The sequence below is a fragment of the Acinetobacter sp. ANC 5414 genome (assembly GCF_013004295.1).
Taxonomy (GTDB): domain Bacteria; phylum Pseudomonadota; class Gammaproteobacteria; order Pseudomonadales; family Moraxellaceae; genus Acinetobacter.
Window position 1 is genome coordinate 57,672 of sequence record NZ_JABERM010000033.1, and the last position, 57,671, is coordinate 115,342.

General features: G+C 40.3%; 53 protein-coding genes and 3 pseudogenes (2 of these 56 cut by a window edge). 34 read left to right on the forward strand and 22 right to left on the reverse strand.

The window, feature by feature from the left end:
- On the reverse strand, positions 1-636 hold the start of the coding sequence (gene ponA / locus HLH18_RS14595) for a penicillin-binding protein PBP1a (protein ID WP_171547405.1). The gene continues 1,884 nt to the left of window position 1, outside the view; 636 of the gene's 2,520 nt are visible here — the first part of the coding sequence; its start codon is at positions 634-636; its stop codon lies beyond the left edge, outside the window.
- Positions 637-801: 165 nt separating this feature from the next.
- Between ponA and HLH18_RS14600 the strand changes: the two genes are divergently transcribed.
- From HLH18_RS14600 to HLH18_RS14660, 13 genes are all read left to right on the forward strand, one after another.
- On the forward strand, positions 802-1,863 hold the full coding sequence (locus tag HLH18_RS14600; RefSeq protein ID WP_350643581.1) for a pilus assembly protein PilM: 1,062 nt from the start codon (positions 802-804) through the stop codon (positions 1,861-1,863).
- Positions 1,863-2,504: a PilN domain-containing protein gene (locus HLH18_RS14605; RefSeq protein WP_171547406.1), complete on the forward strand. Its 642-nt coding sequence runs from the start codon at positions 1,863-1,865 to the stop codon at positions 2,502-2,504. Before HLH18_RS14600 ends, HLH18_RS14605 begins: the two co-directional genes overlap by 1 nt.
- Positions 2,501-3,226, forward strand: a complete 726-nt coding sequence (locus HLH18_RS14610) for a type IV pilus inner membrane component PilO (RefSeq protein ID WP_171547407.1) — start codon at positions 2,501-2,503, stop codon at positions 3,224-3,226. Before HLH18_RS14605 ends, HLH18_RS14610 begins: the two co-directional genes overlap by 4 nt.
- Positions 3,226-3,753, forward strand: coding sequence for a pilus assembly protein PilP (locus tag HLH18_RS14615; RefSeq protein WP_171547408.1), 528 nt, complete (start codon positions 3,226-3,228; stop codon positions 3,751-3,753). The genes HLH18_RS14610 and HLH18_RS14615 overlap by 1 nt, the downstream gene beginning before the upstream one ends.
- A gap of 61 nt (positions 3,754-3,814) precedes the next feature.
- Positions 3,815-5,974 carry a type IV pilus secretin PilQ gene (locus tag HLH18_RS14620; protein WP_502708152.1) on the forward strand — a complete coding sequence of 720 codons (2,160 nt, stop codon included), beginning with the start codon at positions 3,815-3,817 and terminating at the stop codon, positions 5,972-5,974.
- 36 nt (positions 5,975-6,010) lie between these two features.
- Positions 6,011-6,559, forward strand: a complete 549-nt coding sequence (gene aroK, locus HLH18_RS14625; protein WP_067726822.1) for a shikimate kinase AroK — start codon at positions 6,011-6,013, stop codon at positions 6,557-6,559.
- 17 nt (positions 6,560-6,576) lie between these two features.
- On the forward strand, positions 6,577-7,662 hold the full coding sequence (aroB, locus tag HLH18_RS14630) for a 3-dehydroquinate synthase (protein WP_171547410.1): 1,086 nt from the start codon (positions 6,577-6,579) through the stop codon (positions 7,660-7,662).
- Positions 7,663-7,665: 3 nt separating this feature from the next.
- Complete coding sequence (locus HLH18_RS14635; RefSeq protein ID WP_171547411.1) at positions 7,666-8,511, forward strand: hypothetical protein; 846 nt, start codon at positions 7,666-7,668, stop codon at positions 8,509-8,511.
- 454 nt (positions 8,512-8,965) lie between these two features.
- Complete coding sequence (gene gltB / locus HLH18_RS14640; RefSeq protein ID WP_171547412.1) at positions 8,966-13,441, forward strand: glutamate synthase large subunit; 4,476 nt, start codon at positions 8,966-8,968, stop codon at positions 13,439-13,441.
- Positions 13,442-13,513: 72 nt separating this feature from the next.
- Entirely contained in the window at positions 13,514-14,935 is a 1,422-nt protein-coding gene (locus tag HLH18_RS14645; protein WP_171547413.1) for a glutamate synthase small subunit GltD family protein, read from the forward strand.
- A gap of 154 nt (positions 14,936-15,089) precedes the next feature.
- A complete protein-coding gene (locus tag HLH18_RS14650) occupies positions 15,090-15,680 on the forward strand; it encodes a LemA family protein (protein WP_131289285.1) in 591 nt (196 codons plus the stop codon).
- Between the two features lie 96 nt (positions 15,681-15,776).
- Entirely contained in the window at positions 15,777-16,775 is a 999-nt protein-coding gene (locus HLH18_RS14655; protein WP_250852446.1) for a TPM domain-containing protein, read from the forward strand.
- A complete protein-coding gene (locus tag HLH18_RS14660; RefSeq protein ID WP_171547415.1) occupies positions 16,769-17,326 on the forward strand; it encodes a TPM domain-containing protein in 558 nt (185 codons plus the stop codon). The genes HLH18_RS14655 and HLH18_RS14660 overlap by 7 nt, the downstream gene beginning before the upstream one ends.
- 36 nt (positions 17,327-17,362) lie before the next feature.
- Here HLH18_RS14660 and HLH18_RS16170 read toward each other — a convergent pair.
- The 3 genes and pseudogenes from HLH18_RS16170 to HLH18_RS16230 all read right to left on the reverse strand — a co-directional run bounded on the left by HLH18_RS16170 (position 17,363) and on the right by HLH18_RS16230 (position 18,974).
- A pseudogene (locus tag HLH18_RS16170) lies at positions 17,363-17,833 on the reverse strand (transposase family protein).
- Positions 17,781-18,191, reverse strand: a complete 411-nt coding sequence (locus HLH18_RS15870) for a transposase family protein (RefSeq protein WP_214647357.1) — start codon at positions 18,189-18,191, stop codon at positions 17,781-17,783. The pseudogene HLH18_RS16170 and the gene HLH18_RS15870 overlap by 53 nt, the downstream one beginning before the upstream one ends.
- A gap of 429 nt (positions 18,192-18,620) precedes the next feature.
- Positions 18,621-18,974 (reverse strand): prepilin-type N-terminal cleavage/methylation domain-containing protein, encoded by a 354-nt coding sequence (locus tag HLH18_RS16230; protein ID WP_171547416.1) that lies wholly within the window; start codon positions 18,972-18,974, stop codon positions 18,621-18,623.
- Positions 18,975-19,343: 369 nt separating this feature from the next.
- Between HLH18_RS16230 and HLH18_RS14675 the strand changes: the two genes are divergently transcribed.
- Positions 19,344-20,978 carry a PglL family O-oligosaccharyltransferase gene (locus HLH18_RS14675; RefSeq protein ID WP_171547417.1) on the forward strand — a complete coding sequence of 545 codons (1,635 nt, stop codon included), beginning with the start codon at positions 19,344-19,346 and terminating at the stop codon, positions 20,976-20,978.
- Between the two features lie 51 nt (positions 20,979-21,029).
- Here the strand turns inward: HLH18_RS14675 and bfr are convergent, their stop codons facing one another.
- The 6 genes from bfr to gmk all read right to left on the reverse strand — a co-directional run bounded on the left by bfr (position 21,030) and on the right by gmk (position 25,860).
- Positions 21,030-21,494, reverse strand: a complete 465-nt coding sequence (gene bfr, locus HLH18_RS14680; protein ID WP_171547418.1) for a heteropolymeric bacterioferritin subunit Bfr — start codon at positions 21,492-21,494, stop codon at positions 21,030-21,032.
- Between the two features lie 248 nt (positions 21,495-21,742).
- Complete coding sequence (locus HLH18_RS14685; RefSeq protein WP_005259971.1) at positions 21,743-21,937, reverse strand: bacterioferritin-associated ferredoxin; 195 nt, start codon at positions 21,935-21,937, stop codon at positions 21,743-21,745.
- A 163-nt stretch (positions 21,938-22,100) separates the two neighbouring features.
- Positions 22,101-22,484, reverse strand: a complete 384-nt coding sequence (gene ridA / locus HLH18_RS14690) for a deaminase RidA (protein WP_067726797.1) — start codon at positions 22,482-22,484, stop codon at positions 22,101-22,103.
- A 68-nt stretch (positions 22,485-22,552) separates the two neighbouring features.
- Positions 22,553-24,658 (reverse strand): RelA/SpoT family protein, encoded by a 2,106-nt coding sequence (locus tag HLH18_RS14695; RefSeq protein WP_171547419.1) that lies wholly within the window; start codon positions 24,656-24,658, stop codon positions 22,553-22,555.
- 220 nt (positions 24,659-24,878) lie between these two features.
- Positions 24,879-25,160 (reverse strand): DNA-directed RNA polymerase subunit omega, encoded by a 282-nt coding sequence (rpoZ, locus tag HLH18_RS14700; protein WP_004650579.1) that lies wholly within the window; start codon positions 25,158-25,160, stop codon positions 24,879-24,881.
- Between the two features lie 76 nt (positions 25,161-25,236).
- A complete protein-coding gene (gene gmk / locus HLH18_RS14705) occupies positions 25,237-25,860 on the reverse strand; it encodes a guanylate kinase (protein ID WP_171547420.1) in 624 nt (207 codons plus the stop codon).
- 134 nt (positions 25,861-25,994) lie between these two features.
- Between gmk and ispH the strand changes: the two genes are divergently transcribed.
- The 12 genes from ispH (at position 25,995) to rplS (ending at position 36,907) form a co-directional block, all read left to right on the forward strand.
- On the forward strand, positions 25,995-26,945 hold the full coding sequence (gene ispH / locus HLH18_RS14710) for a 4-hydroxy-3-methylbut-2-enyl diphosphate reductase (RefSeq protein WP_171547421.1): 951 nt from the start codon (positions 25,995-25,997) through the stop codon (positions 26,943-26,945).
- Between the two features lie 161 nt (positions 26,946-27,106).
- The gene (locus HLH18_RS14715) at positions 27,107-27,586 is read left to right on the forward strand and encodes a pilus assembly FimT family protein (RefSeq protein ID WP_171547422.1); all 480 of its coding nucleotides are present in this window, start codon (positions 27,107-27,109) and stop codon (positions 27,584-27,586) included.
- Positions 27,580-28,095, forward strand: a complete 516-nt coding sequence (gene pilV, locus HLH18_RS14720; protein ID WP_502708150.1) for a type IV pilus modification protein PilV — start codon at positions 27,580-27,582, stop codon at positions 28,093-28,095. The genes HLH18_RS14715 and pilV overlap by 7 nt, the downstream gene beginning before the upstream one ends.
- Entirely contained in the window at positions 28,095-29,018 is a 924-nt protein-coding gene (locus HLH18_RS14725; protein WP_250852443.1) for a PilW family protein, read from the forward strand. The genes pilV and HLH18_RS14725 overlap by 1 nt, the downstream gene beginning before the upstream one ends.
- Positions 29,015-29,821 (forward strand): hypothetical protein, encoded by an 807-nt coding sequence (locus tag HLH18_RS14730; protein ID WP_171547425.1) that lies wholly within the window; start codon positions 29,015-29,017, stop codon positions 29,819-29,821. The genes HLH18_RS14725 and HLH18_RS14730 overlap by 4 nt, the downstream gene beginning before the upstream one ends.
- A gap of 64 nt (positions 29,822-29,885) precedes the next feature.
- Positions 29,886-33,689 carry a PilC/PilY family type IV pilus protein gene (locus tag HLH18_RS14735; RefSeq protein ID WP_214647358.1) on the forward strand — a complete coding sequence of 1,268 codons (3,804 nt, stop codon included), beginning with the start codon at positions 29,886-29,888 and terminating at the stop codon, positions 33,687-33,689.
- Positions 33,673-34,185 (forward strand): type IV pilin protein, encoded by a 513-nt coding sequence (locus HLH18_RS14740; RefSeq protein ID WP_171547426.1) that lies wholly within the window; start codon positions 33,673-33,675, stop codon positions 34,183-34,185. The genes HLH18_RS14735 and HLH18_RS14740 overlap by 17 nt, the downstream gene beginning before the upstream one ends.
- Complete coding sequence (locus tag HLH18_RS14745) at positions 34,179-34,622, forward strand: type IV pilin protein (RefSeq protein ID WP_171547427.1); 444 nt, start codon at positions 34,179-34,181, stop codon at positions 34,620-34,622. The genes HLH18_RS14740 and HLH18_RS14745 overlap by 7 nt, the downstream gene beginning before the upstream one ends.
- A 143-nt stretch (positions 34,623-34,765) precedes the next feature.
- Positions 34,766-35,023 carry a 30S ribosomal protein S16 gene (gene rpsP, locus HLH18_RS14750; protein ID WP_131289255.1) on the forward strand — a complete coding sequence of 86 codons (258 nt, stop codon included), beginning with the start codon at positions 34,766-34,768 and terminating at the stop codon, positions 35,021-35,023.
- 28 nt (positions 35,024-35,051) lie between these two features.
- Positions 35,052-35,600, forward strand: coding sequence for a ribosome maturation factor RimM (rimM, locus tag HLH18_RS14755; RefSeq protein ID WP_171547428.1), 549 nt, complete (start codon positions 35,052-35,054; stop codon positions 35,598-35,600).
- Positions 35,601-35,642: 42 nt separating this feature from the next.
- Positions 35,643-36,383, forward strand: a complete 741-nt coding sequence (gene trmD, locus HLH18_RS14760; protein WP_131289259.1) for a tRNA (guanosine(37)-N1)-methyltransferase TrmD — start codon at positions 35,643-35,645, stop codon at positions 36,381-36,383.
- 149 nt (positions 36,384-36,532) lie between these two features.
- Positions 36,533-36,907: a 50S ribosomal protein L19 gene (gene rplS / locus HLH18_RS14765; protein ID WP_131289261.1), complete on the forward strand. Its 375-nt coding sequence runs from the start codon at positions 36,533-36,535 to the stop codon at positions 36,905-36,907.
- A gap of 78 nt (positions 36,908-36,985) precedes the next feature.
- Here the strand turns inward: rplS and HLH18_RS14770 are convergent.
- The 5 genes and pseudogenes from HLH18_RS14770 to HLH18_RS14785 form a co-directional block, all read right to left on the reverse strand.
- Positions 36,986-37,957, reverse strand: a pseudogene (locus tag HLH18_RS14770) (esterase/lipase family protein).
- 225 nt (positions 37,958-38,182) lie between these two features.
- Positions 38,183-38,380, reverse strand: a pseudogene (locus HLH18_RS16180) (hypothetical protein); the annotation flags it as partial.
- Positions 38,381-38,492: 112 nt separating this feature from the next.
- Positions 38,493-39,458, reverse strand: a complete 966-nt coding sequence (locus HLH18_RS14775; RefSeq protein ID WP_171547429.1) for a lipase family alpha/beta hydrolase — start codon at positions 39,456-39,458, stop codon at positions 38,493-38,495.
- 200 nt (positions 39,459-39,658) lie between these two features.
- Entirely contained in the window at positions 39,659-40,642 is a 984-nt protein-coding gene (locus tag HLH18_RS14780; RefSeq protein WP_171547430.1) for an esterase/lipase family protein, read from the reverse strand.
- A gap of 88 nt (positions 40,643-40,730) precedes the next feature.
- Positions 40,731-41,759 (reverse strand): lipase secretion chaperone, encoded by a 1,029-nt coding sequence (locus HLH18_RS14785; protein ID WP_171547431.1) that lies wholly within the window; start codon positions 41,757-41,759, stop codon positions 40,731-40,733.
- 154 nt (positions 41,760-41,913) lie between these two features.
- On the opposite strand from HLH18_RS14785, the gene truB reads away from it, so the two are divergent.
- From truB to HLH18_RS14800, 3 genes are all read left to right on the forward strand, one after another.
- On the forward strand, positions 41,914-42,822 hold the full coding sequence (truB, locus tag HLH18_RS14790; protein ID WP_171547432.1) for a tRNA pseudouridine(55) synthase TruB: 909 nt from the start codon (positions 41,914-41,916) through the stop codon (positions 42,820-42,822).
- Positions 42,823-42,838: 16 nt separating this feature from the next.
- Positions 42,839-43,606: a sulfite exporter TauE/SafE family protein gene (locus tag HLH18_RS14795; RefSeq protein ID WP_171547433.1), complete on the forward strand. Its 768-nt coding sequence runs from the start codon at positions 42,839-42,841 to the stop codon at positions 43,604-43,606.
- A gap of 158 nt (positions 43,607-43,764) precedes the next feature.
- Positions 43,765-44,223, forward strand: a complete 459-nt coding sequence (locus HLH18_RS14800) for a hemerythrin domain-containing protein (protein WP_171547434.1) — start codon at positions 43,765-43,767, stop codon at positions 44,221-44,223.
- Positions 44,224-44,289: 66 nt separating this feature from the next.
- Here the strand turns inward: HLH18_RS14800 and HLH18_RS14805 are convergent, their stop codons facing one another.
- The 3 genes from HLH18_RS14805 to serA form a co-directional block, all read right to left on the reverse strand.
- On the reverse strand, positions 44,290-45,165 hold the full coding sequence (locus HLH18_RS14805; RefSeq protein WP_171547435.1) for an EamA family transporter: 876 nt from the start codon (positions 45,163-45,165) through the stop codon (positions 44,290-44,292).
- 178 nt (positions 45,166-45,343) lie between these two features.
- Complete coding sequence (locus tag HLH18_RS14810; RefSeq protein ID WP_171547436.1) at positions 45,344-46,225, reverse strand: EamA family transporter; 882 nt, start codon at positions 46,223-46,225, stop codon at positions 45,344-45,346.
- A gap of 430 nt (positions 46,226-46,655) precedes the next feature.
- A complete protein-coding gene (gene serA / locus HLH18_RS14815) occupies positions 46,656-47,888 on the reverse strand; it encodes a phosphoglycerate dehydrogenase (RefSeq protein WP_131291687.1) in 1,233 nt (410 codons plus the stop codon).
- Between the two features lie 355 nt (positions 47,889-48,243).
- On the opposite strand from serA, the gene HLH18_RS14820 reads away from it, so the two are divergent.
- The 5 genes from HLH18_RS14820 (at position 48,244) to craA (ending at position 53,121) form a co-directional block, all read left to right on the forward strand.
- The gene (locus HLH18_RS14820; protein ID WP_171547437.1) at positions 48,244-49,653 is read left to right on the forward strand and encodes a D-2-hydroxyglutarate dehydrogenase; all 1,410 of its coding nucleotides are present in this window, start codon (positions 48,244-48,246) and stop codon (positions 49,651-49,653) included.
- A gap of 109 nt (positions 49,654-49,762) precedes the next feature.
- The gene (locus HLH18_RS14825; RefSeq protein ID WP_171547438.1) at positions 49,763-50,143 is read left to right on the forward strand and encodes a hypothetical protein; all 381 of its coding nucleotides are present in this window, start codon (positions 49,763-49,765) and stop codon (positions 50,141-50,143) included.
- 95 nt (positions 50,144-50,238) lie between these two features.
- Complete coding sequence (locus HLH18_RS14830; protein WP_171547439.1) at positions 50,239-50,643, forward strand: AbiH family protein; 405 nt, start codon at positions 50,239-50,241, stop codon at positions 50,641-50,643.
- A gap of 132 nt (positions 50,644-50,775) precedes the next feature.
- Positions 50,776-51,360: an AbiH family protein gene (locus tag HLH18_RS14835; RefSeq protein WP_171547440.1), complete on the forward strand. Its 585-nt coding sequence runs from the start codon at positions 50,776-50,778 to the stop codon at positions 51,358-51,360.
- A gap of 531 nt (positions 51,361-51,891) precedes the next feature.
- Positions 51,892-53,121, forward strand: a complete 1,230-nt coding sequence (gene craA / locus HLH18_RS14840) for a chloramphenicol efflux MFS transporter CraA (RefSeq protein WP_171547441.1) — start codon at positions 51,892-51,894, stop codon at positions 53,119-53,121.
- Between the two features lie 262 nt (positions 53,122-53,383).
- On the opposite strand, the gene HLH18_RS14845 is transcribed toward craA, so the two are convergent.
- From HLH18_RS14845 to HLH18_RS14860, 4 genes are all read right to left on the reverse strand, one after another.
- Positions 53,384-53,689, reverse strand: a complete 306-nt coding sequence (locus HLH18_RS14845) for a DUF3817 domain-containing protein (RefSeq protein ID WP_171547508.1) — start codon at positions 53,687-53,689, stop codon at positions 53,384-53,386.
- Positions 53,690-53,810: 121 nt separating this feature from the next.
- Positions 53,811-55,961, reverse strand: a complete 2,151-nt coding sequence (yccS, locus tag HLH18_RS14850; RefSeq protein ID WP_171547442.1) for a YccS family putative transporter — start codon at positions 55,959-55,961, stop codon at positions 53,811-53,813.
- A gap of 163 nt (positions 55,962-56,124) precedes the next feature.
- Positions 56,125-56,673 (reverse strand): superoxide dismutase [Cu-Zn] SodC, encoded by a 549-nt coding sequence (gene sodC / locus HLH18_RS14855; protein ID WP_502708153.1) that lies wholly within the window; start codon positions 56,671-56,673, stop codon positions 56,125-56,127.
- 112 nt (positions 56,674-56,785) lie between these two features.
- Positions 56,786-57,671: the 3' portion of an AI-2E family transporter gene (locus HLH18_RS14860; RefSeq protein WP_171547509.1), read on the reverse strand. 245 nt of this gene lie beyond the right edge of the window; only the last 886 of its 1,131 coding nucleotides appear in the window; its start codon lies off the right edge, out of view; it ends in the stop codon at positions 56,786-56,788.

Sequence of the window (57,671 nt, forward strand, 5' to 3'; positions counted from 1 at the left end):
GGGTGCTTTGGGTAGACCAGAAATCATTGCCATTTGGGCAATACTCAGCTGATCCAGATTTTTGTTGTAATAAATTTTCGCTGCTGCAGCAATACCGTAGGCATTTTTTCCCAAGAAAATTTTATTCACATACAGTGTTAAAATTTCCTCTTTAGTTAAGTTCTGTTCTATTTTGCGCGCAAGGAAAATTTCAGTCAGTTTGCGTTTGAGTGTACGTTCAGGACTTAAATAATAATTTTTTGCCACCTGCATGGTGATGGTTGAACCACCCGTTTGCACATTTGATCCCGTGACTGTTTCGCTGACTGCTCGTCCTAAGCTTTTAAAACTAATACCACTATGCTCAAAGAAAGAGGAGTCCTCTGCGGCAAGGAAGGCCGAGATGAATGGTTTGGGAATCTGTTTGTATTCTACAGGGACAGATAGCTTGCCACCATACTCTGCAATGAGCTCATTATCGGCACTATACACCTGCAAAGGCTTGAGTAACGGCGCCTTTTTTAAAGTGGTCATTTTAGGTAAAGATGGGGCAATATAGAGATACATGCCATAGAATCCCATCGGAATTGCGACCAAGGCTATAATTATGATCAAAAAAAATGGATGAACATGGCCCGAACGAGATAGCTTTTTCATAACAAGTAAGTTTTAATAAGAGCTAATGGCAAACTAATTGGCGGTCAGTATAGCCTTTACATATACAGATTGTTAGATGCGTTATTGTATCTGTATAAAATTATAGACCAACACTGATTAGTAGGTTACTTTTATTGGGGATAAAAAAATAATAGGAATTATATAGTGCTCAGGTTATATCGTAAGCCGAATAAGGGGTTAATTGGAGTAGATATTAGTTCTACTTCTGTTAAGTTGTTGGAACTTTCTGTTAAAAGCGGTAACAGGTATTGGGTGGAAAGCTATGCGCTGGTGCCTTTGCCTGAAGGTAGCGTTGTCGAAAAAAATATATTGAATCCAGAGGCGGTAGCAGATGCATTAGAGCGAGCACTCAATCTAGCAAATACCCAATCTACAGCTGCAGCACTTGCAATTCCGACTTCAATGGTGATTACCAAAACGATTGAGATGGATGCAGATATGACGGACGATGAACGAGAAGTTCAGATTCGTATGGATGCTGAGCAATATATTCCTTTCCCATTGGATGAAGCGAGTCTTGATTTTGAGGTGTTGCCTGAGCGTTTGGCAAACCCGAATCGGGTGAATGTGCTTTTGGTTGCGACCCGTATTGAAAATGTTGAAGCGCGTTCAGAAGTCTTAGAGCTTGCTGGCTTGACACCAAAAATTGCTGATGTTGAAAGTTTTGCGATCGAAAATGCATATCAAGTATTTTCTGACACCTTACCTATGGGTGTGAATACTGTAGGTATTTTAGATATCGGTCATACCATGACAACTTTATCTGTGATGCAAAATAATAAGGTGATTTATACGCGTGAGCAGGTGTTTGGTGGGAAACAGCTCACTCAAGAAATTCAAAACCGCTATGGTTTGTCTTTTGAAGAAGCCGGCCGTGCCAAGAAAAGCCGTTCATTGCCTGATGATTATGATGTTGAGGTTTTAGAACCCTTCTTGGAAGCAGTGGTTCAGCAGGCAGCAAGATCATTACAGTTTTTTTTCTCATCTTCACAGTTTAATGAGATCGATCATATTTTATTGGCAGGAGGTAATGCCAATATTCCGGGGCTCGCGAAGCTACTACAACAAAAACTGGGTTATCGTGTGACTATTGCCAACCCATTTTTACAAATGGGCTTTTCTCCACAAATTGATATTAAAAAGATAGAGAATGATGCTTCCTCACTCATGGTGGCATGTGGTTTGGCATTGAGGAGTTTTGATTAATGGCGAGAATTAACCTGCTCCCTTGGCGTGATGAGCTAAGAGAAAGACGAAAAAAAGAATTTATTACCATTTGTATTGGGGTGGCATTAATCGGGGCTTTAGCGGTTGCATTGGCATGGTTCTACTATGACCATAAACTTGAAGATCAAGAGCAAGCAAATCAACTGATTACCAGCACCAATCAAAACCTTGATGTGCAATTGAAATCCTTAGAAGGTTTAGAAGCTCAACGCAATGCAATTGTTGAGCGCATGAAGCTAATTCAAGGTTTACAAGGACAACGCCCAATTGCGGTTCGCCTGATTGATGAAATGGTACGGGTTACGCCAAGCAATTTGTACATTACCAAATTTGCCCGTACCGGGGATAAATTTACCATTGAAGGTAAAGCGGAAAGTCCGAACACGGTCGCAGAATTCTTGCGTAGTTTAGAAGCATCTGCTTGGTATAGAAACGCATTTATGAATTCTTTTTTAGCTGTTGAAGAGCAAAAAGATAAGGCACCTAGTTCAGTGGTTCCGCGTGTTGAAGAAGGTTATGGTTCATTCGTCATTACTGCCGACCTGGATGAAATTGCACAACCGACGACACCTGAAGCACCACAAAATACAGCTAATTCAACAGCGGGGGCAGCACAATGAGTCTCGATGAATTTGATGAATTAAATCCAAATGAAGGTGTTGCTACGCATAAAAAGAAGATGACCTTAGATAAGTTTCTTCAGCAGTTCAACACCTTAGATCCAAATAACTATGGCAGTTGGCCATTATCCGTTAAAATCACTTGCTGGATTTTAATTATGATGATGATTGGTATTCTGGGTTATTTTGCGCTGATTAAAGGTCAAATAGACGCAATTTCCAATGCCAATGCTCAAGAGCGAAATTTACTGAATGAATTTCGTGAAAAAGATTCAAAGCTTCGCAATTTGCAACAGTTGCAAGCGCAGTTACAGGAAATGGAAGCGAATTTTAATCAGCAACTCGAACAATTACCTAAAGAAACTGAAATCCCCGGACTGGTTGAAGATATCAACGTCAGTGGGGTAAATTCAGGTCTGAAATTTAAAAATATCCGTTTAGAAAATGAAATTAAGCAAGAGTTCTTTATTGAGCAGCCCATTTCTATTGAAGCAACCGGTGATTATCATGCCTTTGGTTCTTTTGTAAGTGGTATAGCAGCACTTCCGCGTATTGTCACTTTGCATGATTTTGATATTACAGGTACGGAAAATAAAGAGAAAAAAACCGATATTCCTCAAATTACCTATAACGTTAAAGCCAAAACCTATCGTTATATCGGTGCTACAGATACTCAAGCAGCAGATGCGAATTCAACTGCTAAAGCTGGAGGGGCACAGTAATGAAAATAGAAAAAATGACTTTGAGCCTGATATTAGGCTTGTTATTGGTGGGGTGTGATTCTCGTATTGATGCGGTCAATGAGCAGATGGCAAGTATTCGTAATCAGCCGCCATTACCGATTGAACCGGCACCGGTTTTTCCACCTGTACCAACATTTGACTATGCAGCCCATCAACTGAAAAGCCCTTTTTTACCGAGTTCGTTGGCTGCTGAATTGAGAATTATGGCAGGAAAACGCGTCTATCCTAACTTGTCACGTCAACTGCAACCTTTAGAAAGCTATGCCATCGAATCCTTGAATATGAAGGGAAGTATGCGTAGCCAGTCTGGGCAGATCCTGGCATTAATTCAAACACCAGATGGCGAAATAGAGCGCGTGCAGCGTGGTAGCTACATGGGTGTGAATCATGGTCGTGTAGTGAATATCACGCCAACACAAATCGATCTAGTGGAAATTATTCCAGATGGACGGGAAGGATATGTAGAGCGTCCAAGAAGTCTGATATTAATTGGACCAGCGCCTTAAGTTTAAAGGAATAAAAATGAATAACAGTTTGAAAGATTTTATATTTGGGGATGGCAATACAATGAACCATTTGTTCCGTCAATTTTCTATGGGTGCTGTTGCAATCGCAGTAATGCAAGTTGCCAATGCACAAGTCAGTATTACCAATATTGTGCCTATGCAAGTTGCAGGTCAGGGTACTGAAATTCGTGTCATGTTTAATGGCTTGCCGCCACAGCCGCAAGCTTATCAATTAGAGCAGCCATCACGTCTGATTCTGGATTTTGATAAAGCACAGCAAAATTTAAAGCAAAATAGCATTGCAGTTGCAACCAAAGAAGCAAGTTCTGTGGATGTGAGTTCTGATGCTCAGCGCTCACGTTTAACGGTGAATTTGGCGGATGCCGGTGCCTTTACCACACGCGTGGAAGGTAATACTTTTATTTTAAAAATTAATTCTGCTGCGGGTAATGCATTTGCTACTCAGCAGGTAGCGGCTCAAAGTCAAAGATCTAGCCAAGGAATTTCCAATATTGGCTTCCAGCGCGGTGGTCAAGGTGAAGGGCAGGTTGTTGTTGATTTGCTCGGCACAAACACACAGGTTGATGTGCAGCAGCAAGGCAGTAAAGTTGTGGTACGTACTTTAGGAAATAAAGTACCTGCACATTTGGCACGTCGTTTAAATGTGAATGATTTTGCAACGCCAGTTTCGACTATTGATGCAAATAATAACGGTGGAAATGGTGTAATTACCATTCAGACTTCTGGTAGCTATGAATATATGGCATATCAGGCGGACAATAAACTTACAATCAGTTTAAAACGACCTGAAGATAAAAATCCGCTTAAACCTAAAGTAGCCAATAGTTATACCGGTAAAAAGATTTCTCTAGATTTTCAGGATATTGAAGTACGTCGTGTGCTGCAATTATTGGCAGATTTCACTGAAATCAATATGGTGACTGCTGATACAGTACAAGGGAATATTACCTTACGCTTAAAGGATGTACCTTGGGATCAGGCATTAGACATTATTCTAAAAACCAAGAATTTAGATAAGCGTCGTAATGGTAATGTGATTTGGATTGCACCTGTTTCGGAAATGATTAAAGCAGAAGAAGAGCAGGCGAAGGCGATAGAGCAAAGTGTAAAATTAGCGCCAATACAAACCGAGTATATGCAACTAAGCTATGCAAAGGTTGTTGATATTGAAAAACTGATTACCCAAACAAAATCTTCAAATAATTCTAATTCTAATTCTAATTCTAATTCTAATTCTAATTCTAATTCTAATTCTAATTCTGGGAATGGTAGTAACAATAATAATTCTAGTGAAAGTTTATTAAGCTCACGTGGGACGATATCCGTTGATGCCCGTACCAATACACTGATTATTAATGATACGGCACAGAATATAGATAAAGTCCGCAAAATGGTCGACTTGCTAGATATTCCAGTCAAACAAGTGATGGTAGAAGCACGTATCGTTCGTGCAACCACTGACTTTACTAAAGAGATGGGGGTGAAATGGGGGATCTTGTCGCAAGGCATTAATCAAAATAATGATTTGTTGGTCGGTGGTAGTGATCAAACTTTATGGGATTTAAAAACGCCTGACGATGATGGTAAATATACGATTCAACGTCCCAGCAATCTTAATGTAGATCTTGGTGTAACAAATGCAGCAGGTAAGATTGCATTCGGTTTAATTAGTTTATCTGATTTTATGTTAGACCTTGAACTTTCTGCTTTACAAGCAGATGGTTATGGAGAAATTGTATCAACACCTAAAGTTTTAACAGGCGACAAGCAAAAAGCGAGAGTGGCCTCTGGTCAACAAATCCCATATAGATCGACTGGAAATGATGGTCAAGCAACAACAGAGTTTAAAGATGCATTGTTAAGTTTGGAAGTTACTCCAAGTATTACGCCAGATGGCAAAATACATATGAATTTGGATATTAATAGTGATTCAGCAGGTCAAATTACCCCTGATGGTAATATTGCTATTAACAAAAATTTTATTAACACAAATGTATTGGTTAATAATGGAGAAACTGTCGTACTCGGTGGTATTTTTGAACAGGAAACTTCTAATCAACAAACCAAAGTGCCTTTTCTTGGAGATATTCCTTATTTAGGTCGTTTATTCCGTAAAGATATCAAGTCTGATAATAAGCGAGAGCTATTGATTTTTGTTACACCACGAATTGTTAATGACAGTGTTTCAAGAAATCATTAATATATTTTGAATTTAGCAAAATAAATAGGTGACTCCTTGCCAAGCAATGAGTTTGAAACCCTGCCAAATATTTATTTGGTAGGGCCAATGGGGGCTGGGAAAACAACGGTTGGTCGACATTTGGCGGAACTGTTAGGACGCGAGTTTCTTGATAGTGATCATGAAATTGAACGGAAAACAGGGGCGACAATTCCTTGGATTTTTGAAAAAGAAGGTGAAAAGGGATTTCGTAACCGTGAAACTATGGTGATCGATGAGTTAACAGCTCGTTCACAACTGGTTCTGGCAACTGGTGGTGGTGCAGTGACCCAAGCTCCCAATCGTGAATTTTTAAAACAACGCGGAATCGTTGTTTATCTCTATACTCCTGTCGAAATTCAATTACAGCGTACCTACCGGGATAAAAACCGTCCTTTATTGCAAGTTGAAAATCCTGAACAAAAGTTACGTGATTTATTAGCGCTTCGCGATCCTTTGTATCGAGAAGTTGCACATTATATTATTGAAACCAATCAGGGAGCTGCTCGTGATTTAGCTCAAAAAATCTTACATATGATTGTTTCTCAAGAAGCAGATTTAGTCTAATTAACGGTTTTAATTTCATGCAAACTTTACATGTTGAACTCGGCGATCGTCGCTATCCTATTTTTATTGGCAGTGATTTAAATCCACAATCTTTACTTGAACCTTATATCAAAGGTAAGCAAGTGATGATTGTGACCAATACAACGGTTGCACCTCTGTATTTGGATCATTATGTGACTGCGATAGAGGCTTTGGGGAAAACCGTTGCAACATGTATTTTGCCTGATGGTGAAAAATATAAAAATATTGAACATTTAAATTTGATTTTTGATGCCTTATTGGAAGCAGGGTTTAATCGTGATGCTACGGTTTTAGCTCTGGGTGGGGGTGTGATTGGGGATATGGCAGGCTTTGCATCTGCATGTTTCCAACGTGGTGTTTATTTTGTTCAGGTTCCGACGACGCTGCTGTCACAAGTGGATTCGAGTGTGGGTGGAAAAACAGGCATTAATCATCCCTTGGGTAAAAATATGATTGGTGCTTTCCAGCAGCCACAAGTGGTGTTGGCGGATATGGCGCAATTAAGCACTTTAGCTGATCGTGAACTGTCAGCAGGTTTGGCGGAAGTAATTAAATATGCTTTGTTGGGCGATCTGGATTTCTTGGTCTGGCTCGAAGAAAATATGGATGGCCTGGTGGGGCGTGATTCAGAGTTACTGGCTGAAGCTGTTTATCGTTCATGTGCACATAAAGCACGTATCGTTGCTAATGATGAAAAAGAACAAGGTGAGCGTGCCTTACTGAATTTAGGTCATACCTTTGGTCATGCTATCGAGTCTTATTTAGGATATGGTGTTTGGTTACACGGTGAAGCGGTCGCAACTGGCATGGTGATGGCTGCGGATTTGTCGCAACGCATGGGCTGGATTTCAGCGGAAGATTTGGAACGTACAAAAAAAATCATTCAACGTGCCCATTTACCCGTAAAATGCCCAGCTATTCCACTGGATGAATTCCTCGCATATATGGCACATGATAAAAAAGTGCTGAATGGACAATTACGCCTGGTACTGTTGAAATCTTTAGGGCAGGCTGTAATTACAAGAGAATTTGATGTGGAATTGATGAAACAAGCGATTTTAGCGAATCAAGAGAAGGCATAAGTCATGGCAACCATCCGTACACAATGGCAACGTATTCAAAACTATATCTGGCTAGTGTGTGGGTTGGTGTGTCTGTTTGCAGCACTTATTTTTTGGGCAATCACGGACAGTGATGCTTTAGTTGAGGTGGAAAAATCTGCTGAAACTGAAGCTGAATTGCAAATTCAACCGGAAAAAGTTGCTGCAACCAACCTTCTTGGTGCACTTCAAAAAGAAGTACGCCCTTTGGAAATGACTACACGTGTGGTCAATACTGCAACCTATGAACCAGAGTTTCGTGGCACTAAGTTTATTAATGACAATAAAAATGCGGCCACGATTGAACTGTTTCGAGCGACCAAAGATGATGTGATTCGCAGTTTTCTAAAAAAACAGTCCGATCGTAAGAACTTTTTCTATATTCGCCTGAGTGGTGAAAATCAAATTGAACAATATGTTCTGCTTTATGGTATCTATGGGAATAGTGACCAAGCAAAACAAGCCCTTCAACAATTGCCATTCCAGTTTCCCAAGTCTATTCAACCTCAAGTTCAGGAGATTGAAAATTATGCAGCCTTGGTTAATGACATGGGGGCAGAAGAAATGGGTTCGAATAGCAAACTCTATGCAGTCAATTTAAAATCTGCACCATTGCCGCGCATTGATGAGAGTCTTGTGGCTCAACCTAAACCCAAACCGACTGTACCCGTAGTTGATTCTAAAGCAGCAACCACAACCACAACGATTACACGTCGTGATGAAGAGGGTAATGTCGTGGATGTGCAGCAATCTCATTCTGGTGTTGAATCTGCGCCGAAAAAAAATGGCAATAAAGTAGCAGAAACTGAAATTAGCGATCCATTTAATTAAAAATAGAGTTCTAAAATAGAGCAAAGTAAGTTATAAAAATATCTATATGCACAAATATAGTGCGGAAAATGGTTTCAAGAAAATAAGATGAAGCAGATGAAACTTTAATATTTCTATATTTAAAACATTTAGCCTTGTCTTTCTTTAATTGGCATCATTTTTGCTTTATTGGTGCATGAATTGAGTTATTGTCCCTATTTTGGCGCGAAAAGATTCAATGATTGTGCGAAGTTACTGAATTTGCCTGCTTTAAAAGAGTGCGTAAAATCAATAAAACATTTTTGTAATTGATCCATGCACGCAAGATGAAATGCGATTATCTTAAGTATGTGAAGAAAATGATTCTGCCCAATCTTGATCTGAGTGTAAGTAAATTGGACTAAATCGCAAAGAAGATATTTGATTGTTAGATGCCCGCTTTATGGGCCATGTTGAAGAAGGGTACGCTATGCACATGCCATCGCCTAATACTGTAGCTCCCGCTCAAGGTTTATACCAACCGGATGAGTTTAAAGATAACTGTGGTTTCGGTTTAATCGCCCATATGCAGGGTGATGCAAGCCATGATTTGGTCAAGACCGCGATTCATAGTTTAAGTTGTATGACCCACCGTGGTGGTATTGCCGCAGATGGCAAGACAGGGGATGGTTGTGGTTTATTGCTGGCTATGCCGAAAGCATTTTTTCGTGAAGAAGCAAAAAAACTCAGTGACATCACCTTAAGTGAAGTGTTTGCAGTCGGTACGGTATTTTTAAATCTTGATCCGGCAATTGCAGCCCATTCAAAGCAGGTTTTAGCCAAAGAAATCGAATCTGAAGGCTTAAAAGTGCTTGCTTGGCGTGTGATCCCAACCAATGTCGATGCTTTGGGTGAAATTGCACTTCAATCGATGCCGGCATTTGAACAAATTATTGTTAATTGCCCAATGGGTGTCACTGAAGTTGAATTTAACCGTAAGTTATTCCTTGCGCGTCGTCGTGCGGAACAGCTGCTTAGTAATGATTCTTCATTCTATGTAACCACATTGTGTTCAACAGTCATCACCTATAAAGGTTTGATGATGCCTGAAGCAATCGCAGACTTTTATACAGATTTAGCGGATCCGCGTCTGGAATCACACATTGTGGTCTTCCATCAGCGTTTCTCGACCAATACATTGCCGCGTTGGCCTTTAGCACAGCCGTTCCGTTATCTTGCACACAATGGTGAAATCAACACCATTACCGCAAACCGTAACTGGGCAATGGCACGTGTTCCAAAATTTGAAAACCCATTGCTTCCAGGTTTAACTGAGTTCAATCCAATCGTGAACCGTACCGGTTCGGATTCTTCAAGCCTGGATAATATGCTCGAGATTCTGGTGGGTGGTGGTATGGATCTGTTCCGTGCCCTACGTATGCTGGTTCCACCGGCTTGGCAAAATGTTGAAACTTTAGATGCCGATCTACGTGCATTCTACGAGTTTAACTCTAAGCATATGGAAGCGTGGGATGGTCCTGCAGGTCTGGTTATTCAAGATGGTCGTCATGCGATTTGTATGCTGGATCGTAACGGTCTACGTCCTGCTCGCTGGGTCATTACCAAAAATGGTTACATCACGCTTGCATCAGAAATCGGGGTTTGGGGTTATCAACCTGAAGACGTCATTTCTAAAGGTCGTGTCGGCCCAGGTCAAATCTTGGTAATTGATACCCTCACTGGTAAATTGCTTGATACTCAAGATGTCAGCAACCATTTGAAAAAAATGCGTCCTTACCGTGAATGGTTGCGTGAAAACTCAATTCGCCTACAAGGCAGCCCGGAACTTGAAGAATATTTATGTGATCAAGGCTTAAAAGGCGATGACCTCAAAGCATCACAAAAAATGTTCATGGTGACGTTTGAAGAACGTGATCAATTGCTTCGTCCAATCGCAGAAAGCGGTCAGGAAGCAGTCGGTTCAATGGGTGATGATACGCCAATGGCTGTATTGTCGCGTCAGGTCCGTCATGTATCGGATTACTTCCGTCAGCAGTTTGCCCAAGTCACCAATCCACCAATCGATCCATTACGTGAATCGATTGTGATGTCATTAGAGACTTGCTTGGGGCGTGAGCAGAACGTATTTGAACAAAGCCCTGAACATGCAGATCGCTTGATCATTTCAAGCCCTGTACTCTCAAACTCGAAAATGCACCAAATGCGTACTTTGGGTCGTAAAGGCTACGAAATTGCCGACATCGACTTGAACTATGTTGCAACTGAAGGTTTAGAAGCAGCGATTGCACGTATCTGTGAGGAAGCGGCTCAAGCGATTCGTGCTGGCAAAACTTTACTGGTGCTTTCTGACAAGAAAATCCGTGAAGGTTATTTACCAGCCAATGCATTGATGGCAACAGGTGCAGTTCACCATCACTTGATTCAAGTGGGTTTACGTACCGATGCCAACATCATTGTAGAAACAGCTTTGGCACGTGATGCGCACCAATTTGCCGTGATCTTAGGTTTTGGTGCGACTGCGATTTATCCATACTTGGCCTATGACGTGATCAATGACCTGATTGCCAAAGGTGAGTTGTTGGGTGACCCAATTCATGCCCAAGCGAATTTCCGTAAAGGGATTGAGAAAGGTCTACTCAAAGTCCTTTCTAAAATGGGTATCTCAACTGTTGCGTCTTATCGTGGTGGCCAGTTATTTGAAGCTGTAGGTTTATCCAATGAAGTGGTTGATAAATGCTTCACTGGCGTTCCAAGCCGTATTCAAGGTGCAACCTTTGCAGACCTTGAAAATGATCTTAAAAAATTGGCTGAAAATGCGTGGAAAGCACGTAAGCCAATTGATCAGGGTGGTTTGCTGAAGTTTGTCTTTGACAAGGAATATCACGCATTTAACCCGGACGTGATTAATGCTTTGCATAAATCAGTACGTTCAGGGGATTATGCTGACTTTAAAGAATATGCAGAACTGGTAAACAATCGTCCGATTGCTACCATTCGTGACCTATTTAAATTAAAAACAGATAATTCAATTGCGCTGGATCAAGTGGAATCAATTGAAGAAATCTTGCCACGTTTCGACTCTGCGGGCATGTCACTCGGTGCATTGTCACCTGAAGCGCATGAAGCGATTGCGATTGCCATGAACACCATTGGTGGTCGTTCAAACTCGGGTGAGGGCGGTGAAGATCCTGCACGTTATGGCACTATCCGTAACTCGAAAATCAAACAGATTGCATCAGGTCGTTTCGGTGTGACACCAGCGTATTTAACGTCTGCTGAAGTGTTACAGATTAAAGTCGCGCAAGGTGCGAAACCGGGTGAAGGCGGTCAGTTACCGGGTGGTAAAGTGAATGGCTTAATTGCACGTTTACGTTATTCCGTTCCAGGTGTGACTTTAATTTCACCTCCTCCACACCATGACATCTATTCAATTGAAGATTTGTCACAATTGATCTTTGACTTAAAACAAGTCAATCCTCAAGCGATGGTGTCGGTAAAACTGGTCTCTGAACCGGGTGTTGGTACGATTGCGGCAGGTGTTGCAAAAGCCTATGCCGATTTTATTACCATTTCCGGTTATGATGGTGGTACTGCGGCATCTCCATTATCTTCAATTCACCATGCAGGTTCGCCATGGGAGTTAGGTTTATCTGAAGCGCATCAAGCCCTTCGTGTAAATGACCTGCGTGGCAAAGTACGTGTACAAACTGATGGTGGTTTGAAAACAGGTTTAGACGTGGTTAAAGCGGCTATTTTGGGTGCAGAAAGCTTCGGTTTTGGTTCTACCCCAATGATTGCGTTGGGTTGTAAGTATCTTCGTATTTGTCACTTAAACAACTGTGCAACCGGTGTAGCAACTCAGCAAGACCATTTACGTCAAGAGCATTATATTGGCGAGCCAGAAATGCTGATTAATTTCTTCCACTTTATTGCAGAAGAAACTCGTGAATGGTTAGCGGCTTTAGGTGTTTCAAGTTTGAAAGACTTGATTGGCCGTACAGATTTGCTTGAAGTTTTACCGGGCGATACAGACAAACATGCTCACTTGGATTTAAGTGCCTTGTTGACCTCGCATCCATCTGCGGAAGGTAAAGCGCAATATTGTGAAGTTCAAGGCAATGCACCATTTGATAAAGGCTTGCTCGCTGAGAAAATGGTTGATGAAATGCTTCCGACCATTGAAGCGGGTAAGAGTGGCGAGTTTAACTACAATGTTGTCAATTGTGACCGTTCAATTGGTGCACGTATTTCAGGTGAAATTGCGCGTCGTTATGGTAACTTGGGTATGGAAACACATCCTGTAGTCATGAATTTGAAAGGTACTGCAGGTCAGTCACTCGGTGTTTGGAATGCTGGCGGTTTGCATATCAAACTTGAAGGTGATGCCAACGATTACGTCGGTAAAGGTATGGCAGGTGGTTGTATTTCCATCTTCCCACCAAAAGGTTCACCATTCCAAACTCAAAATACTGCAATCATTGGTAACACCTGTTTGTATGGTGCAACTGGAGGTAAAATCTTTGCTGCAGGTACTGCAGGCGAGCGTTTTGCAGTTCGTAACTCGGGTGCATTTGCCGTGATTGAAGGTGCAGGCGACCATTGTTGTGAATATATGACTGGTGGTATTGTGACTGTACTGGGTAAAGTAGGTCATAACTTCGGTGCCGGTATGACCGGTGGTTTTGCTTATGTACTTGACCTTGATAATGATTTCGTGGATCACTATAACCATGAGTTGATCGAGTTAAATCGTATCTCTACAGAAGCGATGGAAGAACATCAAGAATTCTTGCTTCGTATTTTGGATGAACACATTAAAGAGACAGGTAGTGCTTGGGCGTACAAGATCCGCAACGAGTTTGATTTTTACAGCCGTAAATTCTGGCTTGTAAAACCAAAAGCTGCTAATTTGCAAACGCTTTTGAAAACGACTAAAGCTGATCCACAATAATTCCACTACTGCAGATTGATAGGCAGGTGTAGCGGATAAATAAACCAACTACACCTACCCACGGAGAGAGACATGGCAGAGCGCCTAAACAATGACTTTCAATTCCTGGATGTAGCACGCCAAGATCCAGAAAAAAAAGATCTAACTGTCCGCAAAGCAGAGTTTGTGGAAATTTATAAACCCTTTACAGCGGAAATTGCGACCAATCAATCGCACCGTTGTTTAGGTTGTGGTAACCCGTATTGTGAATGGAAATGTCCAGTACATAACTACATTCCAAACTGGTTAAAACTGATTGCTGAAGGTCGTATTTTCCAGGCAGCTGAACTTTGCCATCAAACCAATACCTTGCCAGAAGTTTGTGGTCGCGTATGTCCGCAAGACCGTCTATGTGAAGGGGCTTGTACCTTAAATGACGGTTTTGGTGCCGTGACCATTGGTAATGCGGAAAAATATATCAATGATACCGCTTTTGCTTTGGGTTGGCGTCCAGATATGTCCAATGTAAAATGGACAGATAAAAAAGTTGCGATTATTGGTGCAGGTCCTGCAGGTCTAGGCTGTGCAGACATTCTGGTACGTAATGGTGTTAAACCGGTTGTATTCGATAAACGTCCTGAAATTGGTGGTTTGCTGACTTTCGGTATTCCAGAATTCAAGATGGAAAAAGACGTCATGAAACGCCGCCGTGAAATTTTCGCGGGTATGGGTGTTGAATTCCGTTTAAATACTGAAATTGGTACAGATATCACCATCGAGCAATTGCTTGCAGATTACGATGCCGTGTTCATGGGTATGGGAACATACACTTACATGAAAGGCGGTTTCGCGGGTGAAGATCTGGATGGTGTTCACGATGCGCTTGATTTCCTGATTGCTAACGTTAATCGTACCCAAGGCTGGGAAAAAGACGCTTCTGAATATGTCAGCGTTGAAGGTAAAAAGGTGATTGTACTGGGTGGTGGTGACACTGCGATGGACTGTAACCGTACTTCAATTCGTCAAGGTGCGGAATCTGTGGTGTGTGCTTACCGCCGTGATGAAGAAAATATGCCGGGTTCACGTCGTGAAGTAAAAAATGCGCGTGAAGAAGGGGTGGATTTCATGTTCAACCGTCAGCCAATTGAAATTGTGGGTGAAAACGGCAAAGTCACAGGTGTTAAAGTGGTGACTACACAATTAGGCGAGCCTGACAGCCGTGGTCGTCGTAGCCCAGAACCGGTTCCGGGTTCAGAAGAAGTTTTACCTGCTGATGCAGTGCTTTTAGCTTTCGGTTTCCGTGCAAGCCCGGCGGATTGGTTTGCTGGTGCTAACATTGGTCTGGATGGTTCAGGTCGTGTGGTTGCAGCTGAAAAGCAACAATACAAATTCCAAACGTCTAACCCGAAAATTTTTGCCGGTGGTGACATGGTTCGTGGTTCGGACCTGGTGGTTACTGCAATTTGGGAAGGTCGTGAAGCAGCTGAAGGTATCCTTGATTATTTAGATGTTTAATTCATAACGTTTAAGTTAGAGATTTAAAAACCCGCTTCGGCGGGTTTTTTATTTGGATGGATTTGCAGTACTGAAAATAAACAAAACTAAGCCTAAATATGTTTACAATAAAAATATTTAAACAAATACAAAGAAATATAGAGGATATAGGCATATGAATGTAATGAAAAAAAGTTTAGTCACTATGGCTCTTGTAAGCACTTTAACTTTATCTGGTTGTGGCTATAACACGCTACAGGTGAAAGATGAAGCGGTAACAGCCTCTTGGTCTGAAGTGCAAAACCAATATCAACGCCGTGCAGACCTTGTACCCAACTTAGTCAATGTGGTGAAAGGCTATGCTAAACATGAAGAAAAAGTTCTAACAGAAGTCACTCAAGCACGTGCCAATGTTGCAGGCTTAAAAGTAGATAAAGAAGTCTTGGAAGATCCGGCCTTATTCCAAAAATATCAAGAAGCACAGGCGCAGATGACCAGTGCATTATCGCGTTTAATTGCGGTTTCTGAAAATTATCCAGATTTAAAAGCCAATGAACAATTCCGTGATTTACAAGTACAACTTGAAGGCACTGAAAACCGTATTGCAGTAGCGCGTAACCGTTATATTGCATCAGTTCAGGATTTTAACGCGTATTCACGCCAGTTCCCGCAAGTGATGACCGCCAAAGTTATTGGGATGAATCCAAAGCCGAATTTCAGTGCAGAACAGAGTGCACAAACAGCACCTAAGGTTTCATTTGAATAATTGGGGATTTGTATAGAACAGGATGCGCTTATGTCTGCTCCAGAAAATAAAAATGCTCTTGCTATCATTTTCCAGCTAGTGGTCTTGTGTTGTGCAATGCTATCGAGTTCATTTGCTTTAAGTGAAGTGGCAACCGCATCTGACACAGAAGAGGCGATTATAGCGGGTAAAGTTATTCAGGAGCAGCAACAATCACAGATTCAACAAAAAGCATCAACACCAGCACAAGTTCAGCAACCGAAAATTGCCAATGATATGGCGGAAGGAGAATCCATACGTGGATTGCCGACTTTAAATGAGCCGGTTGTTGATCAGGCAAATCTATTAACAGAAAGTCAGAAGCAAGAAATTAGTCAACGGATTCTAAAGTTGCATGAACAGGGAAAGGCGCAAATTGGTGTAGTGATTGTACCCACTACAGGTCAGGAAGATATTTTCGACTTTGCCATGCGTATTGCTGAAAAATGGCAACTTGGATCGGCAAAACAGGATAATGGTCTATTGATGGCGATTGCTGTGAATGATCATCGCATCCAAATTCTGACAGGCTATGGTTTGGAGGGTGTAATACCCGATATCGTGGCAAGTCGTATTATTCGAAATCAAATCACGCCTTATTTTAAACAAGCCCAATATGCACAAGGAATTGATGCCGGCTTAGTTGAGATAGAGCGTATTTTAAATATGGATCCAGAAGTAGCACAAAAAGCCGCGCAAGAACTTAAAGAGCGTCATGAGCAAGCTTTGCATGAGCAGCAAGCTAAAGAGAAAACTTTTAGTACCGCATTATTTATACTGATCGCTGGCATTATTGGTTCCTTTATTTTTGGCAAGGGTTTAAGTGCATCTACTGCGGCGGTGGCTGGAACGGTAGCTGGGTTGGTGAATGGTGCAGGATTAGTGACCAGTTTATTGATTGGTGGCGGGATATTCTTTTTACTGATTACGGCTATTGCACAAACTATTTTCCAACTGTTTTTGGCTTCTGCCGGTCGTGGCGGTGGTGGAGGACGAGGCGGCGGCTTTGGAGGTGGTGGAGGATTTAGTGGTGGCGGTGGTGGATTTGGCGGGGGAGGAGCATCAGGCTCATGGTAATAAAAACAGAAACGACAGAAATTGTCACGCAACCTAAAACTGAAGAAGTAAACCAACCCAGTTTTAAGCGTTGGTTAAAGCATTTTTTATATATGCCTGCAACCAAGCGATACTTTTCCAAACAGGATCAGGCTGCGATCACACAGGCAGTGTCTGAGGCTGAACATGGTCATGTCGGGGAAATTCAGGTGGTGATAGAAGGTCATCTACCAGTAAATCAGGCATATTTTCAAAATACCCGCATGCGCGCCCGACAATTGTTCGCAGAACTTGGGGTATGGGATACTGAATATAATAGTGGTGTGCTTTTATATATCAATCTATGTGAGCGTAAAGTTGAGATTGTCATTGATCGGGGAATAAAAACGGCTACAGAGCAAATGATTTGGGATGAAATCTGCCAAAATATGGTTGCTCAGTTGGCCCAACAGCAGTTTCAGCAGGCGGTAATTAATGGCGTGATGCGTATAGGTCAGGTGCTAAACCAGTTTTATGCTCATTCCATCAATGAGCAAACTAATGAATTAGGAAATTATCCTGTGATTTTATGATAGGTGATAATTAGTATAATAGACCTCTTTCATAAATCATTTTTTACTCAGTTCCAAGTTGTAGATTCCAGCGATTAAATTGAATCTCAAACCGAGTCTTTTACCTCTATTTCGATAACGCTCAGCAAGGATTCTGAAGGTTTTCAGGCTACCAAATACATGTTCAATACCTATGCTTCTTTTATTGATTTCCTGATTATAGATTTTGAGTTCTGGATCCAATTTACAGTGTCTTTTGGATTTTAATGGCAACAGACAATGTGGATACAACGCATAAATCCCCTGATAGCCTTTATCTGCAAGGATAAAAGCCCCAAAAGGAATCTAGTTTAAATTGCATTTGAACAACTCGAAATCATGCACTGCACCGCGACTGGTACATAAACTCAGAATTTGCTGAGTTTTGTAGTGAATCATGGCCTGTACTTTAAAGGTGTGCGTCTTTTTCTTACCGCTATAGCTTTTCTTCTGTTTTTTTAGGCCTTTGGATTGGAATTTCTGTAGCATCTACGATCACAACATTCCAGTCTATGCCTTCGCCTTCGGGCAAATTCTTAGGTAAATTAAAAAGATTGGACTGAATCAGACAGTCTTTAACGTGACGTACAATTCGTGAGGCTGTTGGCTCTGCAACTCCGTAACTCGTAGCAACGTGAAATAAAGTTCGGTATTCACGCCAATAGCTCAGACAGAGCAGAACCTGATCCTCCAAGTTTAACTTGGGCGGTCTGCCTTTAGTTGCAACATGCTTTTTCAATTGCTCAACCATCAAATAGAAGGTTGAGCAGTAGATGCCCGTGTATCGCTTGAACTGTGTTTCAGAAAGCTTTTTTGAATCGATATATTTTATCCGTAGATTATGCACGAATGGTCATAAATATAGGGTGCAAATATTAATCAAAAAGATGATCACTTTTTGAGTTATGAAAGAGATCTAATTATGATTTATATACACGATCAGATAAGTATACAAAATTAGAAAAAGGGTGGTGTTATTAATAATGACATAGTAGTGATTGAGGCGGACGTATAAGTGAGGTTCGATTAATAATAAAGCCATCATTGCTACATTAGTTGCTGTAATTGAGCTAGCTGTACAGGAGATAGGAGAAAATGTAATTTCTCCTGCACAACACATTGAGCAACCTGAGAATAAGACCAAAGCAGTTAAGAGTGATTATGAGCAGTTACAGGAAGATTATGAAAAACTATTAGAAAAAGTATATTCGCTGTTTTTGAAAAATTTTAAATTAAAAAAACGCATCTTTAAAGATGCGTTTTTTATTTTACTACCTTAGTTACCACTCGCTGATGTATACGTACATACAGCATTAGTATTACAAGATACTGCTGCATCACCATTGCCACCTGCAGTAGCAGTTAATCCAGTAAATCCCGCAACAGTAGTAACGGCACTTAAATCGTCAATTGCGGAACATGCTGATTTTACAGGAGCACCTGGCGATTGGCCATCATTTACTGCAGCTATAACCTGATTTGCATAGCCTTTAGCCTCAGATAAACAAGCACGGTTTTGAGATTTAATTGTGTAATTAGTGTAAGCAGGAATCGCAATCGCAGCAAGAATACCGATAATAGCGACCACAATCATCAGTTCGATCAATGTAAAGCCTTTCTGTGCATTCATAACATTCTCCACAAATGTTTTGTTAATTTAATTATAAGCTTTGTAAGCTAGTTTATAGTTTGCACAAAGTGTGCCAAAGCATATTATCTAATTATTATGCTTGAAATCAATACTTTGTTTAATAGATTAAAAATGTAAAAAAGCGTAAAGTAAATTTGTGTAACTAAGTGACAAAAAATGTCATTTTTTGGAGATTTTTATGGGCTGTTTAAAAGTAGAAGAAAACGTATATTTTCAAAATTTAGCCTCCATTTTTCAAAATTTTATTCATTAAAAATATGCCCCTTACTTTTTCATTTTAATAAAAATTATCTATTCGTTCGCTTTTTTATTATCATGGGTAAAATTTAATTTTCACTGAATTCACTCATGAAATTCATCTTAATGCTGCTTGCAGTAATCCTCATCTCCCTTGCTTGGCTCCTGCCCATCCATTATCGCCCTTGGGTTACCTATACGGGTGAACTCTTTGCTTTTTTATCCCTCTTTGCCCTTGCTACCATTTATTTAAAAGACAAAATTAAATTACCGATGATCAGCCTGCCTTTATTGCTGCTTGCGATGATTCCGCTGATTCAATACCTAAGTGGTGAGCTATTTTTCTTTGATAAAGCTTTGACCAGTGCGCTATTTGTCTTTGGATTTTGGCTGAGTATAGCCATCGGCTATAACTTGTCTGTAGAAAAAATAAATCGTGAAGAGGTTTTTACCGGGCTAAGCTATGTGTTCTTCATGGCCGGTACTGCAACGGGAATTATTGCGATCTGTCAATGGTTAACACTAGATGCATATATCCCCGGGATGGTGGATATGCAACGTGCTGTTCGTCCATATGCCAATTTTGCCCAGCCCAATAATATGGCCACTTTTTTACTCATGTCACTTTTGGCATGTTTATATTTATACGAAAAAAAGAAAATTCATACCAAATGGTTGGTTCCAGCAGTATTTATGATGTTGATGAGTTTAGCCTTAAGCCAATCTCGTACATCGTGGGTGGCTTGCCTCTGTATTATTATGTATTTGGCTTATCAGCAGTTTAGAGGCTATATTTCAATCAAGTGGTATTACGTTACTGCTTGGACAGCACTGTTTGTTGGTTTTATTTTTCTACTTCCGACCATTGGTGGCTTTCTCACCCAGCTTGCTGATACTCAAATTAAATCTGTAGATATCGCACGTCGTGCAACAGGCGATATGTCACGTTTAGCCATCTGGCAGCAAATGCTACATGCAATTGCAGACCGTCCATGGTTTGGCTATGGCTGGAATCAGACCAGCGTCGCTTATACACTGGTCAGTGATCATTTTCAGGGACCGGTGTGGGTTCGTAGTGCGCATAATTTTATTTTAGATTTTATTCTTTGGAACGGTTTGCTTATCGGTCTTCCTTTTCTTGCTTACTTTGGCTATTGGGGCTATCAACTCAATAAACATGTCAATTCAGTTGAGTCGGTGATTGGTATTTTAATGATTGGTGCTGTGTTGATTCACTCAATGCTGGAATTTCCACAGTATTATGCTTATTTCTTGTTACCGGTCGGTTTTATCATGGGGCTTGTTCAGTCTCAGCAATCCAATATTAAAACGATTACACTTTCACCCAACTATATGCGCGTGGGTTATGCAGTTTCTTTAATATTGTTGATTTTAATTGTCAGAGATTATTCGGTTATGGTGCCCAAACTGAATCAGTCGATGCGTTATGAGCAAACACCTGAGAAAATCACCAATCAAGATCAAATTTATTTACTTGAAGAGTTTGATCGACGTATTGAGTGGATTCGGATGAATCCATATACCAAGGTAAATGTGCAACAGTTGGAAGATATTAAGGAGATGGTGCTGAATTATCCAACTAAATATGATCTGATTAAATATGCTAAAGTCTTGGCTTTTAACGGTTATGAACAAGAAGCAAAACATCAGCTTTGGTTATTAAAAACATTACGTAGAGTCGATCTGGATTATGCTTCATTAGCAAAACCAGTTACTGCAAAGTGATATTTAAAAACTAAAAAAGCCAGTGGATTGACTGGCTTTTTTTATAGAGAATTAAATTTGGCTTTGAATATAGTTTTCAATACCGACTTTCTCAACCAAATCAAGCTGGGTCGTGGTCCAGTCTAGATATTCTTCTTCTTTTTCCAAAATTTCCTGTACAAGATCACGGGTCACATAATCCATTTCCTGCTCTGCCAAGCTGACCGCTTTTTGTAGCGCTTCAATATTTTCGTTTACTTTGCGCACATCACAATTCAGTACTTCAACAGTATGCTGACCAATGTACAATTTGCCTAAATTCTGTAGGTTAGGTAGACCTTCGAGAAATAAAATACGTTCAATAATTTTATCTGCATCTTTCATTTGGCGAATGGATTCTTTATATTCTGCAGAACCGAGTTTCTCAATTCCCCAGTCATTAAACATGCGCGAATGAAGAAAATATTGGTTAATGGCAGTCAACTGGTGATATAGCACCTGATTTAACTGATTAATCACATCACGATTGCCTTTCATTGTAAGTTCTCCATCAACAATTTCTGCCTTAACCATGTGTCAGGCAATCAAAAAATTATTATTGCAATGATCTTAAACAAGAACCGAAATAATGGCGAGTAATTTATTGAACGGCAAATGAAAATCGGAATCAAAAACGATTAAAGGCCAAATTAGAATAATGGGATAAGAAAACCCGCTTAGAGTCGTAAGCGGGGGAGGAAGATGATCTTTCGATCATTAAACTTTGATTATTAAGGTCATAGTATTTAAGCGGCTATCGATATACGGGCAGCGATTTCTGAAAGTTCATCGCTAATGATGGCGCGCGCTTCTGGTGCGCAGCGACCACAGCATGTACCTAAATCAAGTAAGTCGCGAATTTCGCGATAGCTTTCAGCGCCATTGGCTACGGCATCTTTAATATCTTGATCGGTAATACCACGACATAAACAAACGTACATTTTCGACTACCACAATAGTGAAATAGGATAAGTAATATTATTGATAATTGTTATCGTTTGTCAATGAAATTCATTTGAAATATTATTCTTGTTTATTGAGTTTTTGAATAAAAAAATACCACCTGATCGGTGGTATTCTAGACAATTATTTAACTATCTGATTTTATTTATTAATAATGACCACCCCATCCATTTCCACTAAAGCATCTTTAGGGAGGCTTGCGACGCCTAATGCGGCACGTGCAGGGTAGGGTTGAGCGAAGTATTCACCCATAATCTGATTGACCAGCTGGAAATGCGAAAGATCGGTCAGGAAAATATTCAGTTTGGCGATATCTGCCAAAGAACCACCCGCTGCTTCACAGACTGCTTTTAAATTATCAAATACTCGACGAATCTGAGCCTCAATACCTTCAACCAATTCCATACTGTAAGGGTCTAAGCCAATTTGACCTGAAAGATACAGTGTATTTTCAACTAAAATCGCTTGAGAATATGTACCAATTGCGGCTGGTGCATTTTCCGTATGGATTACTTGACGGGACATTGATTTCTCCTTATATCATCTTCATACATCATAGCGCATATCAGTCAAAAAAGTTGCATATGATTGAATTAACTTGCTTTAGATGCTTCTGTAATATTAATCGGTTGGGCTAAACGGCTAATGCGCGGAAAACCAAAATGCATGCGTAAATCACGAATGATTTGAGCAATTTGCTTGCGGTTATGCACCACAATATTCACGTAAGTTTTCCCTTCGTGGTTATGCACCATTTCTACACCGGTTTTTTCTTTACGGCATTGGTAGATGAGATCGGAAATTTGTTCATCGTTCATCACCATATCAATGCTTAAATAAGCTGTAAAGCTAATATCATCGGCATCTTCAGAAGCCCACTGTAAAGGCATAATATTTTCTGGATGCTGGTGCTGTTCGTGTAGAAGATTGTGACAACGGGCACGATGGACGATTAATCCACGACGCGATAAATGTCCTTGAATAGGATCACCGAGAACAGGATTGCAGCAATGCGCATATTTGACATCCACACCTTCAGTGCCTTGAATCAGGCGGGTTGAAGATTGAGTTTCGATGCTTTTACCTTGAGCAAACAGATGATTGGCAACCAATTGTGGAAGCAAATCACCCACAGCGACTTGTTCAAATAACTGCTCTTTAGATTCGATGTGTCGCCATTCCAAGATATCAATCCAGTCTGCCTCGGTTAAGTCTTTTATCGAGCGATTAAACAGTTTCAGTGCACGATTCAGTGCTTGTTGACCGACCAGTTGCTGCTCTTCAATATCTTGATCACGCAAAATATTTTGTAAGGCACGACGTGCTTTTTGGGTATTAATAAAACTGAGCCAATCTGGATTTGGGGTTGCGAGGACATCAGTAATAATCTCAACCACTTGTCCACTAATCAATGGAGTTGAAAGTGGTTTGGTTTCACCATTTACTTTTGCACCTACAGCATGATTGCCTAAAAATAGACTGGCTGAATAAGCAAAATCGACTGCTGTTGCCCCTTGAGGGAGTTCATGCAAATTGCCGTGTGGGGTATACACCCAAATTTTTTCTTGATGTAAATAATCTAACAGGTCGCTAAATGTGGTCTTTGCACAGGCACCATCAATCAGGACATTGAGGTTTTGCATTGAAGCTTGAATGGCTGAACGGCAGGCTTGAGGCGCATTTTCACCCAGAACCACACCAAAACGAGCAGCCTTACGCATAAGTTCAGTTTGAATGGTCAGGGATAGCGTGGTTTTCTCACCTTTTAAACGCATCATCAGCGATTGATTGCCGCCTGGAAGTGGACGGCGAATATGATCTTCATAATGCAAAATTTGGAAATTTTCCCGCAGAATTTCTGCCAGACGGTCACAGTCAGCAATGCTTTGTAAAACAATTTCAAAAGCATGGCTATGCGTCAGTTCTTGCAGATTGATATCATTTTTAACAAAGTGGCGCAGTAATTCAATATTGTTATTTTTCTTTTTAATACGACCTGAAATTTGATGCTGCTGCAGCAGTTCAGTGAGGTTTTTTTCCCAAATACTTTGATATTCACAGCGTTTGGGTTTGGTTTGAAAGAGTGCTTCTTGCACATTATTAAACATATCGAGATCGAGATTTTGATAGCACAAATGTTCTAAGTTATCGGCCATCTCATTCATCCCGACAATACGTGCCATCGGAACAAAAATATCAAAGGTTTCTTGGGCAATACGCCGACGTTTATCTGGGCGTAATGAACCCAGTGTGGTCATGTTGTGATAACGGTCTGCGAGTTTAATAATAATGACACGTGGGTCTTGTAGAGTCGCTTGCAGAATTTTACGGAAGGATGCGGCTTTATTATATTCTTTATCACTGGAATGACTGAGCTTGGTGACGCCATCGACCAGTTCTGCAACGGTACGTCCAAATTTTTCAGCGATGTCTTCTTTATTAAAGTCAGTGTCTTCAATCACATCATGTAAAAGTGCAGCCATCAGGGTTTCTGCATCTAAGCGCATATGCGAAAGAATACTACTCACCGCGATAGGATGCAGGATGTAAGGTTCACCACTTTTTCGGGTGATCCCATCATGTGCAATATCGGCATAATCGCAAGCCACAAGCACGCGCTCGACATCGCTTGCACTTAAGTAAGCGTCGATAATAATTTTGAGCTGTTGTCTGGCTTGGCTGACCTGTGGGCCTGGCATATAACACCTTTATTACTTCAATTTTACAGTTTAAATCGCTAGCCCTTTAATGAAGAACATATTGCATGACTTGTCAAATTTTTCATTCAAAAAAAAGCAAAAAGATACATCTTGAATAACGTATCTTTCTACTTATGTTATAACGGTTATTGAACAAATATAAAAGTTATCCAATAAAAAAAGCCTAGTTAAAAACTAGGCTTTTTTAAGATTTTTTTTCTTATTGGAAAGAAAAGCCATCTAAATTCAAGTTGTTTGCAGAAAGTGCAAGGTCAAGACTAGATGTTTGATAGTCTTGATCACGTTGTTTCAAAATATCTTTAGATACATGACCTGCTGCAATTTCACGTAAAGCAACTACAGTCGGTTTATCGTTATCCCACTCTACAGTTGGTTCGATGCCTTGACGTGCCAATTGACGCGCGCGTTTGCTTGCCACTAGTACAAGCTCAAAGCGGTTGTCTACATGGTCTAAACAATCTTCAACGGTTACGCGTGCCATAAGAATTCTCGTTTGAATATTAAATTTGAACAGACTGAGCAGTATAAAAGGCTTTGCCTGTAGACTCAAGTTTTAATCACAATTCAACAGGAGTAATTAATTTTTCAATCAATTCCTGATGACGGTCTGCTTGTTGGGATATCACCAAACGATTGGCAATAATCACGCATTCCAGGTCATGTAGGGCTTTATTAAAGTCATCATTAATAATGACATAGTCAAAGTTTGTATATTGCTGCATATCTTCTACAGCACAACCTAAGCGATGTTCAATCACTTCAACAGAGTCTGTACCGCGATTTGAGAGACGTTGACGTAAATCAAACTGGCTTGGCGGTAAAATGAAAATTTGTTTAGATTCTGGGAAAAGTTTACGAACTTGTTCTGCACCTTGCCAGTCGATTTCAAGTAAAACATCATGACCTTTAGCCAATTGTTGTTTTACTGTGGCTTGAGCCGTGCCGTAATAGTTACCAAAAACTTCGGCATACTCAATAAAACCACCTTGCTCAACTAGAGCAATAAAATCTTCTTTTTGCGAAAAATGATAATGCACACCTTCGAGTTCACCAGGGCGTTGACCACGAGTTGTGTGAGAGACAGAAACGTGTAAATTATTCACACGCTCAAGTAGGGCTTTAACGAGAGATGTTTTGCCTGTTCCAGATGCAGCAGAAACGACAAACAAGAGACCCGACATGATATTTTTCCTGATATGATAAAATATCTTCTCTATTTTAGAGCAGACAGCCCGCAAACTAAATAGCTGATCGTAGGTTGTTTGCATTTATTTCAAATTATTCAGTCTAAATTCAAGTGAACATTGAGGGTCTTATGGAAATTGTATTGGCCAATCCACGTGGTTTTTGTGCAGGTGTCGACCGAGCAATTGCGATCGTCAATCGGGCACTTGAATGCTTTAATCCGCCCATTTATGTACGTCATGAAGTGGTACACAACAAATTTGTAGTCGATGATTTACGTCAGCGCGGGGCAATTTTTGTCGATGAACTGGACGAAGTGCCCGATGATAATATTGTGATTTTTAGCGCGCATGGTGTTTCTAAAGCTGTTCAGCAAGAGGCTGAACGTCGTGGTTTAAAGGTTTTTGATGCAACTTGTCCATTGGTGACTAAGGTACATATTGAGGTGACCAAATATGCCCGTGAAGGGACTGAAGCTATTTTAATTGGTCATGAAGGTCATCCTGAAGTTGAAGGAACCATGGGACAATATGACAAAAAAAATGGCGGTGAAATTTACTTGGTTGAAGATGAAAAAGATGTTGCAGCTTTAGTCGTCCATAACTCTGAAAAAGTGGCTTTTGTCACGCAAACGACTTTATCAATTGATGATACGGCGAAAGTGATTGATGCTTTACGTACAAAATTTCCTGAAATTCAAGGTCCGCGTAAAGATGATATCTGTTATGCGACCCAAAACCGTCAAGATGCAGTACGTGATTTGGCTATGCAGTGCGATGTGGTTTTAGTGGTAGGTTCTCCAAATTCATCAAATTCGAATCGTTTACGTGAATTGGCTGAACGTATGGGGAAACAGGCTTATTTAGTTGATAACGCAGATCAGCTTGATCAAAATTGGTTTAATGAAAATACTAAAATTGGGGTCACTGCCGGAGCATCAGCACCAGAAATTTTAATCAAGCAAGTGATTCAACGTTTGCAGGACTGGGGAGCTAAAGCACCAGAAGAGCTTGCAGGGCGTGAAGAGAATATTACCTTTAGTTTACCCAAAGAGTTACGTATTCCTGTAACTCAAGCATAAAGCGTGAATGATTTAACATTCTGAAATTTTTAAAAATTTGACAGATAATTGTATTTTGACAGTTATCTGTTTTTTTATACCTTTTATCTCTATTTGTGTCAGTTTTGTAAGCTAATTAGATATTATTTTTAATGGGGTAAAGTTTTGTTGTCGGGGGGAGTATGCAAAAAGAAAAAGGATTTACCTTAATTGAGCTCATGGTGACGATTGCAGTATTGGCGATTGTGGCCAGTATTGCTGCTCCTTCATTTGTAAGTACTTTAGCTTCTCAAAATTTAAATGGTGCAAGTAATGAAATTGCTTCAGCATTAGGAGAAGGAAGAAGTCGAGCTATGGTGATGGGTAATACTGTAGTAGTTTGTCCTAATAAAGATGCAGTTGGCGCTGATGTGACAGAAACTATATGTGTAAATAAATTATTATCTTCTGCTGATGCAAGCCAATTTATTGATCAAAAGAGAGTAATTCTTGTAAATCTTCCTAAGAAAGTTGAGATTAAATCTAATAATTATGGGGTGGTATTTAAAGCAAATGGTACTACTTCGTCTGTTACCTCAATAACAACATGCTCAAATAACATAAGTAGAACTATAAACGTTGCTTTAATTGGGTCTTTAACTCAAACCAAAGGTACATGTTAATGATAAGTAGAAAACAAAAAGGCATAGGCATGGTTGAGGTATTGGTATCTCTTGTTTTATTGGCTATTGGGGTCCTTGGATATACCGCTTTACAATTACGTGCAATTGAGGCGGGGGATGAAGCATTGGTTAAATCACAAGCTATTATGTTGTTACGTGGCTTAACAGAGAGTATACGTTCAAATCCTCAAGGTCAAAGCAGTTATCCGGCAGCTGTAAGAAATTATACATCTCAGAATGCACCTAATGCGCCTAAAAGTTGTCTCAATACAACATGTACACCTGCGCAGATGGCAACTTATGAAGCTTATTTGGTGGCACGAGCTGCAAATCAAATCGGCGTCATGATTACTATGAATGAATGTCCAGAAGTTAATTCAATTAAAAGACAATGCATATTCGCAGCTTGGGAAAATACACTGATATCTTCAAATAATTATTTAGCGTGTATGAGCTCTGGTGGTGTGTATGTAGCAAATGCTCGATGTGTAATGATGGAGGCATATTAATGGATAATAAGTTTTCGAATAGTCCTTTTCATCAAGCAGGTTTTACTTTAGTTGAATTAATTGTGGCACTTGCTTTGGGGTTATTAATTACAGCTGCTGCAACGCAATTGTTCTTGGGGGGAATCGTTACGACTCGTATCCAACAAGCGAATGCAGAATTACAAGATAGCGGAGTTTTTGGGCTAGATTATATTGCTCGAGATATTCGTTTAGCTAATTATGGCAATATTAGCAATCCTGAATTAACTAATACTACTCCACAAGGTGGGATTGTACTTTCTCAAGGGGCTTCAGGCACTGTAAATGTATCTAAAGATATAGGTGGTAATTCAGTCACTCGTAGTGGATTGGCTTCAAATGTGAATGAAACAAGTGACCAGCTTACTATTCAGTTTACAGCACCAAATGATATGTTTAATTGCGAAGGTGAGGAAGTAAAAGCAGGAGAATATATTATCCAGCGTTATTTCTTGAGAAAAGATACTAATGGGGGAGAGAAGGATTTAGTACTTGCTTGTGATGCTAATAAAAAAGGTGCAATGTCAGCTGCAAATATCACGGATTTTGGAGGAGCTCAATTAGGTGAAGTGATTATGCCTAGAGTTGATCATTTAAGATTTTATCTAGGAACTATGACTAAAAATAATACTAATATCGTATCAAATACATACTACACCATAGATGAGTATATCACTGCTGCAAATGCGGCTCGTAATGCAGGTCAACCTATTCCAAGAATTACCTCTGTAAAAGCAGCAGTAATTGTTAGATCTATAGATAGCACAAATAACCAACTGATTGATCCAACTAAACCTATTTCATTTTTAGAAAAGTCGGTAACGCTTACTAACCAAACAAAGCATTTAAGAAGAACATATATGATGACTATTGCAATACGTAATGGTCTAGGGGATGCAATATGACTAACTATCAAATTTACACTCCCCAGCGTGGAGCAACATTGCTTGTAGTCATGATGATGTTGCTTGTTTTAACAGTAATAGGTGTACTTGCAATACGTGTAGCAATGACAAGTTTAAATATCTCGACAAATACTCAACTTGGACAATTTTTAGGCCAAACTGCTGATACACCCATCAATCAATTATACACAAGCAATTTATCAAGCTTAGTAGATTTGAGTGGTGCGATTGGCTACGCGCTTCAAGACTCAAAATTAGAACCAGGAAATGAATATATATTTTGCTATAAACCTCTATCCAATGAAAAATTTGCAGCCTCTTTGGGTGTTGCTGTTAAACGACCTCCAACAACTAAAACAGCGAAAGCTGAACTTGTTTCTGGGGGGGTGGATGCTTTTTGTAATTTAAGCTCTGATTTTGGCAGTAGTCGTGAAGCAGTTGTTACCCAGGTAGCTGTCAAAATTCCCAATGATGCAGAAGAAGATTTGAAACCTGGGGCCTTATTAAGCCGTGGAAATAATTTAAGCTCGGGTACTATCATGCCAAAGAATGTTGTTGAGCAACAAAGAATTCGAGTTACTACTACCTCTGTAGTGCCAAGCTTTACTAAAAATTTGGATGCAGCTCAAAATTGTATCGGAACAGGAAGTGGTAATGCAGGTTACATCAGTGATGATACAAGTAGTGATACTAAGGGATTTGAAACAATTGCGACTTGCTTGGCCAAACTTGGTGTTCCAGTAAATTCTCAGACTCAAGAATTTAATTTGCAGACAATTTTTACTCAGACTCAAGCTCCTTGATTGAGAGGATAATACAATGAAAAAACACATAAATACCTCATCAGTTGTTTCAAGGTTTAAGACAATGAATTTACGTCCATTAGCAATGTCTTGTTTGTCATTTATGGGTACTTATGCCTTAACAGCTTCTGTGGTACAAGCAAGTGATTTACAGATTTATGCGACACCTAAAGCAGGTCAAAAGACCATTATAATGATGCTCGATACATCAGGTTCAATGGCAGATACAGATAAAGGTCAGACGGGATCTCGTTTGACTCGTTTAAAAAATGGTATGTATAAACTTTTAGATAGCACAGATCCTAATTTACCTGAGACAAAAGTTGGCTTAGGTCGCTTTTGGGCATCTGGCAATTATGATGGTGGTAAGATTTTAATTGAAGCAGAAAAATTAGGTAAAGTAGGTTCTGCTCATCGAGAAAAACTCAGAACAGCAGTAAAAAATTTATCTGCTGATGATTGGACCCCTACTGCACAAGCTTATGCTGAAGCTGCAGCCTATTTATTAGGCACAAACACTATAAAAAGGGCTATTATTGCTGTTGATAAATATAAAACTGAAACTAAATCTGAAATTGTAAATTATAAGTGTGAAAATTCTACTTATCCACATCTTAATTCTAATCAGACCAGATGTTATCAATATAAAGATAGATATGGATATCTTTCTGGTAATTGGGAAGCTCCGACAGCTAACTATGAAAATGTCACTCGTCGATATGAGTGTACAGGTTTAAATAATACTAATTTCACCACCGAAATACAGACCTGTAAAACATGGACGGAAAAAAGTAGTATTCCAAGTACTTATACAGCTGATGGAACACGTGATATTACAGATGGAGTTTTATATTACTCAAATCAAGTACAAACAGATGGAGATAGTAATTATAGTGGCTTTACAAAGGTTTCTGTTGGAAATATTAGAGACGAGCTAAATTATAAAAGTCCCTTACCTGAAGTTGCTAAAAGACAAAGCTGTGATGGGCAGGGGATATATGTCTTATCTGATGGTGAAGCCAATAGATCAGGTTCGACAAAAGTTTTACCTTTAATGCAGCAGGCTTTAAATGATACGAGTTTTAAATGTCCAACAAATGGTTTAACAAATTTAAATAGTGGTAATGGTGATTCTGCATGGCATTGCATGGGGGAATTTGCTAAATACCTTTTTGATAAAACAAAGAATCCATCCGGCGTTTCTATACAGACAGCATTTGTAGGTTTTGGTAATGATTTTAATGGATTAGATAAAGCACATGTACAGCAGGCATGCAAGCTTAGTTCAAGAACTCAGGATGATCGTCGTTCTGATGATTCTTGTTCACCTACGGCAAATACAACTCATAAATTAACAAAACCGGGTTATGGGAATGGGGGCTTCTTTGAGACTCAATCTGAACAAGGCGTAACAGATAGTGTTATTCAATTTATTAAAAACCTTGGTGATACTCAGATTGAACCATTGTCTACGGGTGCTATTTCTGTCCCTGTTGATGCCTTAAATCCAAATGGTTTTCAGCCTTATGGCTATTTGCGTGCTCTCTCACCGAACCCGGGACAACCAGTATCAATCTGGATAGGAAACTTAAAAAAATACGATATTAATAATGGTGCTTTGGTCGATGGCTCTAAAACAATTTTTAATGAAGTAGGGAAATTTGATCTAACCACTAAAGACTTATGGAATCCAACAAGTGTTGCTGATGGTGGTATGGTAAATCAAGGCGGAGTTTTCTGGAATTTACCAATGCCAACACAAGTAGTAAGTGCAGTCAATGCGAATCCTGACCTTAATATTAGAGCGGTACCAGCGATAACTGCAAATCCAAATGGACTGCGTAATTTATATACAGATGTTTCTAAAGTAGAAAATAATCAACTCATATCTAAAACTTCAGGAGAATTGTTAAAAATTCCAGATGTTGAAAGTGGAATAGTTACATCTGGAGCAAACGTTTTAGACAAATTTAAGAATCAAGACGTATTGAAATCATTTTCTCTAGAAATCAAACATAGATTATTAAATTATCTTGGATATGATTTAGGCGAATCTATAGCAACAGGCTTGCCAGCAACTTTACCCGTGCCTACTAAGCCATTTGTAAGTTTAGGGGGGAGTATTCATTCATATCCATTGCAACTAACATACTCGGGTGAAATCAACGCGAATGGTGATTTAACTTCAGTTAGAAAACAATCTGTTATGTTCGGCAGTATGGAAGGAGGCTTACATATTGTCGATGCTAAAACAGGTGTTGAACAGTCAGTATTCGTTCCTGCGGAAATATTGAAAAATCCTGAGGCAGCGAAAGCTTTAAGAGCTGGTCAAGCAGGTGATATCCAACATGGTATTAGTGGAGCCTGGATTTCAGATACTGCTTATGAAATGAAACGTGGTACTAGCACAACGAGCTCAGCTGTTACTGCTAAAAAAATGAATGTGTATGGTGGTATGCGCATGGGGGGGAATAATTATTATGCCCTAGACCTTTTAAATGAAAATAAACCTAAATTATTATTTAGAGTTGGCAATGACTTAGCTAATTATACACGTATGGGGCAAACATGGTCTAAGCCGGTTTTAGCTAATATTCGTTATAACAATAAGATTCGTCGTGTAATGATTGTCGGGGGTGGATATGATATGTGTTATGAAGACCCGAGATTTAGATTAGGTCAAAATAATAGCGCAGATTTTGGTGGTGCTTCTTGTAACAAAGCACAGGCTTTAGGAAATGCTGTCTATATTATTGATGCAGAAACTGGTGAGCGTATCTGGTGGACAAGTAATGAAAAATCTGACAAGGATAATGCTAATTTAAAACATAGTGTGGCTACTCGTATCAGTACTTTAGATCGGGATGGGGATAACTTAGTTGATCATCTGTATTTTGGTGATTTGGGTGGGCAAGTCTTCCGTATTGATCTAAATAATAAAAAAGATACAGCTACAGCAAGTTTTGGACATAATGTTATTCGTTTAGCTAACTTGGCGACTACTGAATCTGGAATAGCTATTAATAATGGTGATGCACCGCGATTCTATCAACCACCAACTATTACGATTCATGACGAAGGTAGCGAAACTTTTATTCTGGTAGCAATTGCTTCTGGTGACCGTAGTACACCGCTAGATGTTGCCCCAAGTAAAGGTCGCGAATCAATTAAACCTCTTGATCCTTTACAGAATCGGCCGACAAATAAAGTCTATGGCTTGATTGACCGTGATTTCGTTGAACGTGATTTGTTCAAGTCTACTTATACGACATTTAAGTCACAGGATATTACGTTAAATCAACTTCAAAAAGATCCACAAAAATTAACTTCATTTACAGCAGTAAAAAATACCTTTTTTGGAGGAAGTCCTAAGCATGGGTGGTATCGTTCATTATCAAGTGATTATCTAGGTAATGAAGTTGCTAGTCGTACACCAGGTGGAGTTAAGGCATTTGAGGAAGAGCCTATTGCGATTAAAGATAATTTATTTCTGCCCGTATATGATCCAGAAGGTACTGGTGTAGAAGATGCAGATCCATGTCAGCCACGTATTATAGGTGAGTCAAATCGTCAACAGTATTGCTTACCTTATGGGACTTGTTATAAGGGTGAGAATAAAGATAACGAAGCTGAAAAACGTACAGGTATGGTTATTATTAATGGTGTAAACCAGAATGTACTTGGTTCAGGTATTCGAGGAATTGCCCTTGGTCCAACTGGTGGTTCAGGCGGCGGTGGAACGGCCGATGATCCAAATAGCTGTGGAGCATTAACATTGATAGGTAATATCAAAGGGGCGGGAGAATGGAAATGCTCACGTATTTTGAATCCAATACGATGGTATGAAAAAAATGTCGCACCTAAATAATAAAATAAGTAATACTATTAGGATACCTAATAGTATTACTCTCCTAAAAAATGGATTCACACTCATTGAATTGATGGTTGTTGTAGTAATATTGGCGATTATTGCTGCGATAGCATTACCTTCTTATTCAGCGTATACCCGTAAAGCTGCAATATCTCAAGCTGAACAAGAAGTCCAGAAGATTGCTGAACAATTGGAGCGTCATAAGTCGCGTAATTTTAGCTATAAAGGTTTTGATCCTGGTTATATTTATGGGCAATCAAGCCCAATGGTATCTGTATCAGTAAAAAACTATACTCTTACGATACGGGATTTAGACTCACAAAAATTACTCACCTCAACAGATCGAGATATGCGTGGACAAGGTTGGGCAATTAAAGCTGAAACGACAGATAGCCAAAATTATAACCTTCTCATGACTAGTACGGGTATTCGCTGTAAATCTAAAGCAATTATTTCAAGCTATCAATCATGCTCAGGAAATGAAACATGGTAAAACACTTTAAACAGGGCTTTACCCTCATTGAAATTTTAATCGCAGTAGCAATCGTGGGGATATTAGCCGTGATCGCATACCCTTCTTATACACAATATGTAATTAAGACCAAGCGTGTGGATGCACAAAGTAAAATGATGGAAATTTCCCAAAAGTTAATCCAGTACAAAGCAGCTAATGGTAATTTTACTGGCGCAACTATTACAGATAATAATATATATGGTAGTAATACTTTTCCTCAAACAGGCGATACAACTTATACATTTACTTTGAATATACCGAATGCAAACTCGTGGACTCTGACTGCAGAACCTGCAAACTCAAGCACCCAAGATGGCAATGGATGGATTTGCTTAAATAATCAAGGTCAAAAATACTGGGTGAAGGGTTCAACTACTTGTGTGCTTTCAGCCACCTCAAACTGGGACGGTCGCTAAAATAAATTCAAACTGTGGATAACCTAAAATTTGATCTTTCTTTCACAGCAAATATAACGTAAAATATTGCCCTCTATGAAAGGGGTTTGAAATGTTCCGGTGGTCGGTACGTGGATAATCCGTAAAAACTATAAGGTTCTATCATGGTTGTTATTCGTCTTGCACGCGGTGGTGCTAAAAAACGTCCGTTCTATCAAATCATTGTGACTGATAGCCGCAATGCACGTGACGGTCGTTTCATCGAACGTATTGGTTTCTTTAACCCTACAGCTCAAGGTCAAGCAGAAAAACTTCGTTTAGATGCTGATCGTTTTGCTCACTGGGTTGCACAAGGTGCTCAACCTTCTGAACGTGTTGCTTCTTTAGCTGCTCAAGCTAAGAAAGCTGCAGCTGCTGCATAATTTTTGCGAATTAAGTAGTAGGTAGCCCATGACACCAACACAGAATGTTCCCGAAGATCGTATTCAGATTGGACAGTTACGTTCAGCATATGGATTAAATGGGTGGCTCTGGGTCTATTCCAATACAGAACCCATGAGCAACATCTTTGACTATCTTCCTTGGTACATTGAGACCAAAGCAGGTTGGCAAACAGTAGATGTAAAACGCTGGAAACCGCATGGTAAAGGCTTGGTTGTTAGCTTAAAAGGTGTGAGCGATCGCACTGCAGCAGATGGCTTGGTTGGCACCAATGTTTGGATTTCAAAATCGCAACTTCCGAAAGCAGGAATGGACGAGTTTTACTGGACAGATTTGAAAGGCTTAACAGTGTTAGGTCTGGACGATGCTGAACAAGAAGTAAATCTCGGTAAAATCCATGAATTGTTTGAGACCGGTGCCAATGATGTGATGGTGGTTCACGCAACACCAGACAGCGTTGATGCTGAAGAGCGAATGATTCCATGGCATAAAGATGTGGTACAGCGAGTTGATCTTGAAGCTGGTCGTATCTACGTAAATTGGGGCGTAGATTATTAATCCTTTAAGGATGAACGCAGCAGGAAAATAGAGGAGTCTGCGATGTTTTTTGCAGTCATTACGCTTTTTCCTGAAATGTTTGAAGCGATTACAGCCTACGGTATTAGCGGGCGTGCAGCAAAACGTGAAATAGTACAAGTCACTTGTATTAATCCTCGCGATTATGCTGAGGGCAACTATAAACGGGTGGATGAACGTCCATTCGGTGGTGGTCCGGGTATGGTGATGATGGCAGAACCATTGTCAAAAGCAATTAACCATGCCAAAGAGCTTGCAAAGCAAGCAGGTTGTGTTCAGGTTCCTGTGGTGTATATGTCTCCACAAGGAAAAACCTTAAATGAGCCGGCAGTACAGCAATTTGTCGAATATGACGGTTTGATTGTGCTCTGTGGTCGTTATGAAGGTGTCGATGAACGTTTGATCCAGCAATATGTTGATCAGGAATGGTCAATTGGTGATTATGTTTTGTCGGGTGGCGAACTTCCTGCGATGGTTTTATTGGACAGTATTATCCGGAGACTTCCGGGTGCAATGTCTGATGAACAATCGGCGATACAAGACTCATTTGTGGATGGTCTTTTAGACTGCCCGCAATATACCAAGCCAGACCATTTTGAAGGTTTGGATGTGCCTGAGGTGTTAAAGTCTGGGCATCATGCCAATATCGAAAAATGGCGGTTTTTGCAGCGCTATCAACGAACCCTTGATCGCAGGCCCGAGCTTGTAGAAAAAGTTGAGTTGACCAAGCAGCAAAAGAAATGGCTAAAAGATTTGAATACTTAAAGTCGACTTTAAGTATTTTTAAATAGGCTCTTTATCGACCGAAGTGAAGACTTAGGTGATAAAGGGAAAGATAAACGGGTTGATATGCGCTTTAGCCTCTGTCCCCAGCGGTAACAGACCTCTTCTGTCCGCACATTGGAGATTCCCACATGAGTGGTAAACATCCTTTAGTTCAAATTATTGAAAACGCTCAATTAAAAACTGATATCCCAGCTTTTGCACCAGGTGATACAGTTATTGTATCTGTAAAAGTAAAAGAGGGCGATCGCGAACGTCTTCAGGCTTTTGAAGGCGTTGTAATCGCAATCAAAAACCGTGGTTTAAACTCTGCGTTCACAGTACGTAAAATTTCTAGCGGTGTTGGTGTTGAGCGTGTATTCCAAACTCACTCTCCAATCGTTGCTAAAATCGAAGTTAAACGTCGTGGTGACGTGCGTCGTGCTAAACTTTACTACCTACGCGAATTGTCTGGTAAAGCTGCACGTATTCGTGAAAAATTACCAGCTCGTAAAGTTAAAGCTTAATTTTAAGTTTTATCTCGAGTTAAAAAAATGCGCCTTTTGGCGCATTTTTTATGTCTGAATCTTTTTAGTTTTATAAACTTATAAACCTTGCAGTTTTAAACGGTTGGCATGTTGACGGTAAATTGCCACAGGGTCTTGTGCAAATATGCCTTGTATCCCAAAGAAGTGGTTAATTTCATCAAAGTGATTGTGTTTGTAATCTTGACGAATCACTTGGCCATAACGACCACTACACAGTGATACAAGACCATCATGGTCTTTGCTTTTTAACAAAGTTGTGCCTAAAGCTACAATTGAGGTATCGATCACATCTAAAGGATTGGTAATTTGTTGATTGCCCATCCAGGAATAATGATAAATACCATCAGCAGTGTGTTTTTGCCCCTGACTATTACAATCTTAGGGAATGGCCGCTGAACCATATTTCGCATTAAATGCCATAATACCTGTGGTGCTTAGAGATTGCATCGAGCCTTCATAATCAACACTAAGTTTTGGATTCGTCTGGATCAGCGCGATACTTTTACCCAGTAAACCAAAAACCACTTCTGCAATCGGATCGAGAAATTTACTTTCTACCATCACATCGGCCAGTTTGGTGCCTTTCATTGCTCCTGCGACCGCCGTCATGGAGGCAACTTTTTCGGGTGCAACACCTTCAATATATTGAATGGTCGGGCCACCATGGCTATGACCGATTAAATTCACTTTTTTCTTGCCGCTGAGGGCCATGACTTCATCGACTTGTTGTAAAAGCTGTTCCCCACGAACTTCTGTCGATTCTACCGCAGACATTTCCGCTGCAAAAACCGTCGCACCATTACGTGCCAAGTCTGGCAAAATTTGATACCAATAATCTAAGCCCAACATTTGCGTACCAATACGCGAGAAGCCTAAGCCGAAACCATGTGCCATCACTAACGGGTATTGGGTGGTTGCATAATTCGATACAGCTTTTGCCTGATATTGGGTTAAGCCGGCAGCTTGCGCAGGTAAATGCACGAATGCAACGCTGCTCAGTGCAGCGAGGACGATGTGTTTAAGTTGCATTGAATATCCTTGATTATTTTTTTAACACTTTTATTTTTAGACAATTCATATTGTCAATATTAGGTAAATTAACAATTTTTAGTTTATAAATAAAGCAATAGAGGATGGGTGGCGAGTTTTGAAATCATCAGGATTCAAGATCAACAGATAGATATTTTAGGTATTTATTTTTATTAAAAAGAACGATTTTCCGCTCTTTTTAGCAAGGTGGAACTTATAAACCTTCTAGTTTTCAATGGTTGGCATGTTGGCATGTTGGCATGTTGGCATGTTGGCATGTTGGCGGTACAAGGTGACAGGATCTTGTGCAAATACACCTATAAGTCCAAAGAAATGATTCACTTCATCAAAGTGATTATGCTTATAGTCTTGACGAATAATTTGTCCATAACGACCGCTACATAAGGGCAGAGTACCATCATTTTGGCATGGGTCAATTGTAATGTCGTCATGCCATATACGGTCAATGCGAGAAAGAATTTATTCATAAGTGCTAAAAAGGGATTTATACAGTGAGTGATAAATCCCTTATTTTTTATAAACCTTGCTGTTTTAAGCGGTTGGCATGCTGACGATAGACATCGACCGGATCTGGTGCAAATAATGATTTCAGACCGAGTACCTGATTCACTTCATCTAAATGGTTCCAGTTGTAATTGTCACGGATGGTTTTGCCAAACTTGGCGCTGCAACGGGATACCAGGCCATCATTTTCTTTACCACCATTAATCAACAAACTGGTGACCTTTAAAGCACCGTCAGGATCCAGTAAATTGGTCACTGTACCGATACCGGTAAATGAATAGTTATAAATACCCTGATCTAGGAACTTGCCTTCTCCACATGCTGTGCTTGGCATGCCTATGGGGAAATTGGCATTAAACTGTGCAGAGCCTTCAAGAGTTAAACTTTTACCACCGGCTAAAGAATCATGCGGGAAGCTTTGTGGGTCAAGACCTTGTGCCCAGGTAATCGCTTTGGAAACAAAATTGATGACACCTATGAGTGGGCCCTCAATAGCCGTACCTTCAGCAGACAAGATCAAGTCCGCTACAGGCGAGCCTTTATGTGGTGCACCTACTCCCGTCATTGAGGCAACTTTACCCGGTAAGGCTGCACCAACGTAGCGAATGGTTGGACCTCCATGCGAGTGGCCAATCAGATTGACTTTTTCTGCCCCGGTCAATGCCAGAATCTCTTCGATTTGTCGTGCCAGTTGTTCACCACGAATTTCAGATGAATTAAATGGCGATACACGGGTTGCCCAGACGTTGGCACCGTTACGGGCCAAGTCTGGCAGAATTTGATACCAGTAGTCGAGACCAAACTGGTCGGTTCCTACAGTGATAAAACCAGCCATCCCATGACTAAAAACAATCGGGTATTTGGTTTTTGCATAGCTTGAGGTTACTTTTTCCGTAACTTGGGTAGCGTTGCCTGCTTGTACTTGGCTAAAAGCACTGAGTGACATTAAGCTGGCAATGAAGAGTCCGTATTTCATATTGAGTACTCAAAATATTATTGTTTTAAACCAGTTGTTTTATTAGACAATTTAAATTGTCAAAATTTAGTATTGAATATAAGTGGTCTAATTTCTAAATTTAACAGACCAATGCAATATAGAGTTGTAACAAGGTATGAATATGAAAATGCCCATAAAAATAGTACCTTTATGTGCATGGATTTGTTTAGAAGCTCGGCTTATAAACCCTCAAGTTTTAGACGATTGGCATGTTGTCTAAACAGGGCAACTGGATCAGGAGCAAACATCCCTTTTAAACCAAACATCATGTTGGCAAGGTCAGTATGATTGAGGTTGTAATTATCACGGATGACTTGACCGATATGTGAACTACAGCGGGCAACCATACCATCATTGTCTTTGTTGCCATAAGACAATGGCCCGAGTTGCATCAGAATGCTGTCAATGTCCAGAAGGTTGGTGGTTTGCGCAGTTCCACCCCAAGAATAGTAGTAGATTTCCTTATCCACTTGCGCACCGCTCTTGTTACAGTCAGAAGCTAAAGCAGCGGTCGGGAAGCGTTTATTGAAGTTTACCGATTCTACTTCGGTCAATGACTTCATCGAAGCATCAAAGTTCACCGGAATATCCGGATTGGCTTGAGCCCAGGTCATCAGTGGCCCAATGATGTATTGTCCCAAAATATTGAAGGCAGTACGGCTAAGAGTATTGTTTTGAATATCATCGGCCACTTTAGAACCGCGATATGTTCCACCCACGCCAGTCACCGATACGACGTATTCGGGTTTCACTGCCGCTACGTATTGTACGGTTGGACCACCATGACTGTGACCAATCAGGTTGACTTTATCCTGACCTGTAATCGCGAGCACTTCTTCAACCTGAGCAACCAGTTGTTCACCACGAAACTCAGTGGTATTGGCAGGGGATAACTGTGCTGCAAATACGGTTGAACCATTACGCGCCATATCGGGCAAAATTTGATACCAATAATCAATGTTGAAACTATCATTTCCGATACGTGACCAACCCAGCCAGCCATGGGTCATGACAATGGGATATTTGGTTTTTGCATAGTCAGATTTGACCGTTTCTTTGATTTGCAAAATTCCTTTTGCTGCTTGTGTTTCAGCGGTTAAACCCATGGTCAGGGTCGTCATTACCGCAAGCATGATCACTTTTTTGTGTTTTAAAGTTTTCATCGACTTTTCCTTAAATATTTTTGTTTTTATTCATATAAGTACATAAATCAGATGATCAATCTAGTCACCTGATGGAGCTACATTGCGATTACTCGCCATAGGGTAATTTTCCTCCCTGATCATGAACTGATTCAAACGTTCCTACCCGGAGTTGTTCTTCTGGTTTATTAAAATGCTGCGTCCTTAATTGTTGAACGGCTTTTTGTTTTGCATCCTCGCTCATGCCACTTTTTATAATGTTGTCGCGTTCTTTCAGATAGCCATCGACCTTGTTTTTCCAGTCACGGCGTTGTCCATCTAAGCTTTCTAAACGCTGTGTGGCTTCAGGGCCGACCAAATTCAGCCGCATCTGATGAATTTCTTCCGCAGAACCACCACGTGCTTTAATGTCTGTGGTCAGTTTGCGTAAGTCTTCGAGTTTGTTGAGTTGCTCTAAATTTTCTTTCCAGTCTTGGGGTAATTGATTGAACAAATCCTTTAATTTTTGTGCTTTTTGCGCTTCAGTTAAGCTTTTGTCATCCATCACCATCATGCGACTTAAGGTGTATTCATGGTAAGTATCTTCAGTGCCGAATAAGCCTTCAATTTCGTAATCCGAGAAAAGCTGTTTACGCAGATTTTTCATATTGGCAAAGATGCTTTGATAATATTTAGGATCTTCTTTATCAATATTCGGTGCTTGTAGATCACCGAGTTTTTCACGGTAATCGATATAGCGATTCCACAAATCTAGAATTTGTGCGAGGGCAGGCGCTTTATACGTTTGCTGGATATAAGCCTTAAAATCATTTTTAATCTGCTTGAGATCTTTTTCCCCATACTGGGTAATGAAATATTCAAAACAGTTGCGGGTTTGCTCATTAACAATTAAACGGTTGGCAGCATCGAGACTCAACTGACAGTTCACTTCAGTGTCCTGTTGGCTTTTACTCATAAAAGCCCCGCCTTGAACTACGTTTGCTGGCGTATTTTCAGTTAAGCTATTAGCTTGAGGATCAACAGTTTGTGCTGCACGTGTTTTTTCTGCACTCGATTGCGAGGGCGCTAACCAAAATAATAGTGCGCCGATAGCCACAATAATAAGCGCCCAAATAATCCATAACTTATATTTCCGCATTTCCTATGCAACCTTTTTGCTTGTTTTGTTTTTATAAGTCTAAAAATAGGATTTAAATTTGCCATTAAAGCTGTAAATGTAACGTAGAAAAGTTGTAAATGCAGACAAGCGGTTGTTAACATGTCATCCGTTTCAACTTGCCTGATCTTTCGCTATGAAAAAGACTTCACCTAAAATTCAACGCCGGAATATTAGCGGTGTGTTTTTACTTAATAAGCCTTTGGGTATTAGTTCTAATGGCGCTTTACAGCGAGTACGTGGATTATATCGAGCGCAAAAAGGGGGGCATACCGGTGCGTTAGACCCTTTAGCCTCGGGTTTGTTGCCGATTTGTTTAGGTGAAGCGACTAAGTTTTCTCACTATTTGTTAGATTCGATCAAGCGCTATCAAACCACCATCTATTTAGGTCATAGCACCACCACCGGTGATGTCGAAGGTGAGCTGTTGTTAGAACAAGCTGTTCCTGCACTGACTAAAGAAAAGATCCAGCAGGTTTTGGCAAGTTTTACAGGGGATATTCAGCAAGTTCCGCCGATGTATTCCGCTTTGAAGAAAGAAGGGCGTCCGTTGTATGAGTTGGCACGTCAAGGCATTGAAATTGAACGTGAAGCACGCCCCATCACCATTGAGGCGATTGAGTTATTGTCCTTTACTGAAAATAGTCTGACTTTAGATATTACCTGTTCTAAAGGCACTTATATTCGGGTCTTGGGTGAAGACATTGCCAAAGCCCTCGGTACTTTTGGACATCTGACTTATCTGCACCGGATTAAAACGGGTCAGTTTGACCTGATTCCCGAATATACGATTGAGTATCTGGAAAGCCTGACTGAACAAGAGCGTGAGGCTTTGTTGCTGCCTGTTTATGCCCCGGTCGATCATTTTCCAAAAGTGCAGGCGCCGGAAGGGCGTGCGGAATACTTTAGCCGCGGCATGGAAAGTAATATTGAGCATGAGGCGGAAGCACAGGTTCTGGTTTTTGATGGTGAAAAATGTCTGGGCTTGGCAGAGATTACTGACCGCAAGCGTCTGGTACCGAAACGTGTACTGAATCTCGAATAAGCTTTGAAGACCATGTATGGAAATTGAAATTTTAATCAGCCTGTTGGTCTTTGCTTTTTGTGCGGGGGCGATTGATGCGGCTGTGGGTGGCGGTGGTCTGATCCAGATTCCTGCCATTATGAATGCGATGCCACAACTTAGTCCTGCGACGGTGTTTGGTACCAATAAGCTGTCTTCAATTTGTGGTACGGCATCGGCAGCGTGGAGTTTTGTCCGCAAAGTCAAACTGCGCTGGAAATTGCTCACGGTAATTGCCAGCTGTGCCTTTATCAGCTCGTTTGCAGGTGCGGCCTGTGTCGCGATGATTCCAAAGGAAGTCCTCAGACCCTTTGTCCTGATCATGCTGATTGTGATTGCGATTTATACCTTTAGCAAAAAACAGTTTGGTCAGGTGCACATTCGTCAGGAACTGACACCGAAAATATTGATGCTGGCGGCAGTCGGCAGTTTGCTGATTGGTTTTTATGACGGTATTTTTGGTCCCGGGACTGGAAGTTTCTTTATTTTCTTTTTTATTCGCTATTTAAAAGCGGATTTTATTCATGCCTCGGCATTGTCTAAAGTAGCGAATTTAACCACCAACCTGGCGGCTTTAAGCTTCTTTGCCCCCACCGGACATGTGCTGTTCCAGATCGGTTTGATGATGGCGGTCGCCAATGTACTCGGTTCATTGGTCGGTGTACGTGCCGCCTTGAAATATGGCAGCGGTTTTATCCGGATTTTGTTTCTGATTTTGGTGAGCCTATTGATCTGTCGTTTGGCTTATCAAACTTTTTCCCCGTAAATCCTGCTCAATATTAAACTTTATTATACAAATTGCTTCATCTCGTCACCCACATGCCGGGCATTCGCTTTTAAGATCATCAAACAGAATATCTTCACAATCAGGATAAACAGTCCTTTCAACATATCGGGTCTGTAAAAAATAGCAGGGTGATGTAGATGAATATTTTCGAAGCTTTACGTGCAAGTCATGAAATACAACGAGAACTGTCTGAAAAATTAATCCAGACCTCAGGGAATACCGTAGAGCGTCGCGAGCTGTTTGAATTGCTAAAAAATGAATTATTTGCCCATACGGTGGGCGAAGACCGTTATTTTTATATTCCTTTGATGATGACCGATTCAGGCTTAAACATTACCCGCCATGCTTTGTCTGAACATCATGAAATCGATGAGTTACTTGAGCAATTAACCGAAACGGATATGAGTAATCATGGTTGGCTGGCGATTGCAAAAAAACTGTCTGAAAAGGTCCATCATCATTTGCAGGAAGAAGAACATGGTTTTTTCCAGCAAGCCGGTAAAATTTTGGAAGATGAACAAAAGCAAAGTTTAGCCCAGCAATATTTGGCTGAATACAACAAGTATAAAAAGTTAAATAAAGACAGTTTGACTTAAATCTCCCTAAAAAATCCTAAATAAAAAAGATGGTTTGAAGCCATCTTTTTTATGTTGATCTATGGATTATTCAGGTTGAGGATCTTTATTTCTACTCGCTCTGAACGTCACACCCACCGAAGCAATCATGATGCAAAGTAAGGCAACACTTTGTAAAAGCGTGATTTGTTCTTTGAGTAATAACCAGCCTGCCAAAGCACCTAGTGCAGGGGATAAACTGGACAGTGTGCCGTAACTCAGTTTGCTTAATCGCTTCAATGCCATCAAGTCTAAAGCATAGGGGATTGCGGTCGCAAGCAGGGCAATGACTAAGGCTTGCCCCCAATATTGAGTCTGAATAAGCGCGTTTGGATTATGTACTCCACTGATCGGCAACATCACCAAGGCAGATAGCACAATTGCAATACTCAGCGCATGCATGCCAATATTTTGCCGCACTACACGTTGCCCAAAATAAATATAAATCGCCCAGCAGATCCCCGCACCCAAAGCAAAAGCAGCGCCTAAATATGAGAAGTTATTGGCTGATGCATCTTGCCACGGCACCATCAGCGCAACCCCTAAAATAGCCAGACACACCCAGAGATAATCAGTTTTTTGTTTGATCGAAAGCAGTGCCAGAGTGAGTGGCCCCAAGAATTCTAAACCGACGGCAATACCTTGCGGTAATTTGCCTAAAGAGGCATAAAACAACACATTCATTAAGCAGACCGAGCCACTATAAAACAGCAAGTCCTTCCATTTTAGATAGGGTAAGCGTTTGATGATTTTCCAGGAACGGAACATCAGAACAATTAAAATAGAGGCAAAACTAAGACGCAATGTGACTACGGTCAGTGGATCAAGCACTTCAAACAGTTGTTTGGCAAATGAGGCACTGATCTGATACGCCACCATGGATAAAACCATAAACAGGACAGCAGTAAGTTGGGAGTTGGGCATGCTACACGCAGGATCACCGAATCAGGTCAATCCACTGGAAAAGATGGCGCCAGTATAGCAATTCTGTTTAATTTTTGAGGGATTGAACGATCTTAAAAGCTTTAAATTTAAAACTTTGAATTTAAAAAATCAGCGCGTAAATTTAGCCTGATTAATTTGAATTTAAAGGATGTATTTTCTATTTTTCTTTAGCCTTGTTCTTGGCTTGTTGCGTGGTATAAGTACAGCCAATGGAGGCGGTAATAATGGTCGCAAGTGCGAGCCATTGGTTCCATAATAACTGCTCGCCTAAAAATATAAATCCAGATAATGCTGCAATTGCCGGTTCTACGCTCATTAAAGTACCAAAACTGAGTGCAGTTAAATTGCGCAGTGCAATCATTTCCAAAGTAAAAGGCAGGGCACTGGCCAGCACCGCCAAAGCAATAAAATAAACCAGGTTTGAAGGTTCAAAAACGCTGGCTGACATGCCTGAAAATAGGGCAATTGGCATTAAACACAGCATGCCGATAAACATGCCTAAGCACACAGTATGATTGCCTGAAATGCCGGAAGGTTTTTGTCCGGCCACGATATACAGCGCCCAGCAAGCCCCTGCACCGAGTGCAAAAGCAATCCCGATTAAATCTAGGCTTTGGGAAACTTGGTCAAATGGAAACAATAAAATGAGACCCAGAATGGCCAGTCCGACCCATATAAAATCGAATTTTTGGCGTGCGTAATATAGCGCCACGCTAAGCGGACCAATGAATTCAAAAGAAACGGCAATACCAAGCGGCAGGCGATTAATTGACAGGTAAAACATGGCATTCATACCGGCTAAGGCGATGCCGTAGCTGATAATGGCTTTCCATTTCACCTGTTTAAAATTGATCTGCCAAATTTTAAAAATAAGCGCCAAGATTACCGCGCCAATGAGCATACGCATGGCTGCAACGCTCAGGATGGGAAACTGACCGAACAGGATTTTGGCAAGCGAGCCACTGCTCTGCACGCTGATCATTGCAATCAGCAATAACAGCAGTGCCTGAACATGTGGTGTATTTTTAAAATTCGACATTGACTAAATTGGTTTCGATTTCTCGAATAGCGGGAGATCAGCAATAAAAGCTGTAAAAAATTCATAGCCTTTGTTTATATTCAAAAACATTGAATAAATTTCACGACGGAGTCTTTTCATTGAGACGGGTAATCCTTCTTGAAAGACTTTATTACTTTTGTTTCGGCATGAGCAGCAAAGCTGCGCAAGAACAAAACCACCTTGCGAACATTTGAAACATGTTTCAAATGTTCTCATCGCAGAACTCGACAGATTGAGATATTTAAATAAATTGTTCGCAGAAACATAATTTACTGAAATGTCGGTCTGCCTCGAACAGTTGCGAATGGCTTTGTCACGAAATTCAATTCCGTTCAGGATATTAAATTTTGGGCTTAAAAAAAATAAAAAACCACAGCACGAATGCTGTGGTTTAAGGTTCTAAATTAAATTAGAACAATACGCGAACGCGGATTGTACCTTCAACGTCTTGAAGTGTATCAAGCGCTTCTTTAGACGCAGTTGCGTCAACGTCCATTACTAAGTAACCCACATCACCTTTAGTCATTAATGACTGACCAGAGATGTTGATGCCGTGTTCAGCAAACAGGTTGTTGATTTTAGAAAGCACGCCAGGAATGTTTTTGTGGATGTGCAGTAAACGGTGTTTACCTTCAGTCAACGGCAACGCGATTTCCGGGAAGTTCACAGCAGATAAAGTCATACCTTTATCTGAGTAAGCAACAAATTTCTCTGCCACTTCTAAACCGATGTTGGCTTGCGCTTCCATAGTTGAACCACCCACGTGAGGAGTCAAAATCACGTTGTCCAAGCCACGAAGTGGAGAAACAAATTCTTCACCGTTTGCTTTAGGTTCTTTAGGGAATACGTCAATTGCAGCGCCGGCAATGTGACCCGATTTAATCGCATCAGCCAAATCTTCAATCAGTACACATGTACCACGTGCAGCATTAATGAAGATAGAACCTTCTTTCATTTGCGCAAATTGATCTTTGCCAAAGAAATTACGTGTTGATGGAACGTCAGGAACGTGTAGAGATACCACGTCAGCGTTTGCAAGTAACTCAGCAAGAGAACCCACTTGACGTGCATTACCCATAGGAAGTTTAGTTACTGCATCATAATAAATTACGTGCATACCCATGCTTTCAGCAAGAACTGAAAGTTGAGAACCGATTGAGCCGTAACCCACGATACCTAAAGTTTTACCACGAGTTTCAAATGAACCCACTGCAGATTTGTTCCAGCCACCACGGTGAGTAGAAGCAGATTTCGCAGGAACACCACGAAGTAAAAGAATTGCTTCAGCAAGTACCAGTTCAGCTACTGAACGGGTATTTGAGTATGGTGCGTTAAATACTGGAATACCACGAACCATCGCAGCATCAAGATTTACCTGATTGGTACCGATACAAAAACAGCCAACAGCGATGAGCTTGTTGGCTGCTTCAAATACTTCTTCAGTCAGTTGAGTACGTGAACGAATACCGATGAAGTGAGCATCTTTAACCGCTTCTTTCAACGCTTCACCCTCAAGCGCAGTTTTACGGTAATCGATGTTGGTGTATCCAGCAGCATTTAATGTGTCGATTGCGTTTTGATGAACGCCTTCTAACAACAAGAAACGAATTTTATCTTTAGGTAGAGAAAGATGTTGGCTCATTACGGCTCCGCTACAAAGGCCAAATTTAGTCGCGATATGATAACATACGAGAAGGGTCTATATACATTTCCTTTATGACGGAGAGTCTAGGTATTTTTGCCATACATACGCCGTTCCCTGCAGATTTGGGTTTAACTAAAGCTGTAATTTTTAAGGCGAGATTGTCAAAATGCTTATTTACTCAGGGTTTCAGTGGAAAATGCCTTATAATGTCGGGTAGTGAAATCGATCACAGTCATGCTGTTGATTTTATGTTCACGCCAGTCTAAGACACCATTGCATTGTTAATCTTTTTACAAATGAATGATCTATAGACCATCCACCACTTGTATATTTCTTGCTAGGTCTGCAAACGATGAATGCTCCAGTCGCTTTAACACCTGAGTTATTAAACCAATTGACAGTCATTGTCGGTGAAAACCGCATTAAAACTGATGCTGCTAGTCTCGATGCCTGGGGCAAAGACTACACCAAGCATTTCGATCCAAATCCATCAGTCATCGTTTTTCCATCGAGCACGGAACAGGTGCAGGCGATTGTTAAATTTGCGAATGAACACAATATTGCCATCACGCCATCGGGCGGTCGTACTGGTTTATCTGCCGGTGCTGTGGCATCGAACGGTGAAATTGTCGTTAGCATGGACAAGATGAACCAGATTCTGGAGTTCTTCCCTGCAGACCGTATGGTACGTGTACAAGCGGGTGTGGTGACTGAACAATTGCAGAATTATGCTGAAGAACAGGGCATGTATTATCCGGTGGATTTTGCATCTTCAGGTTCTTCACAAATTGGTGGCAACATCGGCACCAATGCCGGCGGGATCAAAGTGATTAAATACGGCATGACCCGTAACTGGGTGCTTGGTTTGACCGTTGTAACAGGTAAAGGTGACATCCTGCGTCTGAACAAAGGCATGATCAAGAATGCAACCGGTTATGCACTTCAACATTTATTCATTGGTGGTGAAGGGACGCTAGGTTTGGTGACTGAAGCTGAAATCAAGCTTGAGCGTCAACCGCATGACCTACAAGTGATGGTATTAGGTGTGCCTGACTTTGATGCAATCATGCCGGTACTTCACGCGTTCCAGAATAAAATTGATTTGACTGCGTTCGAATTCTTTGGTGAATTGGCCATGCAGAAAGTGCTGGATCATGGTCACGTGCAACGTCCATTTGAAACGGCTTGTCCTTTCTATGTATTGCTTGAATTTGAAGCACCATTTGAACCAATCATGGATGCTGCGATGGAAATCTTTGAGCATTGTATGGAAGAAGGCTGGGTGCTTGATGGTGTAATGAGCCAAAACCTTGACCAAGTACATAGCTTATGGCGTTTACGTGAAGATATTTCTGAATCAATCGCGCCGTTCACACCATACAAAAATGACATTTCAGTATTAATTACCCACGTTCCTGCATTTATTAAAGAAATTGATGCGATTGTGGAAGCGAATTACCCTGACTTTGAAATTTGTTGGTTCGGTCATATTGGTGATGGTAACTTGCACTTGAATATCTTGAAACCTGCTGATTTAAGCAAAGATGAATTCTTTGCCAAATGTCAGGTGGTGAATAAATACGTGTTCGAAACTGTGAAAAAATATGACGGTTCGATCTCTGCGGAACACGGTGTCGGTATGACCAAAAAGCCATATCTTAATTACACTCGTTCTGAAGAAGAAATTGGCTACATGAAAGCATTGAAACAGGTATTCGATCCAAACGGTATTATGAATCCGGGCAAATTGTTCGATCTTTAATATTTGATCTAAAGCTGTTTTACTGATGACTACATAACTGTCATCGAGTAAGAAAAAAAGGCATGGCATCATAGATGGAGTGCCTTTTTTTTATGGGGGAGATTTCCCAATGTTACGTCTATTGTCTACCTCTATAATTTGTTTGGGTTTAATCACAACGGGTTGTGCAACAACAAAAAAATTAGCATCTAAAGTCAGTCTTGGTTCATCAGATACGCCTTTGCAACAAGTCTTGAAAGAAAGACCTGACTTGCGTAAGAACTCGGCAACGGTTGAAATTCGTCAATATTTTAACAGTGCCGAGTCACCAACTGCTGCACAGGTAAAAGTAACTGAAACGGGTTTAAAAGATGATTCGGTTCGTTCGATTCGTACCACGTACAGTTTTAAAAATGTAGAGGGTGATTGGAAGAAAACAGGTATGCAAACTGAGTATCAATGTATGCGCAGCAAAAATACCAAGTCTTTTCAAAAAGCAAAATGCTCTTAATAAATATTTGATTTATGGTTGAAAATCAGGTTGTTTTGCCTCATAAAAAGCGTATCGGTTGATGCGCTTTTTTGTGTTTTGGGGTAAGAATAAAAATGAATATTTTGATTGTGGGAAATGGCTTTGATTTGTCGCATTACTTACCGACGAAGTATGACCACTTTATGGATGTAATGAGTGCGATTGAAGATAAAAATACAGGTGGTTTACCTGAAAATTTGTCTGAAAGAAAAATAGAAGAATGGTTAGAAGAATTAGACAAAATTTTTCAAAAGCGTAATGAAATGGAACCATCTCCTTATCATATGAATTTTGATGAGTTATTTTTTAAAACACGAGATCCTAATTTCATAGGGAAAACAAAGGAACATTATTTAACTGATAGTATCCTCCTTTCTACCCAAGATGTTATTAAAATTCAATATAGATTATCTCATAACTGTTGGTATCAATATTTTAAAAATCATGTCGTGGAGATCAAAACGTGGATTGATTTCTAACAAAAAATTGAAAGCGTTTTAACTTTAGTTGGAAAGAAAATTCAAGAGATTGAAAATATTGAAACAGAGGAAGAAATACTAAATTATTTTAATGGTACCGATAATTCTAAACCAAAAATTAACAATAAAAATTTGAACACATTGAATTTCTTTCATCTAACAGTCAAAGAAAATATGGGTAGGGTTCTATCAAGAGATTTACGAACTGGAAAACCATTTAAAACTACAACGGGAATTTTTATTAATATTCATAAGAAATTTTGTAATGGTGCCAACAGGTCTAATGGTTTTAGCCCCAACCATTTTATTGATTATCTGGCTAAACAGTTAGAAGATTTTATACAATTATTTAATTTTTACTTGGAAACAATCGTAAAGAATTTAAAAGAAAGCAATCAATTTAGGATTAAGTCTGAAAATTGGTTGGATCCAGATAAAATTTATTCATTTAATTATACAAACACATATCAACGAATTCATAAAAATGTTGAAGTGGATTATTTGCATGGTTCGTCAGGAGAGAAACAAAATATTGTTTTAGGTGTTTCAGACTTGGCAGATGAATCATTGAAAAAAATAAAAGCTTATGGTTTTACTAAATATCATCAAAAGTTATTAAAACAGACGGATTATTCATTTTTAGATGATTCGACTGATGTTTTTAAAAGCATCAAAAGAGGAAGAACTATGATCGATAAGGGATTAAAGTTTTTTTAACTTTTATATCTGGGGGCATTCTCTTGATAGCTCAGATCAAGAATACATACATGAGCTATTTTCATTTAACTTAGAAAAAGATCAATATGTTAGAGTAATTATTTTTTATTTTAGTAAACAAGCAAATTTTGAATTACTAGCTAATTTATTACATGTGTTAGGAAAAGAAAAAGTCGAAACATGGATGAAAAAAGGTTGGCTTAAATTTGAGCCGAATCCTAATGTTGTAAAAATTAATAATATTCAACCAGTCGAATTGCGAAAATCCGAAGAAGCCTAATTTCTCTCTTTTTATCGTCTCTGCTAAACTACACCTACTCAAACCAGTAGGTGTTTTTGTTTGAGACAAATATTTCTCACGAAACACTTTTATCTTTTTAGACATCTTGTGAATACGATGTTTTAAGTCACTTATCACCCAGTGCATTTCCGAAATTTAATTTAAACACTCAATGCTTGTCATTGGGCTGACGCTTCTCTCCCTAAAAATAGTGCGTAGCCCTACAAGCCTAAAATATATGTAGAAAAACAATGCAAAAAGTTCAAACCGCCACCTTAAACCGTGCCACGCTGATGTTTCCATTGGCATTGGTTCTGTTTGAATTTTCCGTCTATATCGGCAACGACTTGGTTCAACCGGCCATGCTCGCCATTACCAAAGACTTTGGCGTAAGCAGTTCATGGGCACCATCTTCCATGTCGTTTTATCTGCTTGGCGGAGCATGTGTGGCATGGTTATTGGGTCCATTGTCCGACCGACTAGGACGAAAAAAAGTGCTGCTCGCAGGGGTACTATTTTTTGTACTGTGCTGCTTGTTAATTTTACTGACGAAAAATATTGAAAGCTTTTTAGCACTGCGCTTTTTACAAGGGATTGGCTTAACAGTTATTTCCGCAGTGGGTTATGCCGCAATTCAGGAAACCTTTGAAGAACGCGACGCGATTAAAGTCATGGCACTGATGGCAAACATTTCCTTGCTTGCCCCATTACTCGGTCCAGTAGTTGGAGCATTTCTGATTGATCATATCTCTTGGCATTGGGGTTTTGTTGGTATCGCATTTTTGGCCTTTTTAAGCTGGTTCGGTTTAAAAGCCAAAATGCCGGATACAAAGGTGAGCATTCCAAAACAGCCGCTCAGTTATATTTTGGATGACTTTAAACAGGTCTATAAAAACAAACGTTTTTTAATCATGACTTTGGCATTGCCGATGGTCAGTATGCCATTAATGCTGTGGATTGCACTTTCACCGGTGATGCTGGTGGAAGAACTGGGTTTTAGCAGCATGCAATACGGCTTGGCACAATTTCCGGTCTTGGGTGGATTAATTGTTGGTAATATCGTGCTGATTAAAATTATCGACAAACTGGCTTTGGGAAAATCGGTACTGATTGGCTTGCCGATTATGTTACTCGGAACCGTGATTTTACTGGCTGGTGTGATCTGGCAGGATTATCTGATCTGGTGCTTAATTGCAGGCATGACTTTAATCAGCTTTGGTGAAGGCATCAGTTTTTCGGTGCTGTACCGTTTTGCGTTGATGTCATCGGAAGTTTCCAAAGGTACAGTCACAGCAGCAGTGTCGATGCTGTTGATGTTCAGCTTCTTTATCATTATTGAACTGGTTCGGATGATGTATGAGCAATACCATCTTTGGGCCTATGCGGTGGGCTGTTTTATTTTAATCGCGCTGTGGTTCAGTTTCCCTCGAACGATGCTCAAAGACATTTTAAAAGAACGGGTGGAGCAGGGAAGGTTTTAGGGGGAGCTCCTTCTCCTTGTGGGAGATGAGGAATATATTCCGCAAGGTGAGAGGTTAATCATAATTTTACCTCCCCTAACCCCTCCTGAAAGGAGGGGGAATATACCAGTTTGAAATCAGTATTTTCTTCCCATAGGAGATGAGGAATATATTGCACAAAGGATGAAGGTATATTCTGGGAGTTTAATAAAAAAATCAATCCTTGAAACAATAGGTGTTGCGGGTTATTACCTGAAAAAATAAATAACCTTTTAATCAGAAACTATACTTCGGGTTCAGCGATTGGTTGTTCAAAGTTCTTTAATTTGCGATCAAAAACAAAAGTTCCGAACGGTAAAATGGATGCGATTAAACCCAGAATAAACATGTAGATCGACCATTTCTGTTTTTCGCAAACGGTAAATAAAACAATCAAGAATAGAATAAACAGTACGCCGTGCCCCATACCGACATATTTCACCAAAATTGGATTATCCAGCACATATTTCATCGGCATCGCGATGAACAAAAGCAGTAGAAAAGAAATACCTTCCAAAAGACCGACAATACGTAAAGTTTGAATATGCATGGTCATGCTTAAATCAATGAGAATGAACCCTGAGTGTACTTAATATTGCCGCAGGGGTGAATCAAAATTTGATGTATTTATAAAATATATCAAATACTTATAACCAAGTGCTGAACTCGGGTTATTTGATCTCCTGCGTCCATAATTCGGTTCTCAAATTTAACAATTCTGGCAGTGTTTCGAGTAATAAGCTAATCTGTTTCAGTACGAGTAATAAATCTTCAGACAGGTTTTCTTGCTCACTCATCTGCTTAATTTCAATGAGTTTATCTTGAATTTTTTCTGTATCTAAAGGCTGTTGCTGTAACAGTACGGCGAACAAAGTGTCTTTACACCACAGCATTAAATCCAGTACTTGTGCATCTTGAACCTGTTCGCGGTGACTGCCCAAAGCCGAAACATAACTGAGTTGACTGTGGCTATACACCAGATAACGAAAGGCAGAATGAATCAGCGCTTGGTCAGGATTCGGTTCGGTACTGAGACTGGAAATCATGCTCGACAGTTCAATTTGTGCATTGTGCGCTGTGCGGCGTGCTCGACGATAATCTAGACTATTGTTTTTACCGAACTGGTATTGCTTCACCACCGCATCGAAATAGTCCAAAGTCGCTTGATTACTCTTTTTGATGGTGCTGGAAATATTACGGAAGTTCCAGTCTGGCCAAATAAAACTCACCGCAAACCAGGCAATCAGACAGCCTAAAAGGGTATCGACAATGCGTGGTAAAATAATGGCATAACCTGCACCTTTTAAATTGAAAATCAGCAGAACCATTAAGGTTGCCATCAATGTTGCCATGGCATATTTTTTGGAACGTAAATAGAAAAAATACACACCAGAAATAATGGTCAGAACCAGTTGTCCTTCAATACTCGGCACGAAATACAATATTGGAATACCGAGCAGCACCCCTAAAACTGTGCCTAAAGTCCGCAGTTTCAAACGGCTTTTGGTGGCGAAATAGCTGATCTGGCAGACAAATAAACTGGTGAGTAAAATCCAGTAACCATTTTTGGCGAATGGCATTAATGAGATTGCATAACCCACCGCAAAAACAAAGGCAATCCGTACTGCATGCCGGAATAGTGCTGAATTTGGGGTGAGATGTTGTTTCAGTTTCAGCCATAAGTCGGGAAGATCATGAATATCATCATCCAGCAGATTTAAATTTTCCTGATGCTGAAGATAGTTTTGACGATAATTGTTTTGTTCATGACTCAAATTTAAAAACTGTTCCTGAATTTTTTTCAGATTACGCAAAATCAGCAGCAGGTTTTTCACCTCTAAATTCTGCGGATTTTCCTCAATCCATAATTGAATCGAATTTTCCAGATTGGCAATCGCAAGATCCGTGTCTGGATTAGCTAGATAGTTATGATGGGTAAGAATATCCTGCGCCAGTTTCTGACAGGAGAGGGCATGAAGTTTTACATTTTTCTGAATTCGGAAAATCAGGTCGGTACGGCTAAAGTTTTGATGAATATTTTCGTAATGCAGATAATTGGATGTCGCCTGCTCATGAATGTCTTGTGCCAGAAAATAAAGATTGAGCCAGTAAATGGTGTTTTTATTGGCACGCGAGGCTTTTAAACGGGTGAGTAACGATGCCTTGGTGGTATTCAGGCTCTGCACCACTTCACTGTTTTTTAAGGAAAGCTCATACAGCAGCGGTTCAATGTTGTCGGTATTATCGGGATCAAACAGATGAGCTTTGGCCAACAGTAAGGCGGCAATGGCATTGAAGTTTGCAGCCAAATTGTCTTGGACTGCTTGGGTGGGTTTGAGTAAATAAAAGATGATTGACGTCAGACCATACCACAGCGCACCCAGTACAAAATAGCTCGACTGCTGATACCATTGGCTGTATTCACCCAGTCCAAACATGGTGTAAATGGACAGTAAAATGGTGCCAAAAGAAATAGTGGCATAACGCTGTCCCAGTGCGCCCATTAAAATAAAGGCTGCACTCGACAAGGATAAATACAAAATGAAAAGCAGTTTATAAGGATAGAGAAATTCAAGAATGCTGCTGACGCCAAAAAACAGAATGCAGACATAGAGCAGATTACGTAAGCGAATACTCAGGCGATCATCAAAGTCGGTCAGGGCAGTAGCAATGGCACCTAATGTCACCGGAACAATTAAGGCTTCATAACCTAAAAACAGTAAGCCTAAGGTAGTTCCACTCAGGACAATAAAAATTTGCAGACAATAAATTAAAATGGAATTGGATTTAAAGCGTTGAATTAAGTCTTTCAGGCTATTCACGATTTTTCTAAAGATCAATTATTGTGGATACAGCGTGAGCTTTTTTATTTGTTGTGTCAATTTATGATCGTTTTAATTCAGGGAGTTGTTTGAATCATTTCGCAATTTGTGGAGCAAAAAAGCAGACGTTGCGTCTGCTTTTTGTTTATATTTTTTAGGACAATTATTTAATCAGACCACAGGCAATACGGTCGCCACCACCACCCAGAGGTTTAGGTTGGTCGGAATAGTTATCACCACCGGCATGAACCATAATTGCTAAACCTTGAACATCAGCCATTTTTAAACGTGGTGCCACTAAAGTAACTTTTGCGTTACCTTGAGTATCAACATTTAATACAGGTAAATCCCCTAAATGACCGGTAAGTGGCGTTCCGTGATGCGGTGCGTGATTCGGGTTAAAGTGACCACCCGCTGCAATCGCCGCACCGATTTTTCCATCTTTTTCAGCCGGGTCACAGGAACCTTTTTCATGGATATGGAAACCGTGTGGGCCGGGTGGCAGTTCAGCCAAGTCAGTCATAAGCACTAAGCCCGCTGGACTGTCTTTGAATTTAATCGTACCAATGGCTTTGCCGACGCCTTGAGCCGATACCGCATGAACGGTTGTCTGATGGTGAGCTTCATGAGATGAGGTAGGGGAGTTTGCACAGCCCACCATTGCAAAACCTGCAATGGCACAGAGCGTCGTTAATTTGAATAGTGAAGACAACATTGAGTTGCATCCTTTTGTTTTATTATGACCTTGATCATTCAAACAAGGCATCAGATGCAATTCAATAATGATTAAGTATTTGACTGTATGAGTTTCTTAAACTTTAAGCTTAAGTTTTATCTGGATTGGTTTCATTTTTATCATCGTCAAGATCATACGCCATGGTCGATTTCGGCATCATGAAGGGACCAAATTCATTGGTTTCATGTAGCCATTCACGCCAAATCGCCAGCAACACCGCAAGAATCACCGGACCAATAAACAGACCGACCAGACCAAAACTCGCAATACCCCCTAGCACCCCGAACATAATCAGCAAGAAGGGAATTTGGGTGGCACCTGAAATCACCAGTGGACGAATCACATTATCCGAAGTACTGACAATACAGACACCCCAGACCATCACCCCAATGGCTTCCATGGTTTGTCCTTGAGAGAACAGCCATAATGCAACTGAACCGTAAGCTATGGGTGTTCCAAACGGAATTAGTGCCAACAAGAAGGTTACAATGGTCAGTACCATTGGGTTGGGTACACCGGCAACAAAATAACTTAAACCGGCTAATATGGCTTGTGCCACCGCAGTTAAACCTACCCCATACACTACAGCACGTGTCGTTTCAGAAATGGTATCTAGATAATGATGAATCCGTGGGCCAATGATCATTTCCAGAGCCTTGCTGACCTGGTTCAGAATGGTTTGACCATCACGGTAGAAAAAGAACAGTGACAATACGGCAAAACATAGTTTGACGATGTTTTTACCAATTTCATTTAAAACGAAACGACCATAATTGAGATGACCCTGAATCCAGATGGAAACATTTTGTACAATACTGTTCGGATCGGTATTGATATCATTTAAGGTTCGGCTGATTTCCTTGCCGATAAACGGTAAGTCGCGAATAAATTGCGGAACATTTAAATGACCTGAAAACACCTGTTTTTGCAATTCATAATATAAATTTCGACCTTCATGCTGCAGCATGAAAATA

Excerpts from the sequence above, each read along its gene's own strand:
- HLH18_RS14635 (WP_171547411.1), top strand. The coding sequence starts at position 7,666 with ATGGCAACCATCCGTACACAATGGCAACGTATTCAAAACTATATCTGG.
- HLH18_RS14820 (WP_171547437.1), top strand. The coding sequence starts at position 48,244 with ATGAATGCTCCAGTCGCTTTAACACCTGAGTTATTAAACCAATTGACA.
- gmk (WP_171547420.1), bottom strand. The coding sequence starts at position 25,860 with ATGTCGGGTCTCTTGTTTGTCGTTTCTGCTGCATCTGGAACAGGCAAA.
- HLH18_RS14745 (WP_171547427.1), top strand. The coding sequence starts at position 34,179 with ATGGTAAAACACTTTAAACAGGGCTTTACCCTCATTGAAATTTTAATC.
- rimM (WP_171547428.1), top strand. The coding sequence starts at position 35,052 with ATGACACCAACACAGAATGTTCCCGAAGATCGTATTCAGATTGGACAG.
- ispH (WP_171547421.1), top strand. The coding sequence starts at position 25,995 with ATGGAAATTGTATTGGCCAATCCACGTGGTTTTTGTGCAGGTGTCGAC.
- trmD (WP_131289259.1), top strand. The coding sequence starts at position 35,643 with ATGTTTTTTGCAGTCATTACGCTTTTTCCTGAAATGTTTGAAGCGATT.
- rplS (WP_131289261.1), top strand. The coding sequence starts at position 36,533 with ATGAGTGGTAAACATCCTTTAGTTCAAATTATTGAAAACGCTCAATTA.
- HLH18_RS14735 (WP_214647358.1), top strand. The coding sequence starts at position 29,886 with ATGAATTTACGTCCATTAGCAATGTCTTGTTTGTCATTTATGGGTACT.
- pilV (WP_502708150.1), top strand. The coding sequence starts at position 27,580 with ATGTTAATGATAAGTAGAAAACAAAAAGGCATAGGCATGGTTGAGGTA.
- HLH18_RS14830 (WP_171547439.1), top strand. The coding sequence starts at position 50,239 with ATGAATATTTTGATTGTGGGAAATGGCTTTGATTTGTCGCATTACTTA.
- HLH18_RS14825 (WP_171547438.1), top strand. The coding sequence starts at position 49,763 with ATGTTACGTCTATTGTCTACCTCTATAATTTGTTTGGGTTTAATCACA.
- ridA (WP_067726797.1), bottom strand. The coding sequence starts at position 22,484 with ATGTCCCGTCAAGTAATCCATACGGAAAATGCACCAGCCGCAATTGGT.
- HLH18_RS14645 (WP_171547413.1), top strand. The coding sequence starts at position 13,514 with ATGGCAGAGCGCCTAAACAATGACTTTCAATTCCTGGATGTAGCACGC.
- HLH18_RS14725 (WP_250852443.1), top strand. The coding sequence starts at position 28,095 with ATGGATAATAAGTTTTCGAATAGTCCTTTTCATCAAGCAGGTTTTACT.
- HLH18_RS14605 (WP_171547406.1), top strand. The coding sequence starts at position 1,863 with ATGGCGAGAATTAACCTGCTCCCTTGGCGTGATGAGCTAAGAGAAAGA.
- HLH18_RS14610 (WP_171547407.1), top strand. The coding sequence starts at position 2,501 with ATGAGTCTCGATGAATTTGATGAATTAAATCCAAATGAAGGTGTTGCT.
- HLH18_RS14685 (WP_005259971.1), bottom strand. The coding sequence starts at position 21,937 with ATGTACGTTTGTTTATGTCGTGGTATTACCGATCAAGATATTAAAGAT.
- HLH18_RS14715 (WP_171547422.1), top strand. The coding sequence starts at position 27,107 with ATGCAAAAAGAAAAAGGATTTACCTTAATTGAGCTCATGGTGACGATT.
- rpoZ (WP_004650579.1), bottom strand. The coding sequence starts at position 25,160 with ATGGCACGCGTAACCGTTGAAGATTGTTTAGACCATGTAGACAACCGC.
- rpsP (WP_131289255.1), top strand. The coding sequence starts at position 34,766 with ATGGTTGTTATTCGTCTTGCACGCGGTGGTGCTAAAAAACGTCCGTTC.
- HLH18_RS16230 (WP_171547416.1), bottom strand. The coding sequence starts at position 18,974 with ATGAATGCACAGAAAGGCTTTACATTGATCGAACTGATGATTGTGGTC.
- HLH18_RS14775 (WP_171547429.1), bottom strand. The coding sequence starts at position 39,458 with ATGAAATACGGACTCTTCATTGCCAGCTTAATGTCACTCAGTGCTTTT.
- HLH18_RS14695 (WP_171547419.1), bottom strand. The coding sequence starts at position 24,658 with ATGCCAGGCCCACAGGTCAGCCAAGCCAGACAACAGCTCAAAATTATT.
- HLH18_RS14660 (WP_171547415.1), top strand. The coding sequence starts at position 16,769 with ATGGTAATAAAAACAGAAACGACAGAAATTGTCACGCAACCTAAAACT.
- aroB (WP_171547410.1), top strand. The coding sequence starts at position 6,577 with ATGCAAACTTTACATGTTGAACTCGGCGATCGTCGCTATCCTATTTTT.
- HLH18_RS14785 (WP_171547431.1), bottom strand. The coding sequence starts at position 41,759 with ATGCGGAAATATAAGTTATGGATTATTTGGGCGCTTATTATTGTGGCT.
- HLH18_RS14650 (WP_131289285.1), top strand. The coding sequence starts at position 15,090 with ATGAATGTAATGAAAAAAAGTTTAGTCACTATGGCTCTTGTAAGCACT.
- gltB (WP_171547412.1), top strand. The coding sequence starts at position 8,966 with ATGCCATCGCCTAATACTGTAGCTCCCGCTCAAGGTTTATACCAACCG.
- HLH18_RS14800 (WP_171547434.1), top strand. The coding sequence starts at position 43,765 with ATGAATATTTTCGAAGCTTTACGTGCAAGTCATGAAATACAACGAGAA.
- bfr (WP_171547418.1), bottom strand. The coding sequence starts at position 21,494 with ATGAAAGGCAATCGTGATGTGATTAATCAGTTAAATCAGGTGCTATAT.
- truB (WP_171547432.1), top strand. The coding sequence starts at position 41,914 with ATGAAAAAGACTTCACCTAAAATTCAACGCCGGAATATTAGCGGTGTG.
- HLH18_RS14780 (WP_171547430.1), bottom strand. The coding sequence starts at position 40,642 with ATGAAAACTTTAAAACACAAAAAAGTGATCATGCTTGCGGTAATGACG.
- HLH18_RS14795 (WP_171547433.1), top strand. The coding sequence starts at position 42,839 with ATGGAAATTGAAATTTTAATCAGCCTGTTGGTCTTTGCTTTTTGTGCG.
- HLH18_RS14810 (WP_171547436.1), bottom strand. The coding sequence starts at position 46,225 with ATGTCGAATTTTAAAAATACACCACATGTTCAGGCACTGCTGTTATTG.
- HLH18_RS14675 (WP_171547417.1), top strand. The coding sequence starts at position 19,344 with ATGAAATTCATCTTAATGCTGCTTGCAGTAATCCTCATCTCCCTTGCT.
- HLH18_RS14655 (WP_250852446.1), top strand. The coding sequence starts at position 15,777 with ATGCTATCGAGTTCATTTGCTTTAAGTGAAGTGGCAACCGCATCTGAC.
- HLH18_RS14730 (WP_171547425.1), top strand. The coding sequence starts at position 29,015 with ATGACTAACTATCAAATTTACACTCCCCAGCGTGGAGCAACATTGCTT.
- HLH18_RS14845 (WP_171547508.1), bottom strand. The coding sequence starts at position 53,689 with ATGCATATTCAAACTTTACGTATTGTCGGTCTTTTGGAAGGTATTTCT.
- HLH18_RS14620 (WP_502708152.1), top strand. The coding sequence starts at position 3,815 with ATGAACCATTTGTTCCGTCAATTTTCTATGGGTGCTGTTGCAATCGCA.
- HLH18_RS14740 (WP_171547426.1), top strand. The coding sequence starts at position 33,673 with ATGTCGCACCTAAATAATAAAATAAGTAATACTATTAGGATACCTAAT.
- HLH18_RS14615 (WP_171547408.1), top strand. The coding sequence starts at position 3,226 with ATGAAAATAGAAAAAATGACTTTGAGCCTGATATTAGGCTTGTTATTG.
- serA (WP_131291687.1), bottom strand. The coding sequence starts at position 47,888 with ATGAGCCAACATCTTTCTCTACCTAAAGATAAAATTCGTTTCTTGTTG.
- craA (WP_171547441.1), top strand. The coding sequence starts at position 51,892 with ATGCAAAAAGTTCAAACCGCCACCTTAAACCGTGCCACGCTGATGTTT.
- HLH18_RS14805 (WP_171547435.1), bottom strand. The coding sequence starts at position 45,165 with ATGCCCAACTCCCAACTTACTGCTGTCCTGTTTATGGTTTTATCCATG.